Source organism: Polynucleobacter sp. HIN6, from assembly GCF_030297575.1.
In the GTDB taxonomy this organism is placed as follows: Bacteria; Pseudomonadota; Gammaproteobacteria; order Burkholderiales; family Burkholderiaceae; genus Polynucleobacter.
The window spans coordinates 172,581-230,251 of record NZ_AP028137.1 but is presented as its reverse complement, the minus strand read 5'-3'; the positions used below and the strand labels follow the sequence as shown (position 1 = coordinate 230,251).

General features: G+C 47.8%; 55 protein-coding genes, 1 tRNA gene and 4 pseudogenes (2 of these 60 cut by a window edge). 25 read left to right on the top strand and 35 right to left on the bottom strand.

Annotated elements, in window-relative coordinates; all coding sequences use genetic code 11:
• From ruvX to QUE66_RS01225, 3 genes are all read right to left on the bottom strand, one after another.
• Positions 1-120: the start of a Holliday junction resolvase RuvX gene (ruvX, locus tag QUE66_RS01235; RefSeq protein ID WP_286223927.1), read on the bottom strand. It extends 294 nt beyond the left edge of the window; 120 of the gene's 414 nt are visible here — the first part of the coding sequence; the start codon lies at positions 118-120; its stop codon lies beyond the left edge, outside the window.
• Positions 113-652 (bottom strand): YqgE/AlgH family protein, encoded by a 540-nt coding sequence (locus tag QUE66_RS01230; protein WP_286224695.1) that lies wholly within the window; start codon positions 650-652, stop codon positions 113-115. The genes ruvX and QUE66_RS01230 overlap by 8 nt, the downstream gene beginning before the upstream one ends.
• A gap of 86 nt (positions 653-738) precedes the next feature.
• Entirely contained in the window at positions 739-1,566 is an 828-nt protein-coding gene (locus QUE66_RS01225; protein ID WP_286223926.1) for a YdcF family protein, read from the bottom strand.
• Positions 1,567-1,611: 45 nt separating this feature from the next.
• On the opposite strand from QUE66_RS01225, the gene QUE66_RS01220 reads away from it, so the two are divergent.
• Positions 1,612-3,081: a cryptochrome/photolyase family protein gene (locus tag QUE66_RS01220; RefSeq protein ID WP_286223925.1), complete on the top strand. Its 1,470-nt coding sequence runs from the start codon at positions 1,612-1,614 to the stop codon at positions 3,079-3,081.
• 3 nt (positions 3,082-3,084) lie between these two features.
• Positions 3,085-3,954, top strand: a complete 870-nt coding sequence (locus QUE66_RS01215; RefSeq protein WP_286223924.1) for a symmetrical bis(5'-nucleosyl)-tetraphosphatase — start codon at positions 3,085-3,087, stop codon at positions 3,952-3,954.
• 5 nt (positions 3,955-3,959) lie between these two features.
• Here the strand turns inward: QUE66_RS01215 and hemL are convergent, their stop codons facing one another.
• From hemL to QUE66_RS01165, 10 genes are all read right to left on the bottom strand, one after another.
• Positions 3,960-5,252: a glutamate-1-semialdehyde 2,1-aminomutase gene (gene hemL, locus QUE66_RS01210; RefSeq protein WP_286223923.1), complete on the bottom strand. Its 1,293-nt coding sequence runs from the start codon at positions 5,250-5,252 to the stop codon at positions 3,960-3,962.
• A 25-nt stretch (positions 5,253-5,277) separates the two neighbouring features.
• Entirely contained in the window at positions 5,278-5,448 is a 171-nt protein-coding gene (locus tag QUE66_RS01205) for a rubredoxin (protein WP_108507762.1), read from the bottom strand.
• Between the two features lie 30 nt (positions 5,449-5,478).
• A complete protein-coding gene (locus QUE66_RS01200) occupies positions 5,479-6,861 on the bottom strand; it encodes a THUMP domain-containing class I SAM-dependent RNA methyltransferase (RefSeq protein WP_286223922.1) in 1,383 nt (460 codons plus the stop codon).
• Between the two features lie 8 nt (positions 6,862-6,869).
• Positions 6,870-7,298 (bottom strand): CopD family protein, encoded by a 429-nt coding sequence (locus tag QUE66_RS01195; RefSeq protein WP_286223921.1) that lies wholly within the window; start codon positions 7,296-7,298, stop codon positions 6,870-6,872.
• An 18-nt stretch (positions 7,299-7,316) separates the two neighbouring features.
• The gene (locus QUE66_RS01190; RefSeq protein WP_286224694.1) at positions 7,317-8,594 is read right to left on the bottom strand and encodes a glutamate-5-semialdehyde dehydrogenase; all 1,278 of its coding nucleotides are present in this window, start codon (positions 8,592-8,594) and stop codon (positions 7,317-7,319) included.
• A 22-nt stretch (positions 8,595-8,616) separates the two neighbouring features.
• Positions 8,617-9,672 (bottom strand): DNA polymerase III subunit delta, encoded by a 1,056-nt coding sequence (gene holA / locus QUE66_RS01185; protein WP_286223920.1) that lies wholly within the window; start codon positions 9,670-9,672, stop codon positions 8,617-8,619.
• Between the two features lie 22 nt (positions 9,673-9,694).
• Positions 9,695-10,147: an LPS-assembly lipoprotein LptE gene (locus QUE66_RS01180; RefSeq protein ID WP_286223919.1), complete on the bottom strand. Its 453-nt coding sequence runs from the start codon at positions 10,145-10,147 to the stop codon at positions 9,695-9,697.
• A 79-nt stretch (positions 10,148-10,226) separates the two neighbouring features.
• Positions 10,227-12,893 carry a leucine--tRNA ligase gene (leuS, locus tag QUE66_RS01175; protein ID WP_286223918.1) on the bottom strand — a complete coding sequence of 889 codons (2,667 nt, stop codon included), beginning with the start codon at positions 12,891-12,893 and terminating at the stop codon, positions 10,227-10,229.
• A gap of 27 nt (positions 12,894-12,920) precedes the next feature.
• Positions 12,921-13,718, bottom strand: a complete 798-nt coding sequence (gene dapB / locus QUE66_RS01170; protein WP_286224693.1) for a 4-hydroxy-tetrahydrodipicolinate reductase — start codon at positions 13,716-13,718, stop codon at positions 12,921-12,923.
• 20 nt (positions 13,719-13,738) lie between these two features.
• A complete protein-coding gene (locus QUE66_RS01165; RefSeq protein WP_286223917.1) occupies positions 13,739-14,335 on the bottom strand; it encodes an outer membrane protein assembly factor BamE in 597 nt (198 codons plus the stop codon).
• A gap of 70 nt (positions 14,336-14,405) precedes the next feature.
• On the opposite strand from QUE66_RS01165, the gene fur reads away from it, so the two are divergent.
• Together fur and QUE66_RS01155 are read left to right on the top strand one after the other, a co-directional pair.
• Entirely contained in the window at positions 14,406-14,855 is a 450-nt protein-coding gene (gene fur, locus QUE66_RS01160; RefSeq protein ID WP_286223916.1) for a ferric iron uptake transcriptional regulator, read from the top strand.
• A gap of 26 nt (positions 14,856-14,881) precedes the next feature.
• Positions 14,882-15,634: a 16S rRNA (uracil(1498)-N(3))-methyltransferase gene (locus QUE66_RS01155; protein WP_286223915.1), complete on the top strand. Its 753-nt coding sequence runs from the start codon at positions 14,882-14,884 to the stop codon at positions 15,632-15,634.
• Here the strand turns inward: QUE66_RS01155 and QUE66_RS01150 are convergent.
• Positions 15,631-16,251: a barstar family protein gene (locus tag QUE66_RS01150; RefSeq protein WP_286223914.1), complete on the bottom strand. Its 621-nt coding sequence runs from the start codon at positions 16,249-16,251 to the stop codon at positions 15,631-15,633. The genes QUE66_RS01155 and QUE66_RS01150 overlap by 4 nt on opposite strands.
• A 125-nt stretch (positions 16,252-16,376) precedes the next feature.
• Positions 16,377-18,713, bottom strand: coding sequence for an NADP-dependent malic enzyme (locus QUE66_RS01145; protein ID WP_286223913.1), 2,337 nt, complete (start codon positions 18,711-18,713; stop codon positions 16,377-16,379).
• 154 nt (positions 18,714-18,867) lie between these two features.
• On the opposite strand from QUE66_RS01145, the gene thiL reads away from it, so the two are divergent.
• From thiL to QUE66_RS01130, 3 genes are read left to right on the top strand one after another with little or no spacing between them, the layout of a single operon-like run.
• Positions 18,868-19,923 (top strand): thiamine-phosphate kinase, encoded by a 1,056-nt coding sequence (gene thiL, locus QUE66_RS01140; protein WP_286223912.1) that lies wholly within the window; start codon positions 18,868-18,870, stop codon positions 19,921-19,923.
• Positions 19,924-19,929: 6 nt separating this feature from the next.
• Positions 19,930-20,472, top strand: coding sequence for a phosphatidylglycerophosphatase A family protein (locus QUE66_RS01135; RefSeq protein ID WP_286223911.1), 543 nt, complete (start codon positions 19,930-19,932; stop codon positions 20,470-20,472).
• Positions 20,469-20,978, top strand: coding sequence for a CinA family protein (locus tag QUE66_RS01130; protein ID WP_286223910.1), 510 nt, complete (start codon positions 20,469-20,471; stop codon positions 20,976-20,978). The genes QUE66_RS01135 and QUE66_RS01130 overlap by 4 nt, the downstream gene beginning before the upstream one ends.
• Here QUE66_RS01130 and corA read toward each other — a convergent pair.
• On the bottom strand, positions 20,975-21,946 hold the full coding sequence (corA, locus tag QUE66_RS01125) for a magnesium/cobalt transporter CorA (protein ID WP_286223909.1): 972 nt from the start codon (positions 21,944-21,946) through the stop codon (positions 20,975-20,977). The two genes, QUE66_RS01130 and corA, sit on opposite strands and share 4 nt — an antisense overlap.
• A 40-nt stretch (positions 21,947-21,986) precedes the next feature.
• Here corA and pyrF point away from each other — a divergent pair, with 40 nt between their 5' ends.
• Positions 21,987-22,844, top strand: coding sequence for an orotidine-5'-phosphate decarboxylase (gene pyrF / locus QUE66_RS01120; protein ID WP_286223908.1), 858 nt, complete (start codon positions 21,987-21,989; stop codon positions 22,842-22,844).
• Positions 22,845-22,861: 17 nt separating this feature from the next.
• Here pyrF and mtgA read toward each other — a convergent pair whose 3' ends face one another.
• From mtgA to mpl, 6 genes are read right to left on the bottom strand one after another with little or no spacing between them, the layout of a single operon-like run.
• Positions 22,862-23,569: a monofunctional biosynthetic peptidoglycan transglycosylase gene (gene mtgA, locus QUE66_RS01115; RefSeq protein WP_286223907.1), complete on the bottom strand. Its 708-nt coding sequence runs from the start codon at positions 23,567-23,569 to the stop codon at positions 22,862-22,864.
• Positions 23,570-23,572: 3 nt separating this feature from the next.
• The gene (aroE, locus tag QUE66_RS01110) at positions 23,573-24,469 is read right to left on the bottom strand and encodes a shikimate dehydrogenase (RefSeq protein ID WP_286223906.1); all 897 of its coding nucleotides are present in this window, start codon (positions 24,467-24,469) and stop codon (positions 23,573-23,575) included.
• Positions 24,466-25,329 (bottom strand): energy transducer TonB family protein, encoded by an 864-nt coding sequence (locus tag QUE66_RS01105; RefSeq protein WP_286223905.1) that lies wholly within the window; start codon positions 25,327-25,329, stop codon positions 24,466-24,468. The genes aroE and QUE66_RS01105 overlap by 4 nt, the downstream gene beginning before the upstream one ends.
• Entirely contained in the window at positions 25,326-27,320 is a 1,995-nt protein-coding gene (locus QUE66_RS01100) for a ribonuclease catalytic domain-containing protein (RefSeq protein WP_286223904.1), read from the bottom strand. Before QUE66_RS01100 ends, QUE66_RS01105 begins: the two co-directional genes overlap by 4 nt.
• Positions 27,320-28,048, bottom strand: a complete 729-nt coding sequence (locus QUE66_RS01095; RefSeq protein ID WP_286223903.1) for a beta-ketoacyl-ACP reductase — start codon at positions 28,046-28,048, stop codon at positions 27,320-27,322. Before QUE66_RS01095 ends, QUE66_RS01100 begins: the two co-directional genes overlap by 1 nt.
• Before the next feature lie 14 nt (positions 28,049-28,062).
• Positions 28,063-29,472, bottom strand: coding sequence for a UDP-N-acetylmuramate:L-alanyl-gamma-D-glutamyl-meso-diaminopimelate ligase (gene mpl, locus QUE66_RS01090; protein ID WP_286223902.1), 1,410 nt, complete (start codon positions 29,470-29,472; stop codon positions 28,063-28,065).
• A 25-nt stretch (positions 29,473-29,497) separates the two neighbouring features.
• Between mpl and QUE66_RS01085 the strand changes: the two genes are divergently transcribed.
• The 7 genes and pseudogenes from QUE66_RS01085 to QUE66_RS01055 all read left to right on the top strand — a co-directional run bounded on the left by QUE66_RS01085 (position 29,498) and on the right by QUE66_RS01055 (position 35,104).
• The gene (locus QUE66_RS01085; RefSeq protein WP_286223901.1) at positions 29,498-30,025 is read left to right on the top strand and encodes a TlpA family protein disulfide reductase; all 528 of its coding nucleotides are present in this window, start codon (positions 29,498-29,500) and stop codon (positions 30,023-30,025) included.
• 181 nt (positions 30,026-30,206) lie between these two features.
• Positions 30,207-30,668: a type II 3-dehydroquinate dehydratase gene (aroQ, locus tag QUE66_RS01080; RefSeq protein ID WP_286223900.1), complete on the top strand. Its 462-nt coding sequence runs from the start codon at positions 30,207-30,209 to the stop codon at positions 30,666-30,668.
• 23 nt (positions 30,669-30,691) lie between these two features.
• Positions 30,692-31,162: an acetyl-CoA carboxylase biotin carboxyl carrier protein gene (gene accB, locus QUE66_RS01075; RefSeq protein WP_286223899.1), complete on the top strand. Its 471-nt coding sequence runs from the start codon at positions 30,692-30,694 to the stop codon at positions 31,160-31,162.
• Positions 31,163-31,167: 5 nt separating this feature from the next.
• Positions 31,168-32,535 (top strand): acetyl-CoA carboxylase biotin carboxylase subunit, encoded by a 1,368-nt coding sequence (accC, locus tag QUE66_RS01070; protein WP_286223898.1) that lies wholly within the window; start codon positions 31,168-31,170, stop codon positions 32,533-32,535.
• A gap of 14 nt (positions 32,536-32,549) precedes the next feature.
• Positions 32,550-33,476 (top strand): annotated as a pseudogene (prmA, locus tag QUE66_RS01065) (50S ribosomal protein L11 methyltransferase); the annotation flags it as partial.
• Between the two features lie 72 nt (positions 33,477-33,548).
• The gene (locus tag QUE66_RS01060; protein ID WP_353506823.1) at positions 33,549-34,139 is read left to right on the top strand and encodes a DUF3426 domain-containing protein; all 591 of its coding nucleotides are present in this window, start codon (positions 33,549-33,551) and stop codon (positions 34,137-34,139) included.
• Between the two features lie 8 nt (positions 34,140-34,147).
• Positions 34,148-35,104, top strand: coding sequence for a carbohydrate kinase family protein (locus QUE66_RS01055; RefSeq protein WP_286223897.1), 957 nt, complete (start codon positions 34,148-34,150; stop codon positions 35,102-35,104).
• Positions 35,105-35,165: 61 nt separating this feature from the next.
• Here the strand turns inward: QUE66_RS01055 and QUE66_RS01050 are convergent.
• The 5 genes and pseudogenes from QUE66_RS01050 to QUE66_RS01030 form a co-directional block, all read right to left on the bottom strand.
• Positions 35,166-35,549 (bottom strand): annotated as a pseudogene (locus QUE66_RS01050) (histone); the annotation flags it as partial.
• Between the two features lie 343 nt (positions 35,550-35,892).
• Positions 35,893-37,077, bottom strand: coding sequence for a ribonucleotide-diphosphate reductase subunit beta (locus QUE66_RS01045; RefSeq protein WP_286223896.1), 1,185 nt, complete (start codon positions 37,075-37,077; stop codon positions 35,893-35,895).
• A gap of 43 nt (positions 37,078-37,120) precedes the next feature.
• Complete coding sequence (locus tag QUE66_RS01040) at positions 37,121-40,069, bottom strand: ribonucleoside-diphosphate reductase subunit alpha (protein ID WP_286223895.1); 2,949 nt, start codon at positions 40,067-40,069, stop codon at positions 37,121-37,123.
• 222 nt (positions 40,070-40,291) lie between these two features.
• Entirely contained in the window at positions 40,292-41,089 is a 798-nt protein-coding gene (gene ampD / locus QUE66_RS01035) for a 1,6-anhydro-N-acetylmuramyl-L-alanine amidase AmpD (RefSeq protein WP_286223894.1), read from the bottom strand.
• 2 nt (positions 41,090-41,091) lie between these two features.
• Entirely contained in the window at positions 41,092-41,937 is an 846-nt protein-coding gene (locus tag QUE66_RS01030) for a cytochrome C assembly family protein (RefSeq protein WP_286223893.1), read from the bottom strand.
• 20 nt (positions 41,938-41,957) lie between these two features.
• Here QUE66_RS01030 and ffh point away from each other — a divergent pair, with 20 nt between their 5' ends.
• The gene (gene ffh, locus QUE66_RS01025; RefSeq protein ID WP_286223892.1) at positions 41,958-43,340 is read left to right on the top strand and encodes a signal recognition particle protein; all 1,383 of its coding nucleotides are present in this window, start codon (positions 41,958-41,960) and stop codon (positions 43,338-43,340) included.
• A gap of 3 nt (positions 43,341-43,343) precedes the next feature.
• On the opposite strand, the gene QUE66_RS01020 is transcribed toward ffh, so the two are convergent.
• Positions 43,344-45,086, bottom strand: a complete 1,743-nt coding sequence (locus QUE66_RS01020; protein ID WP_286223891.1) for a proline--tRNA ligase — start codon at positions 45,084-45,086, stop codon at positions 43,344-43,346.
• Between the two features lie 63 nt (positions 45,087-45,149).
• Here QUE66_RS01020 and QUE66_RS01015 point away from each other — a divergent pair.
• Positions 45,150-45,674 (top strand): annotated as a pseudogene (locus tag QUE66_RS01015) (RNA pyrophosphohydrolase); the annotation flags it as partial.
• A 17-nt stretch (positions 45,675-45,691) separates the two neighbouring features.
• Positions 45,692-46,255: a CNP1-like family protein gene (locus QUE66_RS01010; RefSeq protein ID WP_286223890.1), complete on the top strand. Its 564-nt coding sequence runs from the start codon at positions 45,692-45,694 to the stop codon at positions 46,253-46,255.
• 12 nt (positions 46,256-46,267) lie between these two features.
• Here QUE66_RS01010 and proB read toward each other — a convergent pair.
• The 4 genes and pseudogenes from proB to rplU all read right to left on the bottom strand — a co-directional run.
• Positions 46,268-47,044: pseudogene (gene proB / locus QUE66_RS01005) on the bottom strand (glutamate 5-kinase); the annotation flags it as partial.
• Positions 47,045-47,049: 5 nt separating this feature from the next.
• Positions 47,050-48,117 carry an Obg family GTPase CgtA gene (gene cgtA / locus QUE66_RS01000; protein WP_286223889.1) on the bottom strand — a complete coding sequence of 356 codons (1,068 nt, stop codon included), beginning with the start codon at positions 48,115-48,117 and terminating at the stop codon, positions 47,050-47,052.
• A 57-nt stretch (positions 48,118-48,174) separates the two neighbouring features.
• Positions 48,175-48,444 carry a 50S ribosomal protein L27 gene (gene rpmA / locus QUE66_RS00995; protein WP_286223888.1) on the bottom strand — a complete coding sequence of 90 codons (270 nt, stop codon included), beginning with the start codon at positions 48,442-48,444 and terminating at the stop codon, positions 48,175-48,177.
• 14 nt (positions 48,445-48,458) lie between these two features.
• Positions 48,459-48,770, bottom strand: a complete 312-nt coding sequence (gene rplU / locus QUE66_RS00990) for a 50S ribosomal protein L21 (RefSeq protein WP_286223887.1) — start codon at positions 48,768-48,770, stop codon at positions 48,459-48,461.
• Positions 48,771-48,896: 126 nt separating this feature from the next.
• On the opposite strand from rplU, the gene QUE66_RS00985 reads away from it, so the two are divergent.
• Both QUE66_RS00985 and QUE66_RS00980 read left to right on the top strand, forming a co-directional pair.
• Positions 48,897-49,901: a polyprenyl synthetase family protein gene (locus tag QUE66_RS00985; RefSeq protein WP_286223886.1), complete on the top strand. Its 1,005-nt coding sequence runs from the start codon at positions 48,897-48,899 to the stop codon at positions 49,899-49,901.
• 11 nt (positions 49,902-49,912) lie between these two features.
• Positions 49,913-49,989, top strand: a tRNA-Pro gene (locus QUE66_RS00980).
• On the opposite strand, the gene QUE66_RS00975 is transcribed toward QUE66_RS00980, so the two are convergent.
• A complete protein-coding gene (locus QUE66_RS00975; RefSeq protein WP_286223885.1) occupies positions 49,990-50,916 on the bottom strand; it encodes a glycine/sarcosine/betaine reductase selenoprotein B family protein in 927 nt (308 codons plus the stop codon).
• Between the two features lie 65 nt (positions 50,917-50,981).
• Here QUE66_RS00975 and QUE66_RS00970 point away from each other — a divergent pair, with 65 nt between their 5' ends.
• Positions 50,982-51,749 (top strand): fumarylacetoacetate hydrolase family protein, encoded by a 768-nt coding sequence (locus QUE66_RS00970; RefSeq protein WP_286223884.1) that lies wholly within the window; start codon positions 50,982-50,984, stop codon positions 51,747-51,749.
• Here QUE66_RS00970 and QUE66_RS00965 read toward each other — a convergent pair whose 3' ends face one another.
• On the bottom strand, positions 51,750-52,769 hold the full coding sequence (locus tag QUE66_RS00965) for a 2-dehydropantoate 2-reductase (RefSeq protein WP_286223883.1): 1,020 nt from the start codon (positions 52,767-52,769) through the stop codon (positions 51,750-51,752).
• Between the two features lie 371 nt (positions 52,770-53,140).
• Here QUE66_RS00965 and QUE66_RS00960 point away from each other — a divergent pair, with 371 nt between their 5' ends.
• A complete protein-coding gene (locus QUE66_RS00960; RefSeq protein WP_286223882.1) occupies positions 53,141-54,580 on the top strand; it encodes a high affinity choline transporter 1 in 1,440 nt (479 codons plus the stop codon).
• A gap of 32 nt (positions 54,581-54,612) precedes the next feature.
• Complete coding sequence (locus QUE66_RS00955) at positions 54,613-55,563, top strand: squalene/phytoene synthase family protein (RefSeq protein WP_286223881.1); 951 nt, start codon at positions 54,613-54,615, stop codon at positions 55,561-55,563.
• Here the strand turns inward: QUE66_RS00955 and QUE66_RS00950 are convergent.
• Entirely contained in the window at positions 55,560-56,066 is a 507-nt protein-coding gene (locus QUE66_RS00950; RefSeq protein ID WP_286223880.1) for a methylated-DNA--[protein]-cysteine S-methyltransferase, read from the bottom strand. The two genes, QUE66_RS00955 and QUE66_RS00950, sit on opposite strands and share 4 nt — an antisense overlap.
• 97 nt (positions 56,067-56,163) lie before the next feature.
• On the opposite strand from QUE66_RS00950, the gene QUE66_RS00945 reads away from it, so the two are divergent.
• Together QUE66_RS00945 and QUE66_RS00940 are read left to right on the top strand one after the other, a co-directional pair.
• A complete protein-coding gene (locus tag QUE66_RS00945; RefSeq protein ID WP_286223879.1) occupies positions 56,164-57,465 on the top strand; it encodes an HlyC/CorC family transporter in 1,302 nt (433 codons plus the stop codon).
• Positions 57,462-57,671, top strand: partial view of a GspE/PulE family protein gene (locus tag QUE66_RS00940; RefSeq protein ID WP_286223878.1) — the 5' end (the start) only. Its footprint extends 891 nt past the window's final position; the window shows 210 of its 1,101 coding nt (coding positions 1-210); its start codon is at positions 57,462-57,464; the stop codon falls past the right edge of the window. The genes QUE66_RS00945 and QUE66_RS00940 overlap by 4 nt, the downstream gene beginning before the upstream one ends.

Here is a 57,671-nt window from a genome sequence, read left to right as displayed (position 1 = left end):
GATTACATCCAAAGCTTGAGCACTTCCGGTCAGCGAATTGCCAACCGCCACCCCAATCCGCTTAGTGCCGTAATCAAAACCTAGAACAATGGTTACTGGATTTGAAGCATCATTAGGCATGCCCCGCTTCTCCAGAAAGGCTTGCTAGATCAAAGCCCAAAACCTGCATTGCCCTTTGATAACGATCGGTATATGGCGTATCAAAAATAATCGTTTGCATTTGATCATTTGGGATGGCGATATTGATCCACCCATTGAGCGAAATCTCCTCTTCGAGCTGTCCTGCACCCCACCCCGCATACCCTAGTGTCATCAGAAACTTCTCAGGTCCAGAGCCATTCGCTACCGCCTCAAGAACATCTTTAGATGTGGTCATAGTGAGACCATCTGCAATGATTAATGAAGATGAGTACTTCTCCGCAAGATCAGTGGGATGCAGCACAAATCCTCGTTCGACCTGAACGGGTCCACCAAAATAAACCGGCTGGTCAAGTAATGGTGCGATTTCAAGCTTCAGCTCGATTTTCTCAAACAGGGTTGAGAGCACAATATCGGTCGGACGATTGACCACCAGTCCCATAGCACCTTTGTGGCTATGTTCTAAAAGATACACCAAGGAACCTGAAAAATTTTCGTCTAGCATACCCGGCATGGCTAACAAGAACTGGTTAGCAAAGGAACTGAATGAGGGGAAGGCATTGGCTTGGCTCACAACTCATTCTAGCAAGCCTCAGGAATTCAGAAAAGTGATATTTTTCCAGTCAATTGATATGCTGCAATCCCAATATATTCATGCAGTAGCTTATTCCACAGAAATGCACCCTCCGTTAAATCAAATTCGCGCCATTGCAAGGTATTCGCTGTTTGGTAATCCACTGGTACAGCAATCACCGCAATGCCTTGCTTTTCAAAGATTTTTACAGAGCGATACATATGACTCGCGGAGGTGACCAAAAGCCATGGTTTTAACAGTTGGTCTGGGGATTGTGGATAAATGGCATCGATAATCTTTTTGGAATAAACCGCATTTTCATAAGTATTGCGAGATTGATTCTCGTAAAAGGCAGTGGTGTTTGTTCTATCGGCAAGCCCTTGCTCTTGAATCAATTGCTTAAAGGCATCGGCCTCTGACATCCCTCTTGGATTTACTCTTCCCGAAAAACCGCTAAAGATAAATGGCTTATCAGGATACTTTCGAATGAGCTCTAGTCCCTTCGTAACACGCTCGGCCGATGATTTAAGAGATATCTCACCACGATCAACGGCAACATCTTCGCCCTCTATAGCCCCACCCAAAATAATGATCCCTGCAAATTGGTCGGGATTGAGATTCTGAATCGATAGTTTGGGAACGGCATTTTCCAGAATGCGGATCAAAGACTCGGGAATAGGCATATACCCCACGCCCAGGAAGCCAATGACTGCAAGAGCCAAAAGACGATTGGTGAAGACGGGCTTGCGAATGGTAAGAAAAAACCATGCCAGAAGGGTAGCCAAGAAAATCAGGTTTAAAGGCTCAATTAGGAATTGAACAATCTTCGAAGTAATAAAAAATAGGCTATCCATGAGGGCATCATAATCAAAATCGCATTCCCGAATAAGATAGAGCCTATGACAAGTGCATTGGTATGGCTTCGACGTGATTTACGCCTATATGATCAGGCGGCTCTTCATCACGCCCTAAAACAGTATCAACAGGTCTGGGTCTGTTTTATCTTTGACACCTCGATCCTTACCCCCCTACTCTCTATAGGTCAAGGTTTTGATCGCAGGGTGGATTTCATTTGGCAAACGATTGAAGATCTAGATAAAACGCTAAGAGCTCGAGGAAGCGGGATCATTGCCCGTCATGGTGACCCGACCGAACTGATCCCTGCCCTAGCGAGACAACTTGATGCACAAGAAGTCTTTACCAACCATGACTATGAACCCACGGCAATTTCACGCGATGAGGCCATCGCACAAACGCTTGCGAAGAATGGCGTTGCGTTCCAGCATTTTAAGGATCAGGTTATTTTTGAGAAGACTGAAGTCTTAACTAACTCTGAAACTGTATTCTCAGTCTTTACTCCGTATAAAAATGCATGGCTTAAGAAACTAAACCCCTCAGACCTTGAGCCCTTCGTCTGCGATCTCCCTAATGCTGGCTTACAGGGTCGATATGCCCCCATTCCCAAGAGCATTGATACCGGCATCCCTTCGCTGGAATCCATGGGATTTAGACCGACAGGCATAGAAAAGTATCTACCCCCAAGTCAGAAGGGTGCTGAGCTCTTTTTGAGTGACTTTCTAAAACGAATTGATCAATACAACATTGGCCGAGACTTCCCAGCAACCAAAGGCGTCAGCTACCTCTCTACATACTTGCGCTTTGGTCTTCTATCAATCCGTGGCTTGGTTCGCGAGGCTCATCGTCGAATGCTTGCAGGCAGTCTTGGTGCAAGCACATGGCTGAGTGAGCTCATATGGCGGGACTTTTATTTCATGATTTTGGCCAATCACCCACGCCTTGCCGATGGCGAATCATTTAAGCCCGACTATGACAAGATTGTTTGGGAGCACGGTCCCAAAGCACAAAAATTATTTAAGGCCTGGTGCGATGGCCAAACTGGTTACCCACTAGTCGACGCAGCCATGCATCAACTCAATCAATCAGGCTATATGCATAATCGCTTGCGCATGGTCGTGGCTAGTTTCTTATGCAAAGACCTCGGCATCGATTGGCGCTGGGGTGAGCAGTATTTTGCCGAGCATCTGAACGATTTTGAGTTTGCCTCTAATAATGGTGGTTGGCAATGGGCCTCATCTTCTGGATGTGATGCTCAGCCCTACTTCCGGATCTTTAACCCTATCACCCAGTCTGAGCGCTTTGATGCTGAAGGAAAATTTATCCGCCGCTACATTCCCGCTCTTGAAAAGCTATCCAATAAATCAATCCATGCGCCCTGGCTTGCAGGGCAACTTGAGCTCGAGGCTGCTGGTATCGTATTGGGTAAAGACTACCCAAGCCCAATCGTCGATCATGATGAAGCCCGCAAGGCGACCTTGATTCGCTATAACGTTGTGAAAAAAGTGGCTTGAGTAATGACGCGCGTCTTTGCGATTGGTGATGTACAGGGTTGCTTAAGGCCCCTTAATCAACTCATCAAGAAACTCCCCCATGGCTCTAAATTCATTTTTCTGGGGGATCTCGTCAACCGTGGCCCAGATTCGCTGGGTACCTTGCGGCGACTCAAGCAACTTCAGGAAGAGGGGGTTGCCGAGTGTATTTTGGGTAATCATGATCTGAACTTATTGGCGTGTGATGCAGGACTTCGTGATACCAAGCCTCTTGATACGATCGATGATATTTTGGCTGCACCTGATCGTCGTGAGCTCATCGATTGGTTGAGATGCCGTCCCATGGCACTGAGTAATGGCAAGGTCTTACTGGTGCACGCAGGGGTGCTACCCCAATGGAGCATTAAGAAAACTTTATCTTTGGCTCATGAGGTGGAGATTGCACTACGCCATAAAAACTATCGAGATTTTTTATCCCAAATGTATGGCAATACCCCAAATCGCTGGAATCCAAAATTATCTGGATTTGATCGTTTGCGTTTAATCACCAATACCCTAACCCGGATTCGGTTTTGTACTCCTCAGGGCGAAATGGAGTTCAAAAGCAAAGAGGGATTAGAAAGTGGTCCAGCTGGATATATCCCATGGTTTGAAGCGCCTGATCGTAAAACAAAATCGATCCCTATTGTCTTTGGTCACTGGTCAACGCTTGGCTTACTCAATCGCCAAGGGGTGATCGGAATTGATACTGGCTGCGTATGGGGCGGTACTCTAACTGCAATAGATCTTGACCACTTGGAAAGAATGAACCCCAAGGCTTTAACTGAGGATTCCAAATCGCTTACGATTAAGACAGTCAGTGTGGCGGGCTATGATCACCCGCTACGGATGTGAGCGTATTAAATCTTCTGAAACGATTGCTGAGCTGCACGAATAATCTCATCAACCACTGCGTTATCGTGTGCAATCGATGTAAATCCAGCCTCATAGGCGGATGGAGCAAGGTAAACACCTTCGTCCAACATCGCATGAAAGAAGCGTTTGAAAGCTTCAATATCGGTTTTGGTCACTGCTTCGTATGAAGTTGGTACCGTCTGCGAAAAATAGAAGCCAAACATTCCACCAACACTGTCGACCGAGAATGGAATCTTAGCTCGATTGGCTTCTTGCTGCAATCCCGCCATTAATTTTTTGGTTTGTTCGGTCAAGCATTCAAAAAACCCGGGTCGCGAGATGATCTCCAATGTCTTCGCCCCTGCAGCTACTGCAACGGGATTGCCAGATAAGGTGCCTGCCTGATAAACATTACCCAAGGGAGCGAGCTTCGCCATAATCTCCCGCTTACCTCCAAATGCTGCCATGGGCATACCGCCACCCATGACTTTGCCCAGACAAGTTAAATCCGGCTGAATGCCATGCAAGGATTGGGTGCCGCCCAAGGCCACCCGAAATCCCGTCATCACCTCGTCGTAAATCAATACGGCGCCATACTGCTGGGTGAGCGAACGAACCGCCTTGACAAACTCGGGAGTCGCACGAATTAAGTTCATATTGCCAGCAATCGGTTCCAAAATTAATGCAGCGACCTGATCACCATGGCGCTTGAAGGCCTCTTCTAGAGCACCAACGTCGTTATAGGGCAGCACTAAGGTATGCCTCACTAAATCCTGAGGCACACCACCCGATGAAGGTGCATTCTTTGTGGAATCGGCAAAAGTGAGCAAACCAGAACCGGCTTTGACCAACAGGCTATCCGCATGGCCGTGGTAACAGCCCTCAAACTTAATAATCAAATCACGATTGGTATAACCGCGGGCTAAACGCAAGGCACTCATGGTCGCTTCGGTACCGCTCGACACTAAACGAATTTGCTCGATTGCTAGCATTAACTCACAAATACGCTCAGCAAGATCAATCTCCCCTGCGGTCGGGGCACCATAGCTAAAACTCTGAGTTGCGGCACGCTGCACTGCTTCCACTACTTCTGGGTTCGCATGCCCAACAATCATGGGCCCCCATGACATGATGAGATCAACATAGCGCTTATCGTCGGCGTCCCAAAAATAAGGGCCTTCTGCACGCTTGATAAATCGCGGGGTACCCCCCACTTGCCGAAATGCCCTCACTGGAGAGTTCACGCCACCTGGAATCGTTTTCTGGGCACGTGTAAAGAGTTGATCGTTTTGGCTCATGGCATTCATTAAAAAGTCTAATTCATTAAATGACGCACATCTCAAAATCATCTTTGCGCGCACCACACTCGGGGCACGACCAGTTCATGGGAACATCTTTCCACAAGGTTCCAGGCGCAATGCCATCATCCGGACAACCTTTGGCTTCATCGTAGATCCAGCCGCAGATCAGGCACATATAGGTTTTATATTCCATTTGTTATTTCTTTCAGATTGAAATCTTATTTTACGATTTCTGGGCATCGCTTCGCCCCCGAATCTCAAACTTGAAGAGTCTGCATTCCAAGGGGCCATTAAATAATGGGGTGCGTTTGGACTCTTTCATGCGTAAATGGCCCGGTAAGCCCATATCTGCAGTGAGAACAAAGATCTCCCAACCTGCAAAATGGTCTTTCAGTTGCTTACTAAACTGATCGAGTAGCATTGCAAACTTCGGATCGATCGGCTCTTTCACTAAAGGCTCTCGGCTCGTACGTCGTTTTTGCATGTATGCAGCCTTGCTATCACCAAAGACATGGGTTCGATCAGAGTCGCCACCCTTCATAGCTAGGCGCTCTCCATAAGGTGGATTAAATACCATCACCCCTTTTTGGCCTTCGCTTGAATCAATATTCGGCCTAATCGCGATTGCATCCAATTGTCGAACCACAGGCAATCCAGGCAACTGCGCGCGTTGCCAATTTGCCTTACACATGGCAATCATTTTCTCGTTGATATCGCTGCCACTAATTGCAATGGTGTCTTTCTGATGCCGATGCATTTCCGTCTTCGCAGCATCGCAAAGTGTTTGCCAGTTCTTTTTTTCCAGGGAGCTCAAAAAGGGCTTGAGTCGCAAAAAGCCAAAGCCACTTTGCATAACCGATAGCTTCCACGATACGGCTATATTTTGATCGGATGAGCCAAGTATGCGCGCTCGCAGCGCCCCCGCTGGAATATGAAAGGCTATCTGGGCAGCCTCAATCAAAAAGGTGCCGCTTCCGCACATGGGGTCATAAAGCGGCATTGCAGCTTGCCAGTTGGTCAATCGCAAAATCCCAGCAGCGAGATTCTCTTTAAGAGGCGCTTCACCCCTTTCCTCCCGCCAGCCGCGTTTGAACAAAGGCTCACCCGAGGTATCCAAATAGATGGTGGCATGTTGTTGCGTCAAATGAACCTGAATCCGCACATCGGGATTCACTGTATCAATATTCGGGCGCCCACCCGTTTGCTCGCGCAAACGATCAACAATCGCATCTTTGATTCGCAAAGTAGCAAAGTTCAAACTCTTTAGAGGCGATCGTTGTGCGGTGATATCGACCCGAAGCGTTTGATTCGAGGAAAACCAATCTTCCCAACCAATCGCTTTTACTTGATGATAAAGATCATCCTCGGATTTATAGGGTCCGTCGGTCATCTTTAGCAAAACACGACTGGCAATCCGTGAATGCAGATTCATTGCCATTGCTAAGGCAAGCGGTCCCTCAACCCCCATTCCGCCGGTTAAGCTTGACGGGGCTGGGTCAACCGATGATCGCCCAAATGCTTTTATCTCAGGTCGAGCAACAATCTCCTCGAGCTCTTGGGCTAAAACTGCCTCAAGTCCGCCCGGACAAACAATAAAAAATTTCACAATAGGGATCAGCTCGGCTTAATGACTACGAGAGCAGTGACTACCAACATCAGCAAAACTGGAGCCTCATTAAACCATCTAAACCACACGTGGCTTTTGGTATTTTGCTTTTGAACAAATTGCTTAAGGAGACGCTTACATTGCAAATGGTAGCCAATCACAATCAGCACTAATAACACCTTCACATGCATCCAGATCGAGCCGCGGCCAACTCCGTAATACAGCCACAAAATGAGTCCCAAAGCGACCGCTGGCATCATCAGGATGGTCATAAAACGGTAGAGTCGTTGTGCCATACCGATTAAACGTTCATAGGCGATATCGTTGGTTTCTTGTGCCAGATTTACAAAGATACGGGGTAAATAAAAAAGCCCAGCAAACCATGAGGCAATTAAAACGATGTGCAGGGTTTTAGCCCAAAGGTAACCATCAAACATAGAGTCTCTTTATCAAAATTACTGACGTATTTCACCGTGGCCCATAACCACGTACTTCAACGAGGTCAGCCCCTCAAGACCAACGGGGCCACGCGCATGCAACTTATCGTTGGAGATCCCAATCTCGGCACCCAAGCCATACTCAAAGCCATCTGCAAATCGGGTACTGGTATTGACCATCACACTCGCACTATCGACTTCTCGCAAGAAACGATTGGCATGCTCTTGATTTTGGGTAATGATCGCATCCGTGTGCTTACTACCATAATGCTCAATATGATCCATTGCCTCATCAAGACTCTCAACAGTCTTAATCGATAAGATCGGCGCCAGATACTCTGTGCGCCAATCTTCCTCAGTCGCATCGACCAAGTTAGCAAATTGATTCGATTCAAGCAAGGAGCGGGTCTTTGGATCCACGCGCAATTCCACGCCTTTGTCTTGATAAATTCGGCAAAGCTTGGGTAAAACCTGAGGTGCGATCTTGCCATGAACGAGTAGAGTTTCCATCGCATTGCAAGGAGCATAGCGCTGGGTCTTGGCGTTATCACATACTTTAATCGCTAAATCGATATCCGCAGCCTCATCTATAAAGGTATGGCAAATTCCATCGAGGTGTTTGATCATGGGCACTCGGCCATCTTGCATCAGGCGCGCAATCAAACTCTTCCCGCCGCGAGGCACAATCACATCAATGTGCTCGGTCATAGTGATCATTTTTCCGACGGCAGCCCTATCAGTTGTTTGGATCACTTGCACGGCATTGGCTGGTAACTGAGCGGTAGCCAGGCCCTCCTGAATTAATCCAGCTAAAAATGTATTGGAGTCAATTGCCTCCGATCCACCTCGCAAAATGACAGCATTTCCTGACTTTAAGCATAGAGCTGCCGCATCAATCGTGACATTGGGACGGGACTCGTAAATAATGCCAATCACACCAAGGGGTACACGCATTTGCCCAATCAAAATACCTGAGGGTTGCTGTTTAAACGGAGTGATCTGACCGATTGGATCCTCCAGGGTGACGATTTGCTCAAGACCCATGGCCATGGTCTCAATCGATTTCTCGGTCATGGTCAAACGATCCACAAATGCAGCGTCATGACCAGCGGCCTTAGCCCGCTCCACATCACGGGCATTGGCTGCCAGAATCTTTGCGACATCCCGTCGAACTGCCTTCGCAATATTGCTTAATGCCTGATTCTTTTGCTCAGAACTGGCCCTGGCCATCGCCCTTGAAGCGAGGCGAGCTTGCTGACCAATGGTCAGCATCATTTGCTCAATCGTTTGGTTCATCTCATTTGCCATAGTTGATACTCTAACGCAATAAACTCCCAACAAGTCGCAAACCATCCCAAGGATTAGCTGGAAGATCTCGAACCCATAGACCCTTTGCCTGCTTATCTAAATTAGCCGCAAGTATTAGAGCTTGTTTGAGTTTCTTGGGCTGAATACGCTTAAGAGCCATAGGGTAAAGCTTCTCGCGCTTTCCCCAAATGCGGTAATTACGCATGATGGTTGGCAAACTCTCTCCTGCAGTAAGCGCAGTCTGGGCCCGATTAAGCGTTCTTAGCTCATCGCTAATTCCCCACAGAATTAGAGGCAAGGGCTCACCCTCACCTTGTAGGCCATCTACCATTCGATTCAGACGTGCCGCATCACCAGACAGTAGTGCCTCTGTCAGCTCAAATAGATCATAGCGAGCAACTTTGAGAACCGCAGCACGAATTTGCTCATCGGTAATCACTCCGCTGGGATACAAAAGTCCCAGCTTCTGAATTTCTTGATGGGCAGCGATCAAGTTACCTTCAACCTGATCGGCCATCCATTGCAAACTGCGCAGCCCCGCTTCCCCAGGTTCAACGGATTGCGACTGCAGTGACATTCGCTTAGCAATCCATTGGGGTAATTGACTTCGTTCAATCGAATCAATCTGGACCGCCATCCCGGCCTCATCTAACGCCACAAACCAAGCAGAGCCCTTGGTTTTCAGATCAAGACGCGGAAGCTGAATGCACATAATCACGTCAGGCACTGAGCCGGCTGATCCTAGAGAAGTGGCAAAGTTTTTCAGTACATCCGCCCCCTCGCGACCAGGTTTGCCAGTGGGCATACGCAGTTCCACAAAGCGCTTATCGCCAAACAGGGACATGGATTGCCCGATACTTAATAACGATGGCCAATCAAAGTAGCGATCCTGAACCATTACATCGCGCTCAGTAAATCCTTGGGTTTTGGCAAATGCCCTGAGGCTGTCCACAGCCTCCATCATCAGAAGTGGCTCATCCCCCGAAAAAACATATAAGGGATGAAGGCTCTGGGAACCCTTCGCTAGACCAGCCAAATGAATCTGGAAGGCATCACTTTTGATCATTGAAATCGATCAAATAGAAAATTTATTTACTCACCCGACCTAGGGTGGCAATGCGACGCAAGATCTGCAGCGCCAAATCAGAACGCATGCTCTCTAAAAATTGTTGTTGCTGGATATCGGCAGACAATACAGTTGCCACAGTGAAATCGAGATCCCGTATCACATAGATATCGGATTCTGGAATGACTTCGGCACCCGTATTATCAAAAGCGCGGAACACGACCCGATTATTGAGTCGATACGCAGAAATCTGACCCGTCGAGGTATAGGTCAAAATTTGCCGAGTACTATCTTCGCTCACAATATCCAGAATCAAATCGGCATCCTTACCCGAGGTGACTACCTTTGCATTTGTTCCTGTCGAAATAATGCGCTCGAGGTCAAAACGTAATTGGGGCGATGGTCGCCCTGAAATCAAAATCGATTTATAGGGAATAGTGACAGAGCCACGTAAACGAAAACCACATGCAGACAATCCAAAAACTGTTATGAAGCCAAAAAGGCTACTTCTTAGCAGCAGGCGACGATTGAAATTATGAGGTACGCTCATCTGCTTATGCAACCACATTCACCAAGCGACCGGGAACCACAATGATCTTCTTGGGCGCCGCACCGTTTAAGAGTCGCAAAACAGGCTCTGACTGCAAGCTAATGGCCTCAATCGCGTCCTTTGAAGCATCAGCTGGCACCTTAATTTGGCCTCGGTGTTTGCCATTAATTTGCAACACCAACTCAATCTCCGACCGAATCAAAGCAGACTCATCCACATGCGGCCAAGGTGCATCCAATAAAGAGCCAAAGTGCTTGGCAAATCCAAGGTCTTCCCACAACGCATAGGTGCAGTGTGGAACAACGGGATACAAAATGCGTAGCAAAATTCCGAGTGATTCCGAAAGCACTTCAGGACGAATCGAATTTACATCCTGATTTAACTTAAAAGGCTCCAATACATTCAACATCTTCATGGCAGCCGAGACCACGGTGTTGTACTGGCGACGTTGATAGTCAAAATTAGCCTGCTTCAAAATCGTATGCACTTCAAAGCGCAGCTCTTTTTCGTTAGCATTGAGATCGCTTGGAAGGGACGAATGTACTGCTTGTAAAGATTCCGCTTGCGAACTCGCATAGCTCCATAAACGACGCAGGAACCGAGAAGCACCCTCCACGCCTGCACCGGACCATTCAAGTTGCTGCTCAGGTGGAGCGGCAAACATCGTAAATAGCCGTGCCGTATCAGCGCCATACTGATCAATCAGGGCTTGCGGATCAACGCCATTATTTTTGCTTTTTGCCATCTTCTCGACACCACCGATATTGACTGGTGAGCCATCCTTGATGAGCTTAGCTGCAATGGGTCGTCCCTTCTCATCAAGATCAAGCTCGACATCAGCAGGATTAACCCATTGCTTTTTGCCACTCGAATCTTCTTTATAGAAGGTTTCGTTAAGAACCATCCCCTGCGTGAGGAGATTTAGAAAAGGCTCATCAAAACGCACCAAACCTAAATCGCGCATTACCTTGGTCCAAAACCGAGCGTACAGTAGATGCAAGATCGCATGCTCAATTCCGCCAATGTATTGATCCATTGGCATCCAATAGTCATTACGAGAGTCCACCATACTTTTTGCATCGGGACCGGTATACCGCATGAAATACCATGAAGAATCTACAAAGGTATCCATGGTGTCGGTCTCACGCCGTGCAGGCTTACCGCACTTCGGACAATCGACTTTTAAAAAATCTTGACGTTTATTGAGAGGATTACCAGAACCATCTGGCACGCAGTCTTCGGGCAAGACCACAGGTAAATCCGACTCAGGAACCGGCACTTCGCCACAATCAGTGCAGTGAATCATAGGGATTGGAGTCCCCCAATAGCGCTGTCGAGAGATACCCCAATCGCGCAAGCGATAGGTCGTTTTTAGCTCACCAAGACCTCTCTCTTTCAGATCCTTGGCAACGGCTTGCACAGCATCTGGGTGCGATAAGCCGTCATAGGGCCCACTGTAAATACACTCGGTGTTCTCTTTTTGTGCATACCACTCTTGCCAGTGCGAGGTATTAAAAAGATCGGTTACCCCTTTAACAGCAATCACCTGCTTAATAGGCAAATGGTATTTATTAGCAAAGGCAAAGTCACGCTCATCATGGGCGGGAACTCCCATCACTGCACCATCGCCATACGACATCAGTACGTAATTACCAACCCACAGCGGAATTGGCTCATTGGTTAAGGGGTGGGTCACATATAAACCGGTTGGCATGCCCTCTTTTTCTTGGGTCGCCAAATCGGCTTCAATCACACTCCCGGTTTTGCAACGTTCAATGAATTGCGCTAATGCTGGATTGGTTTGTGCCGCCTTGGCAGCCAAGGGATGCTCGGCAGCAACAGCACAAAACGTGACGCCCATGATGGTATCCGCGCGTGTGGTGAACACATACATCTTGCCATCGTTAATGAAACGGCCGGCATCATCCTGAACTTGATGAGTAAATGCAAAGCGTACTCCATGGCTTTTACCAATCCAGTTTTGTTGCATGATCTTGACGCGCTCAGGCCATGCTAGATCATCGAGTCCCGTTAATAATTCTTCAGCATACGCAGTAATATTGAGGTAGTACCCAGGGATCTCTCGCTTTTCAACCAAGGCGCCCGAGCGCCAACCACGGCCATCGATCACTTGCTCATTCGCTAAAACGGTTTGATCTACTGGATCCCAGTTGACGGTTTGGGTTTTGCGATAGGCAATGCCTTTTTCAAGCATCTTCAAAAATAGCCATTGGTTCCAACGGTAGTAATCAGGCTTGCACGTTGCAATCTCCCGCGACCAATCAATTGCGAGACCCATCGCTGCCATCTGACCACGCATGTAATCAATATTTTGATAGGTCCATTGTGCGGGTGGCACATTATTCTGAAGTGCGGCATTCTCGGCTGGCATCCCAAATGCATCCCAACCCATCGGCATTAAGACGTTGTAGCCTTGCATCCGCAGTTGGCGCGCCATCACATCATTGATGGTGTAGTTGCGCACATGACCCATATGCAACTTACCGGAGGGATAAGGCAGCATCGAACAGGCATAGAACTTCGGCTTTAATTGACCAGTGGATGTCTTTGCATCTTCACTAACACGATAGACATCCTGAGCTTGCCACTCATGATGTGCACGCGCTTCAATACTCCGAAAATCGTAATCTTTAGCCTGATGTTTATCCATTAATTGTTCTTGTTGTTAGGGATTAAATTATTTGAGGCCTAAGACGTCTTGCATATCAAACCAGCCCTTAGGTTGGTTTTGCAAAAAAGCAGCGGCTCGTAAGGCGCCCTCGGCATACGATTGACGGCTTGTGGAGCGATGGCTAATTTCGATGCGCTCACCCTCACCGGCAAAGATCACGGTGTGATCACCCACGATATCACCACCCCGTATCGTTGCAAAACCAATGGTGCCTGGCTTACGCTCACCAGTGTGACCCTCACGGGCATACACCGCCAGATCAGCTAGGGAATGACCTTGGGCCTTGGCAATCACCTCACCCATTTTGATAGCCGTTCCTGAAGGTGCATCCACTTTGTGCCGATGATGCGCTTCCACAATTTCGATGTCATACCCCTGGTTAAGCAACTGGGCGGCGACTTGCAAAATTTTGAGGGTGGCATTTACACCCACGCTCATATTAGGCGCAAATACGATAGCAATAGTGTCGGTTGCACCGCGAAGCTGTTGCAGTTGCTCAGCAGTAAAACCCGTGGTGCCAATAATCATTTTGACACCTGCCCGCTTTGCAGCTTCAAGATGCAACAGAGTTCCTTCAGGCCTTGTGAAATCAATTAAATACTCGGCACCCGCTAATCCTTTGGCTAAATCAGACGTAATCAAGACATTGGTTTGTTGACCCAAAAATGCTCCCGCATCCGTTCCTAATAAGGGGCAACTAGGATGCTCAAGAGCACCGGTTAATTGCGCATTGGATGATCTCAAAATCGTGTCGATGAGCATTTTGCCCATTTTTCCGGTTGCGCCCGCAACTGCAAATTTCATTGGCATCGCTAGCTCTCTAATTAATTTTTAACAGGGGTGATCACCACATCAGGCTGCGGTGTTGGGACCGGCAAATTATTAGGCTGGCTAATCACCATCACTTCAGGGGGTGGCCTCTTTACTGGCTTGGGTGGTTTATTTTTACCCGTTAGCACTTCCCAAAAACTGCGCTTCTCCCGCGCATAGTTGTCAATCTCGGCCACAAGCTCTACTTCAGTAGGTAAGGCATCGCCATCAAACTTCACGAGCTTATCGCCTTCAAAAAATAATGTGACGCGTCTCTCCTTACCGATGGTCTGACCCTCGCGCTTAAATTCAAATACATAGTCCCAGCGATTGGCATGAAAATAGCTTGCTAGTAATGGTGTGCCCATAATTTGGCGCACCTGCTCGCGACTCATGCCTGCTTTTAATTGAGCATATTGCTCACTGGAAATAAAGTTGCCTTGAACCACATCAGGGACATATGGCTGGAAAATAGTATTCATCCAAGCTCGCTGAGTATTGTCAACCGCCGAGGTACACGCACCCAAACCAAGACAGGCGCACAACACGATCAACATCCGTGATGCAAAAGCTCGATTTGGCTTGCGGCAAGTAAAAATGCTAATCTGCATGGGTCAACAGTTCAACGTATCATTAAGTATCTGATTTTAGCGCCCAAACCTGCCAATCGAGCCAAATCGTATGAGCCAAAACGCCACCCCCGCCGACCTCCGTGAAATCGGTCTAAAAGTCACGGCGCCACGGATGAAAGTCCTTGAGTTTTTTCAGGAAAACGCGGATTCGCACTTTAGTGCCGAAGAGGTCTACATGGCACTTGTTAAGGATAACTCCGATATCGGCTTAGCCACGGTCTATCGCGTTTTAACCCAATTTGAGCAAGCCGGAATCCTGCTAAGAAGCCATTTTGAGTCGAGTAAGGGGGATAGCCGAGCCATTTATGAGCTTAATGAAGGAAATCATCACGACCATCTTGTGTGCCTTGACTGTGGTCATGTCGAGGAGTTTGTGGATTCGGCCATTGAAAAACGCCAAAACGAAATTGCCAAATCCCTCGGGTTTAAGCTCCAAGAGCATTCTCTGGCGATGTACGGTCATTGCCAGAAAAAGAACTGTCGCAATAAGAAAAAGTAATTGATCCAATTACTCACTGAGCTTGTATGCCACAGTTCTACCTAGCGGGTGATTGGGCCCAATCTAATCTACCAAAACAACTTCTACCAGTTGATAATGATTTAGCCCATCACTTGCGCGTTCGTCGTATCGGAGCAGATGATGTATTCACTGTGTTTGATGGTAAAGGCCATACCGCGGTAGGAAGAGTCTCCAGAACGAACGAAACCTATTCCCAGATTGAAATTGAACAAATCCAAGAAGATCGCCAGCGCGAGCTCCCTTATCGCATAGACCTAATTCAGGGACTTGCCAGCGGTGACAAAATGGATTGGGTCATCGAGAAAGCTGTTGAAACGGGGGCGACAAGCATCACCCCCATTGAGTGTGAACGCTCGGTGGTCAAACTCAAACATGACTCAAAGCGACTAGAAAAACGTCTGCTTCATTGGCAGGCAATCGCGCAAGCGGCGTGTGAGCAATGCGATCGCAGCGTCATTCCAGAAGTTAACGCAATCCAACATCCTCGGGATGCATTCAAACAAAGTGTGGCTGGGTTAAAAATCCTTTTGAGCACAACGACCACCGATTCGCTGCATCAATTTCTAAATCGGCATCCACCCCAAAGCATTGCACTTGCGATTGGTCCAGAGGGAGGGTTTTGCCCTGAGGAAGAGGAATATGCCAAACAGGCTGGTTTTACCGCCTTATCACTTGGTCCACGCATTCTACGAACAGAAACGGCTGGGATCGTTACGATCTCAGCCGTAGAGAGTATTTGGAGCTTAAAGACGAGTTAAGCGAACGAGTAAAAGACTCGATATGGGACGCGGCGCTCTGACCAAAACTCAACGGCATCGCGGAACACATCTAGGAGAGTCTCCCTGGCTTCTTTGTCAAACTTTTGAGTGCAAGGCAAACCCTCGAGGACCACCACAAAACCTGGCTGAGGACCAGCTTTGTCAACCAAGGTTGTCAGAGCATCTAACAGGGGATCAAAGTTTTTAGCCTGCTGCTTGGTAAACATATAGGCATTCGCAATTGCTTCGAGCACCTCACCCTTGGTATTGGCATTGGTGCAGCTCGCATACACAAAGTGCTGTCCAAGTTCAGTGGCAGCCTCAGCTAGATCACTAGTCCTGAATGCACGAATCGATTGCACGATATTGGGGCGCACACTGCGCAACATTGCTGGGGGACCGGCATCCCTCATAGCCAAAGCAGCACGCCAAGAAGCTGTCACTTTTTTTCCTAGGTCTTGATTGGCAGCATAGGTCTGGAGACGCGACAGACCACCTTGTGCATAAATGCTCGCCGCCGAGATCTCGCGATCGGCTTGACCATTTCTGTCCCAATTTTCTGCGCGGCTGTGATCTTCGACGCTTGCTGAAGTAATGTTTTCAGGAAGAATATTCATGATGGATAGTAGATTACCCTTATCCCGCCCCTAAATCAAGCCTAATCCAAGAACTAATTTGATAAGTTATTGATTTTTATCAATAATTTAAAAGTGAGCGACTACTTACTAAGTATATTTCCCTTTTAAAATAAGCCCTTGGATTGGGTAGCAGCCTCTACAACCGCAAGTGTGCTCACATTGACAATCCGACGCACCGTGGCCGCCGGAGTCAAAATATGAATCGGTTTTGCAACCCCGAGCAAAAGTGGTCCGATTGCAACACCATTACCAGCGGCAGTTTTCAATAAGTTATAGGAAATATTGGCGGCATCAATATTGGGCAAGACCAATAAATTGGCCTCTCCACGCAAGCTTGAGTTTGTAATCGCACCAGCCCGAATTTCCGGGTCCAGCGCACAATCACCGTGCATTTCACCATCCACCTCAAGCTCAGGAGCAGCTTTTTGCAAAATCGCCAATACCTCACGCATTTTTGCAGCCGATGGCGCATCACTGGAACCAAAGTTCGAATGCGAAAGTAAGGCAACTTTCGGGGTCATACCCAACTTGCGCATCTCGCTCGCAGCTAAGAGTGTGATTTCAGCTAACTCAGCAGCGCTTGGATCAATATTGACATGGGTATCTACCAAGAAGACTTGGCGATTCGGCAGTATCAGCCCCGACATTGCTCCATACACTGTTGCACCCGGTTCATGACCAATGACCTCATCAATGTATTTCAAGTGCATGGCAGTGTTGCTGATCGTGCCGCAAATCATGCCATCGGCCTGCCCTTTTTTGAGGAGAATAGAGCCAATTAAAGTATTGCGGCGGCGCATCTCGAGCTTCGCGAAGGACTCGGTCACCCCCTTACGCTCAGTGAGTTGCAAATAAGTTTGCCAAAAATCACGATAGCGCACATCACTTTCCGGATTGACGATCTCGATATCTACGCCTGATTTCATGCGCAGGCCGTATTTCTCGATGCGATGCTCAATCACCGATGGACGCCCAATGAGGATGGGGTTCACCAAACTTTCGTCGAGCATGATTTGCACGGCACGCATCACACGTTCATCCTCACCCTCACAAAAGACAATCCGTTTTTGCTCCATCGGAATCTTCTTCGCAATCCCAAACAAGGGTTTCATGACTGTGCCCGAGTGATACACAAACTGCTGCAATTGATCTTTGTAAAGAGCAAAATCTTTGATGGGTCGACTTGCAACTCCGCAGTCCATGGCGGCCTTCGCAACGGCTGGTGCAATTACCGTAATTAGGCGCGGATCAAACGGTTTCGGAATTAAATAATCGGGGCCAAAAGCCAAGTTCTCGCTACTGTAAACCGCCGCCACCACATCACTTTGTTCTGCTTGAGCTAATTCAGCAATTGCCTTCACTGCCGCGATTTCCATCTCAGTGGTAATGGTGGTTGCCCCAACATCCAAAGCCCCGCGAAAGATGAATGGGAAGCACAGGACGTTGTTCACTTGATTGGGGTAATCCGTTCGCCCAGTTGCCATTACGGCATCGGGACGAACCAGCTTGACCTCCTCCGGCAAGATCTCAGGGGTTGGATTTGCTAAGGCAAACACAAGTGGCTTATCTGCCATTATGGCAACCATCTCGGACTTTAAAACTCCACCAGCCGATAAGCCCAAAAATACATCAGCCCCTTCAATCACATCGCCTAAGGTGCGCTTGTCGGTCTTTTGCGCAAATGGTGTTTTCTGCGGATCCATGAGCTCAGTGCGGCCCTCATAAACCACACCGACAATATCGGTTACCCAGATATTGCTCTTAGGTAAGCCAAGATGAACCAATAACTCCAAACAGGCCAGCGCGGCCGCGCCGGCACCGGATGTCACTAACTTAACCTTCGTAATATCTTTACCAACAACTTTTAGACCATTGAGAATCGCTGCTGCCACCACAATGGCTGTGCCATGTTGATCATCATGAAAGACTGGAATCTTCATGCGCTCACGGAGTTTGCGCTCGACCAAGAAGCAATCCGGGGCCTTAATATCCTCGAGGTTAATTCCGCCAAAGGTCGGCTCCAGGGCAGCAATTACTTCAACTAATTTATCGGGATCGCTTTCGTTGACCTCGATATCAAACACATCAATCCCAGCAAACTTTTTAAAAAGTACTGCCTTGCCTTCCATCACCGGCTTACTGGCGAGTGCGCCAATATCACCCAAACCTAACACAGCCGTACCGTTGGTGACCACCCCAACTAAATTACCACGAGCGGTATAGCGAAATGCAGTGGCAGGGTCTCGTTTGATTTCTTCACAAGCCGCTGCTACACCTGGCGTGTAAGCCAAAGAAAGGTCACGTTGATTGGTTAATTGCTTGGTGGGGGCAATTGATATTTTGCCGGGGACCGGAAACTCGTGGTACTTAAGGGCAGCCTCACGCAAAGCCTTAATTTGCTCTTCTTTATTTTGATTAGGTTTATTGCCAGATTGACTCATAGGGTTCCACGGGTAATGAAATAAAAGGGCTTGGAGCCTTAAACAGGAATGCTAAAAGCTCTATTCTATTCCTCTGAAGACTGTCCCTTTGAATGCCCTCTTGAATGGCAGGTCTTGTAAGAATGGGGCTTTAAAGCCCGCCTACAATATAAGGATGACGAAGCAATTCCTTCAAAACCCGCCATCTGATACCCACCAACTCGGGGAATTTGAGTTAATTCGCGATATTTTCAAGACGCGCGCTTTGCAAATGATGAGGGCTAAACCGCAACATGCTCCGCTTCTTGGCATTGGTGATGATGGGGCATTGATTGCCTGTCATTCAAACGAGGAAGTGGTCATCACAACCGATATGTTGGTAGCTGATCGGCACTTCTTTGCGGATACCGACCCTTACCTCGTCGGGAAAAAATCCCTAGCAGTGAACTTATCGGATCTTGCCGCAATGGGTGCTAAGCCGACCGGATTTACTCTGGCGCTCGCCTTACCGAAACAAAAGCAAGCATGGCTGCATGGATTTGCGAATGGTCTTTTTGACTTAGCCGATCTATTTGATTGCCACCTAATTGGCGGCGATACCTGTCAAGGGCCATTAACGATTAGCATCACAGCTTTTGGTGTGGTTCCAAATGGACAAGCGATTAAACGATCGGGCGCTCAGGTGGGCGACTCCATTTGGGTCTCTGGTGCACTGGGCGATGCTCGTCTAGCACTCGGATGCATTCGTAAAGAATGGTCTTTGGATCTAGGCGCCGAAGAACTCAATCAGATCAATCAACGCCTTCATTCGCCGCTGCCCCGAGTGGCACTCGGAATTGCTCTGCGTGAAATCGCAACGGCAGCCTTAGATGTGTCAGATGGATTATTAGGCGATTTGCGACACATTTTGGAATCATCCCATGTGAGCGCCAAAATTAACGTGGACGCCTTGCCTTGCTCACCGGTGTTGCGTCGGCAAGATCAGGCAATTCAGTATCAATGCGCAGCCTCTGGTGGCGATGACTATGAGCTTTGCTTTACTGCAAACCCAGATCAACATGACAAGATTGCGAGTCTCTCAAGAGAGCTCGGACTCCCTCTGACTTGTATCGGCCAAATTACCGAAGTCCAGAATGAAAGTTTGATGATACTCGAGGATAGTGTGGGCATGCCACTAAGCCCCGAGAAATCCCAAGCGCTGCTGAAATCCTTTGATCACTTTCGAGATTAGAGATTGATGAAAGCAACTCGCCACCCATCATTAAATTGGATGCTGGGATCCGTGCATCGGGTATTTGGTATTGGCTTTGGGAGCGGCCTTGCTCCAATTGCTCCAGGCACGGCTGGCACCCTGCTTGCCTGGGCTTTGTTTTTGATCCTAAACGCAGTTCTTTCAACAACGTCCATGTTTGTTCTGCTTAGCATTGGAACGCTCTACGGACTATGGGCTTGCGGGCAATGTGGTCACGATCTAGGCCGTCCCGATGATGGCTCGATTGTTTGGGATGAAATCATCTCCTTTGTTTGGATCCTATTGTTGATTGGATCCAATAATGTATGGGTACAAGCAATCGCATTTTTAATCTTTCGAGTTTTTGATGCCGCCAAACCTTGGCCCATCAATCGCATCGATCAATACTTTAAGAAAAACTGGGTCCATCAAGAACGTATCAACCCATCGCAGATCATCAAACATGGTTTTGGAATCATGATTGACGATCTCATTGCCGCTTTCTTTACTATTTTGATCGTGATGCTTGGAATACACTGGCTAATATGAACTCATCCATCACCCCACTGGTTCAACAATTAGCTCAAACTTTGTTAGCTAAAGGTCTCAAGATTGCCTCAGCCGAGTCATGCACTGGAGGTTTATTGGCTGCACACCTCACGAGCCTTGCTGGATCCAGCGACTGGTTTGAGCGGGGCTTTATCACCTACAGCAATCAAGCGAAAGAAGAGAGTATTGGCGCATCAAAGGAGTTGATCGAACAATATGGGGCCGTGAGTGAAGAGGTTGCAAAGGCTATGGCCAAAGGCGCTCTCAACCATAGCCTAGCCCAAGTTAGTGTTGCTATTACTGGAATTGCAGGGCCAGGCGGAGGAAGTGCGAATAAACCCGTTGGGATGGTTTGCTTTGCTTGGGGAATGCAAGTGGCTGATCAAATCCAAACCCGCGCACAAACGAAACAATTTAGCGGTGATCGTCAGAGCATTCGGGAGCAGGCTTGCGTTTACGCGATCGAGTCACTCCTTGGGCAACTCATTGCAAGCGAGTCCCGCTAATTTGACTTCAACCAGCCTTTGTGGCGGAAGTAGCCCAAAGGAATCATTGCCGAGATGATCATGGTAATGATTGCCAGTGGGTAGCCCCAAGTCTCTTTGAGTTCAGGCATGTACTCAAAGTTCATACCCCAAATGCTTGCCAATAAGGTTGGGGGCATTAAGGCGACCGAGACCACCGAGAAGATCTTAATGATTTTGCTTTGGTTCAGACTAATAAAGCCAACCGTCGCATCCATCAAGAAGTTAATCTTGTCAAATAAGAATGCTGTGTGATTCTCTAGAGAATCAATGTCTCGCAAAATTTGACGCGCTTCTTCTTGCTGTTCGTCGGACAATAATTTGCTTCGCATCAGAAATGACAGTGCGCGCCGCGTATCCATGACATTGCGACGAATTCGGCCGTTAGTATCTTCTTCAGTGGCAATCGTCTCAAGAACTTCTGCTGCGTCGGCGTCGGTGATCGTTTCCGACAAAACACGTTTACCCGCGCGCTCAAGATTTTCATAGACCTCTTCAAGCGCATCTGCCGAGTACTCGGCATCGGTTGAGTACAAGTCAAGGAGCACATCCTTAGCATTACTGACCGAACCGGGACGCAAACGCGCCCGCAAGCGTACCAAACGGAACACTGGTAAATCTTCATCGTGGATCGAGAACAAGACCTGATTGGTCAGGACGAACGCCACCCTCACGTTGCGTGATGTATCTTCTTCGTCAAGCAAAAAGTCGGTGCGAATATGCAGATGCCCATCGTCTGCCTCAAAATAGCGTGCAGACGCCTCCAGGTCCCCAAGATCGTCCAACTCAGGGAGTTGAACGGCAAAAGCCTCTTTAATCCAAAGCAGCTCTTCCTCTTCAGGGTCAATCACATCAATCCAAATTGGATTGTGGTGTTGGAGCAGTTCATTGCGATCTTCGACTTGCTCTTGCGATAGACGGCCGTTTTGTAGGACGAACAAGTTGATCATGGTGAACTCCCGACGAATGCGCTAGTTTATCCTATGCACTATGAATCGTTCATTACATTTGGCAAAAAATCCGGGGTCCTTTCGGGATCAGATCGAGGCTGCCTGGGCATCCCAGGGCAGCATGCTCTGCCTAGGTCTAGACCCCGATCCCCAGCGCTTCCCGCCCAGCATAGGCAAAGGCCCCAAAGCCATCCTCAATTTTTGTAAAGAAATTGCGGATTCATGTGCTGACCTGGTGTGTGCATTTAAACCACAGTTTGCGTACTTTGCCTCCCAACGAGCAGAGGACCAACTGGAAGACCTGATCGCCCACCTCAAAAGATCCTACCCACAGATCCCCATTATTTTGGATGCCAAACGGGGTGATATTGGGAGTACCGCCGAACATTACGCATTAGAAGCGTTTGAGCGTTATGGGGCCGATGCCGTGACGGTCAATCCATACATGGGTAAAGACTCGATCGAACCCTATCTTCAGCACTCGGGCAAAGGGGTCATCATCTTGTGCCGTACCTCCAATCCAGGCGGGTCCGATATACAAAACCTTCCCATCAACAGCAACCAAGCAGTGTTTGAACGCGTTGCACACCTTGCCAAAGAGTGGGATCAAGCGGGTCAAATTGCACTTGTGGTGGGAGCCACCTTTCCCCAAGAAATCGCCCGAGTTCGAGCCATCGTCGGCGCCATGCCCTTACTCATCCCTGGAATCGGGGCGCAAGGCGGGGATATTGAAGCGACGGTTGCTGCGGGGCAAGTAGCGAATAAACCCGGAACGGGAATGATGATTAACTCATCGCGCGCCATTTTGTATGCGAGCAACGGAAAGGACTTTGCAGAAGCTGCCAGAAAAGTAGCAATAGCAACCCGTGATGCGATTCGATCTGCGCAGGCCAAATAAAAAGATGCTTGGTATTACTAGCGGTTTTTAGGCAAAGCTACACGATCCATATTCTCTAAAATAAATTGCTGACGCGCCCCAAAATCAATACTGCCGCGTTTGCAATATTTACTCTTATCGAAGCACTTTGGCGCTGGTAAAGCAGATGCTAATGCGACTGCCTGTTCGCGACTAATATTTTTTGGATTAGTCACATAGTAGTGAGAAGTCGCTGCACCAATCCCAAAAATCCCCTCACCCCATTCAACGGAATTCATATAAATCTCAAACATCCGCTGTTTGGAAAGCATCAACTCTAAAAGTCCGGTAATGACTAGCTCCTGTACTTTACGTAGGTAGTTTTTTTCAGAGGAAAGAAATAAATTCTTGGCCAATTGCTGTGTGATTGTGGAGCCGCCGCGCACCACCTTGCTGCCGCCTTTTTGGTTTCGCTCCCAGGCTTTTTGCATATCCTCAACACGAACCCCGCTGTGTTTAAAAAAGATATCGTCTTCACTTACCAGAATCGCCCGCTTTAAATCATTGCTGATCTGCTCGTACGAAACCCAACGATGCTGGATTGGGCAGCTCAGATTCCAGTGACAAAGACGCCAACGTTCCGCCCTCTGAAATGCTGTACTGCTTGGATTCATGAATGCCCATAGACCAATTTGGATCACAAAGTAAAACTGCAAACCGATCAGTCCCCAAGCCATGCATTTGAGGAAATATATGACCCATGACATGATTTAAGCGTACCGAAGCTGTGCAATAACAGCCCGAGTATCTAAACATTTGATGTCCACTTGATGCCACTGACTAAAGGCAACGGCAGCTTGCTCTACCAACATTCCCAAGCCGTCACTGATCCGACAGCCGCGCTGCAAGGCTTGCTCCATAAATACCGTGGTTTTGCCGTATACCAAATCATACGCAAAGCAACCAGGGCAAAACACGTGATCTGCCGCTAATGTGCTTAAAGGACTTTGGTCCTCGAGTCCAGCTGAGCTCGAATTAATCACAAGTGAGAATGCAGGGGTCGTTTGATCCTCCAATTGAGCGATGCTGCTTGCCATTAACTCCACGTCAAGCTCTGTTGCTAAAGACTGAAATATCGACACGAGCTCGTGAGCTTTTTGAGCTGTGCGATTGGCAATCCAAATCCGTTTGGGCTTTTGGTTTAGCAGTGGCTCAATGATCCCGCGACTTGCACCACCGGCCCCCACAATCAGGACATCTGCTTCACAAATGGCAACCCCTTGAGAAAGCAGATCAGCCACTAACCCAGCACCATCGGTGTTATCGCCCCAGAGTACTCCGTCTTTTTGCCAGACTGTATTTACGGCACCTGCTAAGCGAGCACGGGTAGTCAATTGTTTGCATAACTGATAGGCATCCAATTTAAACGGAATGGTGACGCTCGCACCCTTACCACCAAGGACAAAAAATTGGGTGAGCATTGCTGCAAATCCATCCACTGACGGCTGAATCCTTAAATAATCCATTTCTTGCTGGGTTTGTATCGCAAACCGCTCATGAATTAAGGGGGACTTGCTATGCCCAATCGGATTACCAAATACCGCATAAATATTTTTGCTAACAAAACGATTTGGCTTCAGCTCAGTCAAAAAGGGATAGTGACTCATGGTTTGGCACCCCTTAATTCCAGTCGATTACCAGATTGATCTTTCAAATCGCGTGTGAACTCAAACGTTGAAACCCAATCCAAAACATCGATCTGCTGACGCATCTCACTTGGAAACACTCCGAACGGAGCGGCGGCGCGCACAATCGCCACTGCTTGACGATCAAGCTCTGGAATACCGGATGAGTGACTTACTTCAATACCATCACGCCCTTTGACGTTATTAGTAATTCGACCCTCTGCATCAACACTAACAGTTAACACCAAGCTACCATACAACGGCCGACCCTGGACGCGAGGAAAAAAAGTATTGCCATAGGCTTCAATCTTTTGACGCATACCATCATAGTAATAGGCAAACGCAACCGTTTTGGTACTGCTTGCACTAAGGACCGCGCGACGTGGAAGACGACCCTCAGGGCTAAGTCGTCTAGCAAGCTCGGCTTCCAACGCATTGGTCTGAGAGAGCTGTTTAGATTCTTCGCCCGATCGCATTCCACTGGCCTGTTTTTTATCGGTATCTAATTTGGATAACAATTGCTTTTGGCGCTTCTCAAGTGCCTCTAACTTAGCATCGGCACCCAAGTGGGCGCGGTGCAAGGCACTCGCATCCTCCCGAATAGTTAGGCCCCCACCATCTAAATTAGCCTGCGCTAATTTCTGTGCTTTTTGAGGAGGCGCGGGGCTAGATGCATTCACGAGCACAATACTCAATGGTGTATTGAAACGCCTCTCAGTTTCTGGCGGATTGAACCAGCGCTGACTCAATAGGGCAAGGTGAACCAGCAGAGATATGGCTAATGCGATCCATAGCGGCTTAATAGACCGACTCACCTCAAATGAATGCAGAGTCAGTCTCATTCTGGTAAATCCCCTTCTACCTCAGCACTGACTTCACTCGGGCTAGTTTCCAGCTCAAGCACACGGGCCTTAGCAGATAGGTCTAAAAGATCTATATCCATAACTTCGATCTTAGCGCGGGTGAGACGAGGATGACTCGCCAATTCAGGGATGGGTAAATGCAGTGGAATAGGCTCAAGCCGCGACATACCCTCTTTCAGATGACGTGCGTAGATTGAATGGGGCAATCCAGCCTGCGCCAACCAACGCAAGCACCAATAGCGCTCCATGCGTGACTGATATTCCCCGTACTGAAGATATACCGTATCGAAATCAGCGGCAATTCCCATGATCTCCGAGTCTTTTGGAGGAAAGGGAGCTGTCATCTTCGCTGTTACGCCATTTCGAATCATGGCAATCAATTGCCATTGATTTACAAGATCTGCATACCGACGTAATGGCGAGGTACACCACGCATAACAATCAACACCCAAGCCCTCATGAGGGCCAGGGGTGGTTTGCATCCGTGTACGCTGAGGACCCCAACCTTTCTGGGTGCGGAATAGCGCCGGTAAACCATGCTCAGCTAGCGCTTGTCCCCAAATCTGATTACATAAGATCATGCATTCGGCCACGATGGTATCCAAAATCGAACCTCGAACACGAGGCTCAATCACGATTTCATTGCTTGACGAAGTGATCTTGAAATTGAAATCCCGGATTAAAGCATTTGGATCAGCTTGACCCAAGACCTCCGCTCGCAAGCCGTCTTTGACACGCTGCTCTTGACGTTTTTGATGCTCATTTTGAGCCAAAGCCCACAATCGAGTCAGCGCTTCGTGATGCGGCAACGATGAGTTCTCTTGGGCCAAGAAGGCTTCGTCAACTAGTGGTTCCCAATCGTCTAAGCGAAGATTAGTTTCAATCGGCACTAACTCGAGAGCACTTTGCACAGGCGTCTGGGTTCGTTGGCCAGAGGCATCTATCTCAAGATATAAAGAAATGGCAGGATGGGCTGAGCCTGCATCTAAAGAGAAATACTGAACAAACTGCTTTGGCAACATGGTAATTTTGTCACCCGGGAAATAAACCGTTGACATTCGTTGACGCGCAACTTGATCAAAACGATCGCCCTTTTGAATCAGCAAACCAGGTGCTGCAATATGAATACCCAATCGATATAGACCATTACCGATAGGCGTTAATGACAAGGCATCATCGATTTCTGTTGTGCTTGCATCATCAATTGAAAATGCTTTCACTTGGGCAGTCGGCAAGCCGGTAATGGCCTTTTCAAATTCTTCTGGTGTAAATTGAAAATCGCTTGCGAAGCCTGTCCCTTTCGGAAAATGCGCTTGCACAAATTGGCCATGATGGTAAGACTGCGGGGAATCCAAAGCACCACAGCGCATCAGCAAACGCGCCGGATGTTCTCCTGTCTGTTCACAAGCCCCATGAAAAGCTTTGTATGCCAAGCTATTTTTATCTGGACGGAACAGCAAGCTATTCACCTGCGAATGTAAAGCATCTGGTAGCCTTCCTTCAATCAGCTCTTCCTGCCATGCTTGTTGTTGTAGAAGCTCTCTTTGCCTGCGCTCAATTGCCGCTAATCCCGCCTGCAGTTGCTCGAGTGGTGCCCGCATAAAGACGCCTCGCCCCTTGCGTCGAAAGTAAACAGGGGCTCCTTGCAATGCAATCGCTAAACCGATTAATTGGGGCGTACTTATGGTGTCCCCAAAATACTCTTTGGCAATTGTCTGGAAAAAAAATTCTTGGTCGGGCGCGCAATCCCATAGAAGTTGTAAATCAATTGTTGCAGCAATACCATGCGCTTCTTCAAGAACTTCTTGAGGATTCGCAAGATCAAATTGCAGCCATACCTCTTTAGCCTTTAGCTTGAGATGCTTGCCTGATAAAGCGCTTGCCTGCCATGACTGAGTCTCTCCAGACCCTGAGGATGACAAGACGGTCGCGATTCGCAGCTCACCGCCTTCTTCATATAGCAAATGCATTAAAGCGAAATCCCGCCACTAGCCTCGATGGTTACACCATTGACATAACTGGCTTCATCGCTCGCTAGAAATAGATACACATTCGCCATTTCCTCGGGAGTGCCTAAGCGCGCCATCCACGAACGCTGCTCAATACTTTGCAAAATGTTCTCGGGCATCGCCTTGACCATCTCGGTTGCAATAAATCCAGGACACACAGCATTCACCCGAATCCCTTTTTGCCCGAACTCACGGGCCCAGGTTTTGGTAAATCCAATCACGCCAAATTTAGTTGCAGAGTAATTGGTTTGACCAAAATTACCGTAGATACCGACCACACTCGAGGCATTGACGATCGCGCCCTTTTTTGCTTCTAGCATATGGGGAACCACCAATTGGGTGCAATTAAAAACGCCTTTGAGATTAACATCGATCACCGCATCAAATTGCACTTCGGTCATTTTCACCAAGCGGGCATCTTGAGTAATTCCTGCGTTGTTAATCAATATATCAATGCGATGATGTTTGGCGATGATGTCGTCAACCGCACGCTGAATACTGGCTCGATCGGTGACATCCAACACATAGGGCTCCGCATGCTTGAGTTGGCCGACGGCGTCCATTACCGCAGCTTCATTTAGATCGGCCAACATGACCTTGGCTCCCTCCTCGGCAAACCGTTTAGCAGTTGCAAAACCAATTCCTTTGGCTGCTCCAGTAATGAGTGCCACTTTGTTTCGTAAACGCATACCAATTCCTCTAATTAGGGATTCAGGCGCTCTAAGCGAGCCAGAATTTTTTGATGAACACCGCCAAAGCCACCATTGCTCATCACCAAAATATGATCATGGGGTTTAGCTTCACCACATACCGCTTCAACTAAGTGCCCAAGATCATGAAAGCTTTTCGCCTTAGACCCCAATGGCGCGATCGATTCTTGCAAATCCCAACCTAGGGCATCTTTGCCACTAATTGCTCCATAGGCAAATATCAAATCGGCTTCTCTCAAGCTATCCGGAAGCTGAGACTTCATAACTCCAAGCTTCATGGTGTTGGAGCGCGGCTCAAGCACCGCCAGAATTCGTGCCTCACCCACTTGTTTACGTAATCCATCAATAGTGGTAGCAATTGCCGTTGGATGATGGGCAAAATCATCGTATACACGAATCTGATGTTGCTCACCAATGAGCTCTAGGCGTCGTTTGACATTTTTGAACTCTGCCAAAGCAAAAGCAGATTCTTCTGGGGTGATGCCGATATGATGGGCAGCCGCAATCGCTGCTAGTGCATTGAGTTGATTATGAACGCCCATCACTCCAGAGCCTTCAGCCCAATGAACCTCTGTGCATTTCTTGCCCTGATAAAAGACTGCAAAATCAGCGCCGCGTTTACCAGCCGCATTCTCAATATCTTCTAACGCCCAATCGCAGTCACCGTAACCAAACCGTTCGACGGGAGACCACACACCACGTTCGAGTACGCGATCCAATGACTGTTGTGAACCATTGGCAAGCACCAAACCGGTTTGCGGAATGGTTCGGACTAAATGATGAAATTGGGTTTCAATCGCAGCCAAATCGCTAAAGATATCCGCATGATCAAACTCGAGGTTATTGAGAATCGCAGTTCGGGGCCGATAGTGCACAAACTTACTGCGCTTATCAAAAAAAGCGGTGTCGTACTCATCCGCCTCGATCACAAAATAGTTCCCATCACCTAAGCGCGCTGATACTGAAAAGTTCAATGGCACACCACCAATTAAATATCCGGGTTTACGGTGATTACGCTCCAAAATCCAGGTGAGCATGGCCGTCGTTGTAGTTTTGCCATGCGTTCCAGCAACAGCCAAGACATGCCTACCTGATAAAACTTGCTCGCCAAGCCACTGAGGGGCCGAGGTATATGGCAAGCCCTGATTCAAAATCTCCTCGAGCAGGGGGTTTCCCCTAGAGACCACGTTCCCAATCAGAAATAAATCGGGTTTCGATTTAAATTCACGTAGTTGATCGGGGGAGTATCCTTCGATTAATTGAATACCTTGGGCTTCGAGCTGGGTACTCATTGGTGGATAAACATTTGCATCACATCCGGTTACCTCATGACCGGCCTGCCTGGCAATTGCCGCGATTCCACCCATGAAGGTGCCACAAATGCCCAAGATATGAATATGCATGCGTGGATTTTAGCTAAGGAGAGTCATGAACCGTCGTCATTTTCTAATTGGAAGTGTGGTCGCAATTGTTGCCGCAGTAGCAGGTGCTTTTATTGCCAATCGCAGAACTGCCCTCCAATCTGCCTCCCAAGAGGCAGTCAAAGCTCTTTTTGAACGCGAATGGTTCTCTCCAGACCAAAAGCCCATTTCAACCCAAGATTGGAGAAATAAGGTTTTGGTCATCAATTTTTGGGCCTCCTGGTGCCCGCCATGCGTTGAAGAAATGCCCGCCTTAGACAAAGTTCAAGGGGAATATAATCCTAAAAAGATGCTAATTGTCGGTATCGGTATCGATTCACCCTCGAATATTCGTCAATTTATTGAAACTACCATTATTTCTTATCCCATTGTTTTAGGTGGACTTGGTGGCAACGACATCAACAAAATGCTAGGAAACCCATCGGGAGCCCTACCCTTCACGGTAGTGATCAATGCCAAAGGGGATATCACAGGTAGAAAATTAGGCAAGATCAGCGAAGATGAGCTTAGAAAGCTCATTAAAGACGCAATTTAATTAAAATTAGCTACTTTTAGACCAATATTGAAAATGGCTTAGACGGCCATTTTTCGTTCAATTCTTAAAAAAACGGTCAATTTCTAGGTATTCCAAGCTCTTGGGGGTATACTGCTTCTTACGTTAATTTTCTAGATTTATCGCCAAATTAATCGATATTTTTCAATAACTGTAGCGATCTATGCCTACTAACCATTCAAATTCTTCTGTTTTGCTTCTAAATGGTCCCAATTTAAACCTTCTCGGCACTAGAGAGCCTGAGGTTTATGGCAAAACAACCCTTGAAGACATTACGAAGCGCATGGCCGAGCTTGCTAAAAATGCCGGAATTTCGCTGGAAAGCTTTCAAAGCAATCATGAGGGCGAGCTAATTGATCGAGTTCAGAAGGCCAAAAAGGATGGTATTGGTTTCATCATCATTAATCCAGGTGGATTTACTCACACCAGCGTTGCCCTGCGCGATGCCTTAGCTGGTGTAGCGATCCCTTTTATTGAAGTGCACCTCTCGAATATTCACCAGCGTGAAGAATTTCGCAAACATTCTTATTTTTCAGACCTAGCGATGGGCGTGATTTGCGGTCTAGGTGCCCAAGGTTATGAACTGGCGTTCACAGCAATTCAGAACAAACTGGCTTCTCATTAAAAATCATTACAACGAGGTTTGGCATGGACTTACGAAAACTCAAAACCCTAATCGACTTAGTCTCTGAATCTGGAATCTCCGAACTAGAGGTGAGCGAAGGTGAAGACAAAGTCAAGATTGTGAATGCTCGCCATTCTGGTTCCGTTGCAAATGCTCCCGCATCGACGCCCATGAGTACCATGGTCATACCAGCGCCGATCCAACCCGAAGTTCCAACTGCCTCGGTTGTTGCTACCCCACAAGCAAGTGCCGCGCCAGAGGGGTTCGTACAGAAGTCCCCGATGGTAGGAACCTTTTATCGCTCCCCCAATCCTGAGGCACCTGCTTTCGTGAATGTGGGCGATACCGTAACTGTTGGTCAAACCTTATGCATTATTGAAGCCATGAAGCTTCTCAATGAAATTGAATCGGAGAAAGCAGGGGTAATCAAACAAATCCTGTGCGAGAACGGTCAAGGCGTTGAATTTGACCAACCGCTATTCGTCATCGCCTAATCGCCATGTTTGACAAAATACTGATCGCCAATCGTGGCGAAATTGCGCTGCGAATTCAACGAGCCTGCCGAGAATTGGGCATTAAAACGGTCGTGGTGTATTCCACGGCAGATAAAGATGCGAAATACGTAAAGCTTGCTGATGAGGCGGTTTGCATTGGACCGGCACCCTCGACCCAAAGCTATCTGAATATGCCAGCAATTATTTCTGCGGCTGAAGTCACCGATGCCGAAGCCATTCATCCAGGCTATGGATTTCTCTCAGAGAATGCGGATTTTGCTGAGCGGGTCGAAAAGTCTGGATTTGCGTTTATCGGTCCGAGACCGGAGTCGATCCGCTTGATGGGCGACAAAGTCTCGGCCAAAAATGCCATGATTAAGGCAGGGGTTCCCTGCGTTCCCGGATCAGCCGGCGCATTACCTACTGACAATCCAAAAGAAATTCTGGCGACCGCCAAGCGTGTAGGCTACCCGGTCATCATCAAAGCTGCAGGTGGTGGCGGAGGGCGCGGTATGCGTGTGGTTCACACCGAAGCAGCCCTGATTAGTGCCGTGAACATGACCCGTGAGGAAGCAGGACGCGCCTTTGGCAATCCCGAAGTCTATATGGAGAAGTTTTTAGAGCGCCCAAGGCACGTGGAAATTCAAGTCTTAGCAGATACCCATGGGAATGCGGTTTGGCTGGGTGAGCGAGACTGCTCGATGCAGCGTCGCCACCAAAAAGTGATTGAAGAGGCACCGGCTCCAGGAATCGATCGCAAACTAATTGCCAAGATTGGAGAACGCTGTGCTGATGCCTGTAAAAAGATAGGCTATCGCGGTGCTGGCACCTTTGAATTTCTCTATGAAAAGGGTGAGTTCTTTTTCATTGAGATGAACACCCGCGTGCAAGTGGAGCACCCGGTAACCGAAATGATCACTGGGATTGATATTGTTCAAGAGCAAATCAAGATTGCAGCCGGTCAAAAACTAGGCTTTCGGCAACGCGATATCGTCTTTAAGGGCCATGCGATTGAATGTCGCTTAAATGCGGAGGATCCCTTTAAGTTCACTCCCAGCCCAGGTCGAATTCAGTCATGGCATATGCCTGGCGGCCCGGGTATTCGCGTTGACTCGCATGCCTATAGCGGGTATCTGGTGCCCCCGAACTATGATTCGATGATCGGTAAGTTAATTGCCTATGGGGCTACACGTGAGCAAGCAATTCGTCGCATGCGGATTGCCCTCTCCGAAATGGTGATCGATGGCATTCTCACTAACGTGCCCCTGCATCGCGAGCTGATGCTCGACTCAAAATTTGTAGAGGGCGGCACGAGCATTCATTACCTTGAACAACGCCTTGAGGAGCAATCTGCGACTCGTGGTGAAAAATAGGCTTTCTTAAGCCAATGTCGTACCGCGAGTTCCAATTTACGGTCGTTGCTGAAATTGCTGAACCCTTGGGCGATGCGCTCATGGAACTTGGGGCGCTCTCGGTTTCGGTCGAGGATGCTACAGCGGGCGGCTATGACGAAAATCCCCTGTATGGCGAGCCAGGACTATCGCCCGAAGTGCAAGCTTGGGATTTATCCGTTGTTAAAGCACTCTTTGATCAAAGCTTCGAAACCAGTAAGGAAGAATTAGCCGGCATTCTTTTAGAGGCTGGATTTGCGGTTCAAACACCTATTGAATCGCTTGTGGCTGACCAAGATTGGGTGTCGATGACACAAAATCAATTCGACCCGATTCATATTGGTAAACGTATTTGGATTGTCCCTTCGTGGCATCAAAAACCGTCTGAACCAGACGCAATCTGCCTGGCAGTTGACCCTGGCCTTGCATTCGGTACCGGCAGTCACCCCACCACTCGACTATGCCTTGAATGGCTTGAGCAATACAGCAAGAACCCTGTTTGCAAAAGTCAAAGTGTGCTGGATTATGGCTGTGGCTCTGGCATCTTGGCCATCGCTGCCAAAAAACTGGGCTTTCAGACCGTATTTGGAACCGATATTGACCCACAGGCCATTGAATCGGCGCGTACGAATGCGCAACAAAACGAAACCTCTATTGAGTTTCAGTTACCCGACGATATTGATGCCACGATTGGGTCCCGCCCTTTTGATGTCGTGATTGCCAATATTTTAGCCAACCCCTTACAAGTTTTAGCGCCTGCTCTCATCGCACGCGTAAAGGATGGTGGGCAATTAATCCTTTCGGGCATCCTAGAGCGCCAAGCGCAAGAGGTCATCGATTGCTATCAGCTCCATATTCCGCTGTCGATCTGGAGGTCCACGGAGGGCTGGGTTTGCCTACATGGCCAAAAGCCGGTCTCTAAGCAAGATCAGGTTCCGAATCTGCGTTCGATTGAGGATGTCTCAAAGCCCAATCGCTCAATTGTTAGCGCTCCCATGACAAAACATGGGGGGTTTCATCTACGCAAACTTTTGATCACTGTTGGCATATTAATGATGATCGGCTTCCTAGTCGCAATGAGCCTTTGGCGTGTGCCAATTTTGCATTTTTTTGCACCCAACCTAGATAAAAACCCCAACCTAATTGCCTTACGTAGCTTTGAATTGCTACAAACTGTTGATCGGGGAATTTGCGAAGTCTTGCCCTGTGACCAGAGGGCTGTAATTGATTTCACGGCCTGGCGCTTTCTACTTGGCAATCTTGGAATGGATGACAGTAAACGCGGCATTGAGATTCAATCCATTTTGCAAATCGAGCTACAAAATCGTTTATTGGTCCCGGTTGCAATCCCCCATTTGGAGCTAACGCTTAGCGACGCCGATGAAAAAACTATTGCTCGTATTCTGATGAGCCCTGAAGAGTGGCTCCCCAAAACCTGGCAAAGCGCCCATCCCAGCTTTTTACTAACGGGAGCGCCACCTAAAGAACTATTTAACCTATCGCTACCCTTGCAGCTTCCAGCGAATGCTGCGGGTTATCGCTTACGTGTAGCATATCCATCCTCCACTCAACCCCCGTCCCTATAGAGAACTTTATGGCAAGTATTATTTGTGGTTCCATTGCGTATGACACCATCATGACCTTTGAGGGTCGCTTCCAGGATCAAATTCTTCCAGAACAAATCCATATTCTGAACGTCGCCTTCTTAGTTCCTAGCATGCGCCGAGAATTTGGCGGATGCGCTGGCAATATTGGCTATAACCTCCAACTGCTTGGCGGCAAACCAATGATCATGGCGACCGTGGGGGCAGATGCAGATCCCTACCTCACCCATCTCGAGAGAATTGGGATGAGCCGCCAGTTCATTAAAAAACTCGATCAAGCCTTTACGGCTCAAGCGATGATTACTACCGATCTTGCCAATAACCAGATCACCGCCTTTCATCCTGGAGCCATGAATGACTCCCACTTAAATCGTGTCGATGACTGTGTAGCCAGTCTAGATCAAAAGGATCAACACATCGGTATCGTTGCCCCCGACGGCCGAATTGGCATGTGGGAGCATTGCCATCAATTTGCGCAGGCGAAGATTCCATTTATTTTTGATCCAGGCCAAGGGTTGCCAATGTTTAACGGCCAAGAACTGCTTGAGCTCGTCGATTTAGCCGCCTATGTGGCTGTAAACGACTATGAGGGTGAAATGCTGTGCCAGCGTACCGGCTTATCGCTAAACGAGCTGGCAAGTCGCCTCGACGCCTTAATCGTGACGAAAGGAGCTCAAGGAGCGCAGATTCATGCACAAGGCAAAGTCATTGATATCCCCGCAGTTCCCGCTGAGAAGATTGCGGATCCAACCGGTTGTGGTGATGCATTCCGGGGAGGTCTGCTGTATGGCCTTGAAAAAGGTTTGGATTGGGAGACAACCGGACGCTTAGCCAGCCTGATGGGATCGATCAAAATTGCGCATCAAGGGCCTCAAAACCATCAACCCACTCGCAGGGAAATTAGCGATCGCTTCAAAGCAGCTTTTGGTACTGCTATCGCTCTCTAAATAAAAATGGGGTCCCGAAGGACCCCATCCAGACTACTTCAACTATCCACTAAGCCTAGGCTTAGGGACGGCTGCCTGTAGGAAATGGCCAAGCCGCAGCCGGATTCAGCGCAGTTTGCGCTGGAGCAGCAACGGCGGGCTTAGCCGCGGGCTTTTTTACAGAAGCACCTTTCTTGGCAGCAGGCCTTTTCTTGGCTGCTTTTTTAGCAGGCTTTTTCTTGGCAGCTTTTTTCTTTTTAGCAGCAGGACGCTTTTTAGCTACTTTTTTCTTGGCAGCTTTTTTAGCGGCAGGCTTCTTCGCTGCTTTTTTGGCAGCTGGCTTCTTCGCAGCAGCTTTCTTAGCAGCTGGGCGCTTCTTCGCAGCAGCTTTCTTAGCAGCTGGTTTCTTAGCAGCTACTTTTTTCTTAGCAGCTGGTTTCTTTGCAGCAGACTTCTTTTTGGCGATTGCCATAGTGATTCTCCTTCACGTGTGAGGATTAGAACAAACTACTGATTAAGAAAACCCGACCATGACTCCACGTTACGCCTTGCGGTGCACCATGGGAAACGAGCGAGCTATTCATCGGCGCGCGGCTTACTGCATGGTGCTGCACGCTAATGAATCCTGGAAAAAAAGCTGCAGCCCTTGCGGGAAGCAGCTTTTCAAAGAGGGTAGAAAAAATTGGGAAGAAAGTCCGGTCACCCTGTTTCAAGGGTTTTCGCATTTTTGCCAGTTTCAAGCGACTACTAATACTAATCAACCGAACTATCTCCTATATTGCCGGAGGAAGCGCTGGTCTAGCTTTTTGTTACTCCCAACTCAGCGCACCACCGGTTTGATACTCAATCACTCTGGTCTCAAAAAAGTTTCTCTCTTTTTTCAGATCTATCATTTCTGACATCCATGGAAATGGATTCTCTTCATTTGGATACATCGCGTCAAGTCCTATTTGCATGCAACGACGATTGCAGATGAAGCGCAGGTAGCTTTTGAACATGGGAGCATTCAATCCAAGCACCCCTCTTGGCATCGTATCTTCAGCGTAGCGATACTCTAATTCAACCGCTTTTTCGAAGATGCCGCGAATCTCTTCTTTGAACGCGGAAGTCCATAACTGCGGGTTCTCCAGCTTGATTTGGTTGATCAAATCGATACCAAAATTGCAATGCATCGACTCATCACGCAAGATGTATTGATACTGCTCCGCTGCCCCCATCATTTTGTTTTGACGGCCCATCGCAAGGATTTGCGTAAAACCAACATAAAAGAATAAACCTTCCATCACGCAGGCAAAAACAATCAGGGAGCGCAATAGCTTTTGATCGTTTTCAAGAGTACCGGTCTTAAAAGCGGGATCGGTGAGTACATCAATAAACGGAATCAAGAACTCGTCTTTGTCCCGAATCGAGGGAACCTCATGGTAAGCATTGAAGATTTCGGCTTGATCCAGACCCAAGGACTCAACAATGTACTGGTAGGCATGGGTGTGGATGGCCTCTTCAAAAGCCTGGCGCAATAAATACTGACGGCACTCTGGAGCGGTAATCTGGCGATAGGTTCCTAATACGATGTTATTCGCTGCCAAGGAGTCCGCGGTTACAAAGAAACCTAAATTACGCTTAATAATGCGACGCTCATCTTCGGTCAGGCCATTAGGGTCTTTCCAAAGCGCAATATCGCGATTCATATTGATTTCTTGGGGCATCCAGTGGTTAGCGCAGCCGGCTAGGTACTTCTCCCAAGCCCATTTGTACTTGAAGGGAACTAGCTGATTAACGTCTGTCGTACCGTTAATGACTCGCTTATCTGCCACATTAACCCGACGCTCAGTGGCATCGGCTACTGGTTTTGCTGCCGCTTGCACCGGAGGAGCAACCGCAACCTGGTCGGCTACAGGGGCAACTTGCACTGGCGGAACGGCCATTGGCGAGGGTGGCGGCACAAACCCTGCCTTAGCAAGGGCTGGAGCGACTTCTTCATCCCAGTTCAACATACTATTCTCCTAATTCCTATTTGTTCTAATGTTCTCATCGAGCTTATTGACAAGCTTCACATTCCTCAAACCCCGGATCGCCAGGACGCATCGTGCAAACCGGGCCATCCGCAGCAACTGCCCCTGCGGTACTTGCTGCCCCACTAGAGACTGCATTGAGTTGACCTGTGGCGACCGTTGATTTCTCAACATGGGTCGCTGCCATGGTCCGCAAGTAATAGGTGGTTTTTAATCCCCGAATCCAGGCCAACTTATAGGTGTCGTCCAACTTCTTACCGGATGCGCCGGCCATATAGATATTGAGCGATTGAGCTTGATCGATCCACTTTTGGCGACGTGAAGCAGCCTCAACCAACCAGCTTGGCTCAACCTCAAAGGCAGTCGCATACAAATCGCGCAGATCTTGGGGAACGCGATCAATTTTAGACAGAGTACCGTCAAAATACTTCAAATCGGCAATCATGACCTCATCCCATAGACCGCGATCTTTCAAATCCCGCACCAAATAATCATTTACGACGGTGAACTCACCAGAAAGATTGGATTTCACAAACAAATTCTGGAAGGTGGGCTCAATGCAGGCCGAGACCCCAATAATGTTCGAGATCGTTGCAGTTGGAGCAATTGCGACGCAATTGGAGTTACGCATACCGTATTGCTTAATTTGAGCACGGAGTGCATTCCAATCCATGGTGCTTGACTGATCTACCTCAACATAACCACCGCGCTCCTCTTGGAGCATCTTGAGGGTATCTTGGGGCAAAATGCCGCGATCCCACAGCGATCCTTGATAACTACTGTAGGTGCCACGCTCCTTAGCAAGCTCACTCGATGCCTGATATGCGTAATAGCAAACCGCTTCCATCGAGGTATCAGCAAACTTGACCGCCGCCTCACTCGCGTAGGGGATGCGTTGCATGTGCAAGCAATCTTGGAAGCCCATAATCCCAAGACCAACTGGTCGATGCTTCATATTGGAGTTACGGGCCTTCGCAACCGCATAGTAATTGATATCGATCACGTTATCGAGCATGCGCATCGCGGTCTGGATGGTCTTCTTGAGTTTGGCATGGTCAAGCACCATTTGACCGTCGGCATCAGTAGTCATATGAGCGGTGAGATTAACTGAGCCTAGATTACAAACGGCAATTTCAGTCTCATTGGTGTTGAGGGTGATTTCAGTGCACAAATTGGATGAATGCACCACGCCTACATGCTGTTGAGGGCTACGAATATTGCAAGGATCTTTGTAGGTAATCCAAGGATGGCCGGTCTCAAATAGCATGGCCAACATCTTGCGCCATAACTGAACTGCAGGGATCTTCTTCGATGGCTTAATTTCGCCGGCCTCAGCACGCTTTTCATAGGCGATATAAGCCTGCTCAAAGGCTTTGCCATACTTGTCGTGCAAATCGGGGGTGCTTGATGGAGAAAATAAAGTCCACTCACCGTTTTCCATCACCCGCTTCATAAATAAATCTGGGATCCAGTTGGAAGTGTTCATATCGTGGGTGCGGCGGCGATCGTCACCGGTATTCTTACGAAGCTCCAAAAACTCCTCGATATCCAAGTGCCAGGTCTCCAAGTAGGCGCAAACCGCACCCTTGCGCTTGCCGCCTTGGTTTACGGCTACAGCGGTATCGTTCACAACCTTTAGGAATGGAACAACACCCTGCGACTTACCATTGGTGCCCTTAATGTGGCTGCCCAAGGCGCGCACATTGGTCCAGTCATTACCCAAACCACCAGCAAACTTCGATAACAAGGCATTCTCTTTCAAGGCCTCGTAAATGCCATCCAAGTCATCATCGACCGTGGTGAGGTAGCAACTCGATAGCTGCGAGCGCAGAGTTGCTGAGTTAAACAGGGTTGGGGTGCTCGACATGAAGTCAAAGGTCGAAAGAACCTCATAAAACTCAATCGCACGACGCTCACGCTCTGGCTCATTTAAAGCCAAGCCCATTGCCACGCGCATGAAAAATGCCTGCGGCATCTCAATCCGATGGTCTTCAATATGCAAGAAGTAACGGTCATAGAGGGTTTGGAGACCCAAATAATTGAATTGCAAATCCCGATCGGCATTGAGTGCTGCCGAGATTTTGCTCAGGTCAAACTCTAAAAGGCGGGGGTCCAGTAGCTCCGCCTCAATTCCCTTACGAATAAATTGGGGGAAATAATTCGGATACTCAGACTGCATATCGCCTTGCAAGACCTCACGCCCCAGAATTTCTTTCCGAATCACATGCATCAAAATACGAGCGGTCACCTGGCTATACGCAGGGTCTTTTTCGATCAGGGTGCGCGATGCCAAAATAGCCGAGTCATAGACTTGAGCCATGGGAACACCGTCATAGAGATTCTTGATGGTCTCGGTCATGATGGGGTTAGCATCAATGTGGTTACCCAATCCCTCGCATGCCGCCTCAATCACACTGCGCAAAGCAGCCACGTTTAGGGGCTTAGTAACACCGTTATCGTTCACTTGAACAGAAGGCAGACTTGGGTCGGCAACCTGCTCTTGGGCCGCGCTTTGCTGCGCAGCACGTTCCTGGTTGCGCTTTTCGCGATAAAGCACGTAAGCCCGAGCAACGTTATGCTCACCACTACGCATCAAGGCCAATTCAACCTGATCCTGAATATCTTCAATATGAAAGGTTCCGCCATTGGGTCGGCTGCGCAATAGCGCACGAACCACGTTTTGGGTCAATTGCTCAACTTGTTCACGAATCCGTGCTGAAGCTGCGCCCTGACCACCATTGACCGCCAAAAATGCTTTGGTCACAGCAATGGCAATTTTCGAGGGCTCAAAAGCAACTACCGAACCATTACGACGAATGATTTTGTAGTCTGAAAGCTGGGTGGTTTGAGCAAGACCTACACCACCGGCCACATAGTTGGCGGATGGGGTTTGAGTCAAATTACCGACGGGGCTAACGCCTCCATGACTCGTGGTACCTGCTTGGCCAGCTGCTTGAGGATCGGCGAAGGTCATATTGCTCCTGCTATATATATGTATTTATTGGAAAAAAGACAAATTTGTAACAAAAACACTAGATATAGTGGTTTTGAATCGTTCTGGATACTAAGTATAGGTAAATATTTTAAATTAGGTAAGCTCTTTTTTACAGAATTTATTAGTAATTTCCCTATTTTTGATAGAAATGAAATCTTCAAAAAAGAGATGTAAGCGATCGCTTACCTGATGGAGAAATAGCTAGCGGACTTCAACCCCGAAGGGCAATTGTTCCTTACTTAGGTTTGCCAATCGTTGTATTCGCGCCCAATCAAATGATTTGCCTGGGTCGGTCTTGCGGTCGGGCGCAATATCGCTATGTCCCGCAAACTGCAAGTTGGAAAAATTCTTTGCTAAGAAGTCAATCAGCTGGGCAAGGGCTGTGTATTGCTCATTGGTAAAGGCTGATTCGCCATCCCCTATTAACTCAATACCAATAGAAAAGTCGTTGCAACGCTCCCGCTCAAAAAATTGAGACGCGCCTGCATGCCAAGCCCGTTTATGAACCGATACCAGCTGAATGACCTGTCCATCACGATCAATCAAGAAATGGCTTGAAACCTTCTGATGCGCAATTTGCTCAAAATAAGGATGGGTGCGCGCATCTAACTTGTTTTGAAAAAAATCAATAATGCGATCACGACCAAATTGACCGGGGGGCAAACTAATATGATGAATGACCACCAAATCCGGTTTAATTGAAGCGGGTCGTTCATCAAAGTTAGGGGAAGCTCGCCACTGCGCCCTACCCCACCAACCCTTTTGACTTAAGTTATCGCGATGATCGGCGCAACAGTAATAGCGCCCATCCCATGCAATCGCATCATCTTCAGGCAAGTGAAGGTCGCAATACGAACAAGAAACCATACGCTTGGGCTTTAACTGAGAGGGCGGTGCTGACCTCGGCTCCAAAGCCTTTTCTTGATCGTGCTTTTTCTTAAGCACCAACCACCAATAGGCAAAGGCCAAGCCCAAGCCAAGCAAAATCCATTTCAGCAAAATTAAGTTCTCTGCAAAATCACTTCGGCAACAAAGCGAGTGCCTACATAGGTCAACAACAGGGCCACAAATCCACCTAAAACCCAGCGCACTGCTGTTGGACCTCGTAAACCAACCCGTAGGCGCGCAACCACTAAACCGCTAAACAAGAGCCACGATAAGAGTGCAAATACCGTTTTATGGTCAAAGACTAGTGGTTTACCAAACAGCTCTTGTGAGAAAAATAAACCAGAGAAGACGGTCATACTTAATAGCGCATAACCGACGTAGAGCAAACGGAACAAGAAACTCTCCATCGTCAATAATGGCGGCAGACTTTCAATCCAGGTCGGCGCACCGCCCATACCATTGGCCATACCCTTGCGCAAAGCCCGATCTTGTAAGTTCATTAATACCGCAAGCATCGCTGATAGGCTAAAAAATCCTACCGCAAAGGTTGCAACGATAAAGTGCGCCTTAAACCAAGGATCAGCGACGGCACGCTGAGAAATGACCGACCCTGGAAAGAGATCGGGCAGGATCGCACAAAACATCGCCATGCTGATGGTCATCAGCCGCAAGCTGGAAATGGGTAAGAAAAAGCTCTGAATCCAGTAAAAACTGAGTCCCACCCAAGCCATCAGGGAGAGATCTTGCGCAAAGCCAAATACAAAGCGCTCACCATTAAAAATCGACTCGTACAACAGGATTCCGTGAATGATCAACACGATCAGAATCAAAATTTGGACCAAGCCAATAAAAAATGGGGTCTCAGGGCGCCTTTGGTCGCGATAACCCAAAACAATAATCAGCAAGAGATAAAGTAAGGATGGCAACCAGCCATATCCTGAGTAACCTAAAATAGTCATTTCGAAAGTCTAATCGATAAATGCTTGAGAATCTGACCGACCGCCTAAGTCGTGTGGTTAAAACCATGCGGGGTCAAGCTCGCCTGACAGAAAACAATACGGCCGACATGCTGCGCGAGATTCGTCTCGCCTTACTAGAGGCTGACGTTGCCCTGCCGGTGGTAAAGAGTCTCATGGAGCAAATCAAGTTCAAGGCACTTGGTGAGGATGTGGTGGGCAGTCTCACCCCTGGTCAAGCCTTGGTGGGGGTTGTGCAACGCGAGCTAGCTCTCATCATGGGTGGGACTGAAGAAGAGTCTGGGAAATTAAACCTAGCCACCCAACCTCCTGCGGTCATCTTGATGGCTGGTTTGCAAGGTGCTGGTAAAACAACCTCGGCAGCCAAACTTGCTAAGTTCTTGCAAGAAAAGTTAAAGAAAAAGGTTTTGACTGTTTCGTGCGACGTGTATCGTCCGGCCGCGATCGAGCAGTTAAAAACGGTTAGCGCTCAAGTTGGAGCGGATTTCTTTCCAAGCTCACCTGACCAAAAGCCCATTGAGATTGCCAATGCGGCGCTCGATTGGGCTAAACGCCATTATCACGATGTTTTAATTGTTGACACGGCAGGTCGTTTAGGAATTGACGAACAAATGATGCAAGAGATTAAGTCTTTGCATGCGAGTCTCAAACCGATTGAAACTCTTTTTGTGGTCGATGCCATGCTTGGTCAAGACGCTGTTAATACCGCGCGATCTTTTCATGAGGCATTACCCCTGAGCGGCGTCATTCTGACCAAACTGGATGGTGATTCCCGCGGGGGTGCAGCGCTATCGGTTCGTCATATTACCGGCGTGCCCATCAAATTTATCGGCGTTGCAGAAAAAATGGATGGGCTGGAGGCCTTTGATGCGCAGCGCATGACCAACCGCATCCTAGGTATGGGCGATATCTTGGCCTTGGTCGAACAAGCTCAACAAAATGTCGATATTGCGCAAGCCCAAAAGATTGCCAACAAAATACAAAAAGGTGGTTTTGATCTTAGTGACTTCCGAGAGCAAATTAAGCAAATGCAAAACATGGGGGGCATGGCCAATCTGCTCGATAAACTACCCAGCCAAATTGCGCAACACGCTAGTAAAGCGAACTTAGGAATGGCTGATAAGCAAATGAAGCATATGCAAGGGATCATTGATAGCATGACCCCGCAAGAGCGTGCCAAACCGGAGCTACTCAAGGCGAGTCGTAAGCGTCGCATTGCCGCCGGCGCAGGAGTTCAAGTTCAAGAGGTCAATCGACTCTTGGCGCAATTTGAACAAATGCAAGGCATGATGAAGCAAATGAAAGGCGGCAAGATGGCCAAGATGATGAGCTCGCTTGCTGCCCGTGGCGCCGCCAAAGGACTCGGCGGGCTGTTCAAAAAATAGAGCTTAAATCAAATTATTTTTTGCGGTATTGATCGCAGCAATAATCGTTTGCGCAATCGACTGGAACGGTATTAATTGAGCGGCACTTTCACGTCGCCCCTGAAACTCCACTTGACCCTCTTTCAGGCCGCGCTCGCCAATCACGACACGATAAGGCACACCAATCAACTCCCAGTCTGCAAACATCGCACCTGGACGTTCACCGCGATCATCTAAAACAACATCCACGCCAGCAGCAAGAAGCTCTTGATGAAGATGATTAGCAGATTCACGCACTGCATCGGATTTATCGTAGCCCACAGGACAAATCACAACCTCAAATGGGGCCATGGAAATCGGCCAAACAATTCCACGCTCGTCGTGACCCTGCTCAATCGCAGCGCCTAATAAACGGGTTACGCCTATTCCGTAACAGCCCATCACCATTGGCTGAGCTTTACCATTTTCATCAAGATAGGTGCACTTCATCGCTTCGGAATATCGGGTACCCAATTGAAAGACATGGCCCACTTCAATGCCACGACAAATCTCAAGAGTTCCTTTTCCATCTGGCGAAGGATCTCCGGCCACTGCATTACGCACATCGGCTACCAAAGGCTCAGGGACGTCGCGCCCCCAATTGACACCAGTCAAGTGATAGCCTTCGGCATTGGCACCACAGACAAAGTCGCTCATATTTGCCACAGTGCGATCAGCAATCACTTGAACTGAAGCTGGCAGACCAACCGGACCTAAGTAACCCACTGGAGAACCGCATGCCGCCAGGATTTCAGCATCGGTGGCAAACCGGAAGGCACTTAAACCAGGGACCTTATTAACCTTGATTTCATTGAGCTCATGATCACCCCTGAGCAACACCATGAATAATTTGGCGGGTCCAGCGTCTTGATCAACTGCCAACACTAGGGATTTAATAGTATTAGACAGATCGATCTTGAGAAACTGCGCAACATCTTCGCAACGCTTTTGATCTGGCGTTGCCACTTTTTGCATACTTTCTTTTGGAGCGGCTCGGTGTGCAATAAGAGCAACCGATTCAGCAGCTTCTAAATTGGCAGCGTAATCTGAATTAGGGCAATAAACAATCGCATCTTCGCCTGTATCGGCAATCACATGAAATTCTTGGCTGCCCGACCCTCCGATCGCACCATTATCAGCAGCGACGGCTCGGAACTGCAAACCCATGCGTTGAAAGATTCGGACGTAGGCATCAAACATGAGCGCGTAAGACTTTTTCAAGCCTGCCTGATCACGATCAAATGAATAAGCATCCTTCATGCTGAACTCACGACCCCGCATGATCCCAAAACGGGGGCGACGCTCATCACGAAACTTCGTCTGGATTTGATAAAAGTTAACGGGCAACTGCTTGTAGCTCCTAATCTCCGAGCGCGCAAGATCAGTGATCACCTCTTCGGAGGTTGGCTGAATCAGATAATCGCGCTCATGGCGATCTTGAATGCGCAACAACTCGGGACCCATTTTTTCCCAACGACCCGTCTCTTGCCATAACTCAGCAGGTTGAACGATCGGCATCAGAAGCTCGATGGCTCCGGCGCGATTCATTTCTTCCCGAATAATGTTCTCGACCTTCCGAATTACCTTGAGCCCGAGAGGGAGATAGTTATAAATTCCAGCACTTAATTTACGGATTAGCCCAGCGCGCACCATCAGTTGGTGAGACACAATCTCCGCATCTGCTGGAGCCTCTTTTAGGGTTGCAAGAAAGGTTTGTGAAGCTTTCATGAGTGACTATAATCAAATCGTTGATTTTAAAGGATTAAAGATTAGGGACTAAAAGGTACGATTATGCTTGACCGTGAAGGCTATCGACCTAATGTTGGCATTGTGCTTCTCAATGCTCGCAACGAAGTATTTTGGGGTAAACGAATTGGACAACATTCTTGGCAATTTCCACAAGGAGGAATTGCGCACGGAGAAAGTCCAGAAGAAGCAATGTATCGCGAACTCCACGAAGAGGTGGGTCTTTTTCCTCACCATGTCGAGATCATTGGGCGCACCCGTGATTGGATTCGCTACGATGTGCCCGAGGAGTTCTTACGCCGCCAAATGAATCACCGTCATCAGCGTGTCGCTTATAAGGGTCAAAAACAAATTTGGTTCTTACTGCGAATGCTAGGCCAAGACCATGAGATTCAACTACGAGCCACAGGGCATCCTGAGTTTGATGCCTGGCGCTGGCATCCATATTGGATTGAGCTCGACACCGTGATTGATTTCAAGCGCGAGGTCTATCAACTTGCACTCTCTGAACTCGCCCGGTTTATTGTCACCACCAACCAAATGCAACAATTAGTCTGGGGGGCACCATTACACGCCTCGCACCCTTCATGAATAAACTTCAGTTTCTCTTGCTTGCATCATCAGTTACGGTACTGAGTGCCTGTTTTTCGGATCCCTTGGCCGACGGGACTGATCCGTTTGCACCAACAGTATTTAAGGAAGGGGAAACACCCATGCCCTTAAATCCGCCTAATAAAAAATATTTGATACCTTTCTCAGTATCGCAAACCACTATTTTCAAGTTTGCCGTTGATACCGAATCCATCAAGATTGGAAACGACGGCGTTACCCGCTACATTGTGGTGATTACCAATCCCAGTGGTGGTCAAAATGCTTACTTTGAAGGAATACGGTGCGATACGTTTCAGTGGCGGTTATATGGCACTCTTGAAGCCAATCAGCAATGGCGTGCCAATCCTTTAGGTAGCTGGTTAGCCATTAAGGACAATGTTCCAAATCGCTATCAGGCAGCTTTGGCTCAGGGTGCTTTTTGCAATCTAGCGACCCAAGAAAAAAGTTACGCCAAGGTTGTGAAGTCTCTCGACCCCAATAACTTTTTGGGGATCACTGCTCCCGTCGGATCCGAAGCAGAGCTACCGACTCTGCGCTAATTAGGCCTTACTCAGCAAGGTTCCAATCGACTCGCCCTGATAAAGGCGTACTAATACATTTGGCTCACGGCCAGAGGCAATCACCGTACTCGCCCCGGTTTCTACCGCTGTTTTGGCTGCCAACACTTTTGTAAGCATTCCGCCTTTACCCAAATCACTACCAGCACCTCCAGCCATCCGCTCTAATGAAGGGTCGCCTGCGATTGCAAAATCAACCATCGTGGCAGTGGCATCTTTACGAGGATCGGCGGTGTATAGCCCACCCTGATCCGTCAAAATGACTAGGGCGTCGGCGTGTACCAAATTAACGACGAGTGCCGCCAAACTATCGTTATCACCAAATTTAATTTCATCGGTAACTACCGTATCGTTCTCATTAATGATCGGCACAACACCTAAAGACAGTAGTGTTTGCAAGGTTGCCTTTGCATTTGCATGACGCTGCGCATTAGCCAAGTCAGCATTCGTTAATAGAACCTGTGCAGTATGTACGCCAAATTTTGCAAAGCATGATTCGTAAACTTGCACCAAACCCATTTGCCCAACTGCGGCAGCTGCTTGCAGCTGATGAATTTCTTGAGGGCGGACAGCCCAGGATAAGCGCTGCATGCCCTCGGCGATGGCACCTGAACTCACCATCAACACCTGGCAGCCCTGCTTGAGTAAATTAGATACTTGCTCAGCCCAAGTAGCAATCGCAGTTCGATCTAGCCCTTCGCCATTATTGGTCACCAAGGTAGATCCAACCTTCACAACAATTCGTTTTGCTTCTGAAATCGTTTTTTTCATCGTTATTACTCGTCTAAAAAACGGGGGTCTTCAGCACGCTCTTCCTCTAGGTCGCGATCTTTGCGAAGTCCGTCCAAATAATCTTGAATCGCATAACAAAGGCGATCACAACCTTCGCCAGTAAGGGCAGAGACCTCAAATACGGGACCCTGCCATTCAAAACGTTTTAAGAAATCTGCGATGGTTTGCTCTCGATCCTCAGGCTGCAGCATATCGACCTTATTCAATACAAGCCAACGTGGCTTTTGATATAAGGCTTCATCGTATTTGCGCAGCTCATTAACAATCGCCTTGGCATCAGCGACCACGTCGACATTCTCATCAAATGGGGCGATATCAACCAGGTGCAGGAGCACACCGGTGCGCTGTAGATGCCTTAAGAATCGGTGACCAAGACCAGCGCCCTCAGCAGCACCCTCGATGAGTCCTGGAATATCCGCAATCACAAAGCTGCGTTCATTACCAACCCGCACCACTCCCAAATTAGGATGTAAAGTGGTGAACGGGTAATCTGCAATCTTGGGGCGTGCATTAGATACAGCGGTAATCAAAGTAGATTTACCAGCATTGGGCATCCCCAATAAACCCACATCGGCCAACACTTTTAATTCCAACTTTAATTTGCGGCGCTCACCTGGTTTGCCATTAGTCTTCTGACGTGGGGCACGGTTGGTACTACTTTTAAAGTGAATATTGCCCCAGCCACCAACACCTCCTTGGGCAAGGCAAATTCGCTCCCCATGTTTAGTCAAGTCAGCAACTACTTCGTTGGTTTCTGAATCCGAAATAATGGTGCCAACTGGCATTCGTAACTCAATATCGTCACCAGCACGGCCATAGCAATCCGATCCACGCCCAGGCTCACCATTTTTAGCCGTATGCGTTTTGGAATACCGGTAATCAATTAAGGTATTGATGTTACGATCCGCAATCGCATAAACACTGCCCCCGCGACCGCCATCGCCACCATCTGGGCCACCAAACTCGATGAATTTCTCGCGGCGCATTGAGGCGCTGCCGGCACCACCATTACCAGCAATCACTTCAATTTTGGCTTCGTCTATGAATTTCATAAATAAAAAGGCCTCGCAATCTGCGAGGCCTGTTTCTGTTGATTAATTAAATCTCAGTCAGGCCGCTGATGAACGAGGCAATACTGAAACTTGCGCTTTCTTCATTGCGCCTTTAACTCCAAACTCTACTTGTCCATCAATCAAAGCAAATAAGGTGTGGTCTTTGCCCATTCCAACATTGACGCCGGGATGAACTTTGGTGCCACGCTGACGAATAATAATTCCGCCAGCATTGATTGCTTGACCGCCATAGACTTTCACGCCTAAGCGTTTTGATTCTGAGTCACGACCGTTGCGTGTTGAGCCGCCGCCTTTTTTCTGTGCCATCTTTCTCTCCTAACTCAGGCCTTAATCGACTTAATCAGAATCTCTGTGTAATTCTGACGATGGCCCTGATGTTTTTGATAATGCTTACGACGACGCATCTTAAAGATTTTCACTTTATCGTGACGTCCCTGGGAGACTACAGTAGCCATCACAGCGGCACCATTAACCAAGGGATCGCCAACTTTGAGCGATGAGCCCTCGCCTACGGCGAGAACTTGGTCAAGAGTAATGTCGCTGCCGATGTCCGCTGGTATCTGTTCTATTTTCAATTTTTCGCCAGCAGCAACTTTATACTGTTTGCCACCGGTTTTTATGACCGCGTACATGGTTAAACCTCTCAAAAAATACTGCAAATAATTACAAATCAACTTAATTCGAAGCATGATTCCTTTAAAAGTCGGTGACTTACAGAAAATCTGCCACTTTGAGCTGAGCCAAGTATTATATCTTGGATGAATAACACTGTCAAAAACAATCACTTAGGGCAAATTTTGGCCCCCATCAGCCCTGATTTACAGGCTTTGGACGAGGTCATTCGCCGTCGACTTGCCTCGGAAGTGGTTCTAATTGATCAAATCTCGTCTTACATCATTCAATCGGGGGGAAAGCGGGTCCGCCCCGCTCTTCTCTTATTAATGGCTAAAGCTCTAGCCAACGGCAAGGAAATTCCCCATGCTTTGGAGCTAGCCGCGGTGGTTGAATTTATTCATACCGCCACCCTGCTTCACGATGACGTTGTGGATGAATCCACCATGCGCCGCGGTAAACAAACCGCTAACGCCGCCTTCGGAAATGCTGCGAGTGTGCTGGTGGGTGATTTCCTATACTCGCGAGCTTTCCAAATGATGGTCGCCCCCAATGACATTCGAGTGATGCAAATTCTCTCGGACGCTACCAACACAATTGCCGAAGGTGAAGTCTTACAGCTTCTCAATATGAATGACCCTGAGGTCGATGAGTCTAGCTATCTTCAGGTGATTCGTTATAAGACCGCAAAATTATTTGAGGCATCGGCTGAACTCGGCGCTCTAATTGCACAAGCAAGCGATATCGAGCGCGAACTCGCAGCCGCATTTGGGCGCCATATTGGCACCGCCTTCCAGCTGATGGATGATCTACTGGACTACACCGCAGATCCCAATGAAATGGGTAAGAATGTGGGCGATGATTTACGTGAAGGTAAACCAACCCTCCCACTGATTTATCTCATGGAAAAAGGTAGCACCGATCAACAACTACTGGCTCGGGAAGCAATCTCACAAAACGAGGATCTACCAGATGATGTGTTTGATCAAATCCTAGAAGGCATCTACAGCTCTGGCGCCTTAGAGTACACCCAAGACGCTGCGAGGCGCGAGGTTGATTTAGCCCTCAATACGATTAAGGATTTCCCACCAAATCCAGCCAGCGAATCCTTGCGCGCTTTATGCGAGTACTCGCTAATTCGTCAGGGATAAAATAGTCAATACGGAATGTAGCGCAGTCTGGTAGCGCACCTCGTTCGGGACGAGGGGGTCGGAGGTTCGAATCCTCTCATTCCGACCACTATCGCCCAGTTGTCTTTTGCCGAATCTCTTTTGCCGCTAGCCTTGCTGCTTCGGCCTCAGAGCGCAAAGATTCAATTTCCTGCTTTGTTAAACGCTCAATATTCATGTAGTCTAATTTCCAACGAGGATCCTCACTCCAGCGCAAGGCACTTTGCACAGTAGTTCGCGGTCCTGGAGCAACCTCAAGCACATCGAGGGCTAAATTAAAAATAATGTGCTGTGATTGTGGGTCTTGGGGTCTTGCTGCTGCATTGCCCAAGGGAAAATCATTAAACACGAAGCGCGGGACACCACAGAACTCCACAATATCTTTAGCAGCTCCAATAATGATCGTTGGAATGCCTGCCTCCTCAAGAAAGCGTGCTAACAATGAAATACTTTGATGACAAATGGGGCAATTAGGAACCAAGATAGCGACGTCCACCCCATCGACTTGGCACATTTGCAGAATGCGGGGCGCATCGCTTTCTAAAGTGTGACGTTGACTTCGGTTAGTTGGCAGGCCATAGAATCGATCTGCTAAGTTTCCAATTCGTTGCTCAGCCACTGCTTGTCTAGCGGCATTCAACGGAAACCAGCAGGCCATCTCGGATAAATTCGCATGCTTTCGATCTATACCCACATGCGCAATCCGTAAATCAGGGTTGACTGTGCTTGGGATTGCATAGGGCTCATAAAACTTTGCCTGTGCGTTGTATGGAGCACCAGGCCCCTGATCTCCCTTTGAAGGATCATAAGGAACTGCGGTTGTAATTAAAGCTAATGTCGAGGCTTTTAATGACTTTTTTAAGGGGGTAAATGGCACATTGCTGTAATGCGCCCAAACATAGGGATTGTCATAACCAAGCGCCAGATAGTACGAGCGTGTACGTTGAATATATGGAATTGCGCTGTCGAACTCGGGGGCAAAAGACAGTTCCGGCATTTTTTAGAGTGACTCGGTGGTAATTGATAAGATCATGGTAATCATATACAAAGGAGAACGGTACTATGGCACAGTGGTTACGCTACACGCATCAAGGCAATGTTGGATTTGGACAGTTACAAGGGGATCAAATTGCTGTTTATGTCGGCGATTTATTTGCTAACCCCAAAGCAACTGGTGAATTCATCAAGGCTGCAGATGTCACGATTGAGATACCCTGCGTTCCAAGTAAATTCATTGCCCTAGTGGATAACTTTCATGCCTTGGTCACCAAGCTTGAGCACACCGTTCCAGATGAGCCTTTGTATTTCTTAAAAGCAAGTAATTCCTTTCTAGCGGCGGGACAAACCATCCAAGTGCCGAAATCCTATGCAGGAAAGGTTATTTATGAAGGTGAACTTGGGATTGTGATTGGGACAAAATGCCATGGGGTGAGCGTTGCCGATGCCGCTCAATTTATTTTTGGCTATACCTGTGTCAATGATGTCACCGCCATCGAGATTTTGAATCGCAACCCTGGTTACGCTCAATGGAGCCGTTCAAAGAGCTTTGATACTTTTGGCGTATTTGGACCGACCATCACAACCGATGTGGATCCCATGGGCTTATCGATTAAAACAATCCTTAACGATCAAGAACGTCAGAACTATCCAATGAGCGATATCGTTTTTACGCCCGCTCAATTAGTCAGCCTTATTTCACAAGACATGACCCTCATGCCAGGCGACGTGATTGCCTGTGGAACCTCCGTAGGCGTCGGCTCCATGAAGCCGGGCAGTCAGGTCAGTATCGTGATCGATGGCGTTGGGCGCCTTGATAATCGCTTTGAATAATTAATATCCAGCGGCTACTGGTAATACAAGATTTCCCTTGGCATCCTGCACGTTTTGATCTAGATACTTCGTCAGAGCATAAACGGTATTCAAGCAGGGTGTCGGGGTTCCTGTAATCTCACCTAACTCAATTACGGAGCCCAACAAAGCGTCGATTTCCAATGAACGACCAGCCTCCAAATCTTGCAACATCGAAGTTTTGTGTTTGCCGACTTTTTCAGCACCAGCGATACGTCGCTCAATATCGACACGGAAAGTAACGCCAAGCTTTTCAGCAATCGCTTGCGCTTCGGCCATCATATTGCGCGCTAGCTCTTTCGTCAGAGGGAAGCGGCAAATGCCTTCCAAAGTACCGTGAGTTAAAGCGCTAATTGGATTGAATGTGAGGTTACCCCAAAGCTTTAACCAAATTTCAGCACGAATATCATCCAAGATGGGTGATTTAAACCCTGCAGCCCCCATCACATCTGAAATTTTCTGAATACGTTCCGTGGACTTGCCATCCAACTCACCGAGCGGGAAACGCACACCCTCGACATGTCGAATAACACCAGGACCTTGTGTAATAGTCGCAGGATATACAACGCAACCAATAATATTGTCGGGATTAATCGCCCGCATGACAACACCGCCTGGATCAACGGTATCGACGGGATGATCCTTGTACTTGCTATTGAGTTTCTGAAAATACCACCATGGAATTCCGTTTTGCATTGGAATTAATATAGTGTCGGGCCCTAGAACCGATACTAGATCATCAATGACAGGTTCCACTTGATGGGCTTTCACTGCCAAAATAATGACATCCTGTTTTGGTAAACCGCGTAGATTTTCAACAGCCTTTACCTTCGCAATGATGGGTTCAGGATGCTCATCGGTAATTAAGGCAAGTCCTCGTTCTTCAATCGCTCGCAATGTAGCGCCACGCGCCATCACCGTTACGTCGTTACCAGAATTTGCCAACATAACCGCTAAATAGCCGCCAATTGCGCCGCCACCACCAATGACACAGATTTTCATGAACACTCCAATTTAAATATGATGATTGGTAATAGTACGATATTTTTTAGGGCTATTAGGATTTCCTTTAATGTTCCTCTTGCCAAATTTATCCAAAAATACCACTCACTTTGTAGCGACCATCCTCAAAAAAGATCAACTCTTTTATAAGACTTAGACGCCACTGGTACTTTTAATGAATCGCCAATCAAATTTGATCTTTAAATAAGCGCAGATCTTGATAGGTTTCAATACCTTAGGCCGTATTTTCCTGATTCAGGAAGGCGAGATAATCCCCACCTATAATCAGGGCTTGCTAGTGAATAGGCCCTAATGGGGTGGTCTAAAGACCATCCAATGATCAATCTATTTTGTCGAAAGAGGACGGTGCGATGCTGCTTTGGTTCGTAATTGCTTATCTCGGCATTTCAATTGCGATTGGTTTATACGCCGCCACCAAAGTTCACAATGCCAGAGACTACATCACAGCTGGCCGAAATTTACCCATGGCTTTTGTTCTGGCGATGGTCTTTGCTACTTGGTTTGGCGCCGAGACCGTTCTTGGCATTTCGGCAACCTTTTTAGAAGAGGGATTTCGAGGACTTATTTCCGACCCTCTTGGGGCCTCGCTCTGCTTAATTCTGTTCGGACTGGTCTTTGCAAAACCCTTGTATCGACTAAATCTCATCACACTTGGCGACTATTTTCGATTTCGCTACAACCGCCAGACCGAGTTGCTAATCTCCATTTGCATCATCGTTTCCTATCTTGGCTGGGTATCTGCTCAAATTTCGGCCTTAGGGCTAACCTTTAATGTTTTGTCGAACGATTTAATTTCAATCAGCGATGGTATGCTCATTGGTGCTGGCGTTGTTTTGGTCTATACCTTGTTTGGTGGAATGTGGTCAGTGGCACTCACAACCTTTGTTCAAATGATTGTGATTGTGATCGGGCTTTTATTGGTTGCCAGTAATGCTGCTGATCAAGCTGGTGGAGTTGCTACTGTGATTGCTAAGGCTAGCGCAGAGGGTAAATTTAATTTCTTGCCGACACTGGACCCAATCGATATGCTTGGCTGGATCGCGGCATTGCTAACTATTGCACTAGGCTCCATTCCACAGCAAGACGTTTTTCAACGAGTCAATGCAGCTAAAAATGAGTCAATCGCAGTATGGGCTACTACCTTAGGCGGTGTGGCCTATTTCTTTTTTGCTAGTGTGCCACTTTTCTTGGCTTACACCGCCAATATCATCGATCCACAAATGGTCGAGAAATTTCTAGCGAGCGACTCTCAAATGATCTTACCCACGCTGATCCTCAGCCATATGCCTTTTTTTATGCAGGTGGTTTTCTTTGGGGCGCTGATCTCGGTCATCATGAGTACCGCGTCTGGAACCTTACTTGCACCATCAGTGACCTTTACAGAAAATATCCTGAAGGGTTTTTATCATCACATGACGGATAAGCAATTCCTTTGGGCAACGCGCTTGACCGTATTAGTATTTGCGAGCATTGTGACCTTTTACGCGATTGCGACTGAGGCCAAAATCCACACCATGGTTGAAAATGCTTACCGTATTACGCTAGCGGGCGCATTTGTACCACTGGTTGCTGGCCTATTCTGGAAGAAAGCGAGTGATCTCGGTGCCTTGCTTGCGATTACCTTTGGCTTGAGCATGTGGCTCTTACTGGAAATCATGGGTATTGAGGAGCCGGTTGAGCCCCAGTTAATCGGCCTACTAGCCAGTCTGATTGGCATGATTCTAGGAAGTTCAATTGCCCCACGTTCGCCAGCGAGCGCTACAAATCAACTAAATAAAGCTCAGCATTAATTACCGACTTCCATTCGAAAGCCAAACCCCGCATGTCCGCTTTATCTGCTGATGAACTTTACCAACGCTCGATTCTTGAATCAGTATCTAGAACGTTTGCGCTGACCATTCCGTTATTACCCCCAAATCTAGAAAAGGTGGTTGGTAATACCTATTTACTCTGTCGCATTGTCGATACGATTGAAGATGCATCCTGCATGGATGCAATGACCAAACAAGATTTGTCAGCCAGTTTTGTTAAAACGGTTCTGGGCGAACAAAATCCTAAACAATTTACCGATCAATGCGCAATCGCTCTAGCAGAGCATAACAATCTAGATGAAAAAGATCTAATTCAAAATATTCCTCGGGTATTACGGGTACTCGATAGTTGCGACATACAACAACGCCAAGCGGTTGCTCGTTGTATTCAAATCATGTCAGATGGAATGAGCTATTTTCATACCCGTCAAAATCCTCGCGGCTTGGAGAGCTTATCTGAGTTTGAAAAGTATTGTTATGTGGTTGCTGGGGTCGTTGGTGAAATGCTAACCACCGTATTTGCCTTACATTCGCCAGCTTTTGCAAAAGCGATTTCACAAAACGAGCACTTAGCAATTTCGTTTGGTCAAGCCCTGCAAATGACCAATATTCTCAAAGACTCTCCGGAAGACCGAGCGCGCGGTGTTTCATGGAAGCCAATTGGGATCAGTGAGACGGATTTACTGGTGATCGCTCACCAAAAACTTGAAGATGCTCTTCATTACATTCATTGCATTCCAAAGTCAGAGCTCGGAATTCGGCGCTTTTGCTTTCTTGCCTTTGGCCTAGCTGTGCTAACCCTTAAACAAATTGCACTGCGTCATCACGGCCATATATCAATCGAAGCAAAATTAACTCGGTCGCAAGTGAGTCGCTTTTATGTCTTTACCAAACTTGCCGTTCACAGTGACTGGCTGATGGACATCTTTTTCAGAATCCAAGCTAGGTCCCTGAAGGCTTAATCCCTGATGGCATTTTCATGGCCTAATAGCCATTCTTTAATTCTTAAATAGGGTCCGTTAGCCTCGCCCACAAACCCACCAATACCTGCTTTTGATAGGACGCGATGGCAGGGAATAATTAGCGGATAGTAATTCGCGGCGCAAGCGCCACCAACTGCTCTAGGGCCTGATTTAACCTGAGTGGCGAGTTCGCCATAAGTCATAGTTTGTCCATTCGGAATAGATTGGATGGCGGACCAAACACGTTGTTGAAAAACGCTGCCCTGAGTTTTGATTGGCAAATCAAAGAGAAAATAAGGATCGTCGAAATAAGCCTCTATTTGCTCTTTGGCATCTCTTGCTAACTCATTGAGGGGTCGACTAACTTTGTCTAAATGACTGAGGTATTGAACGTAGCTAATCATTAAGGATGAATCAACGATTTCGGTACGAATTCGCAATCCGCCAAATGGGGCACGCATCACGCAGTACTGAACATGCCCTGTCAAGCTTGACTTTACCAAGAAAAGGTCCTTTCTGACATCAAAATCAATTGATCTTGATAGTCTAAATATTCAGTATTTGCTATATTGCTTATCTGTGCTTTTCTTGAAAGTGTAGATGGATTCGTTTTTTGATTCTTGGCCCCTTTGGGCACAAGCTGCGCTGGTTGTCTTTTTGCTCGCCCTCTCTGGATTTTTCTCGATGGCTGAGACCAGTATGGTGGCAAGCAACCGGCATCGCTTACGCGCGATGGCAAACAGTGGTCATGCTGGCGCTGCTTTAACCCAAAAACTACTGAAGCGCATTGATACCCTCTTGTCTGTTTTGTTGATTGTCAACAATCTAATCAATACCATTTTGCCAATTTTGGTCACTGGTATTGCGCTGCATTTATTTGGCACTAATGGACTAGTGATTTCAATCGCTACTCTAACCGTCGCGTTTTTAATCATCATCTTTAGTGAAATTACTCCTAAGGTCATTGGTGCCGCATTTGCAGAAAAGATATCGGCCAATATTGGTTGGGTAATTTACCCTCTGACAATCTTATTGAAACCCCTGCTATGGGTTGTGAACTCTTTTGTTTCAGGGTTAATGGGCCTCATGGGTTTAAACCGAAAAGAGGCAGCATTGCAAACGATGAGTACTGAAGAACTCAGAAGTCTTGTTCTGGAATCAAGTCACTTTATTTCAAATCAGCATCGCAGTATCTTGCTCAATCTATTTAATCTTGAAAATATCTCGGTCGATGATGTAATGACACCCCGAGCCAAGATGGAGATATTGGATTTATCGCGACCCATCGACGAGGTCATTGGGCAACTGGAAACCTGCTACCACAACAAATTACCCGTATGCGAAGGGGATCCCGAAAAAATTATCGGTATCCTTTCGGTTAAAAAAGCGCTTTCTTTACTCGGTAACGATGAGCTAAGCCACAGCGACTTTCGAGAACTCTTAAGCGAACCCTACTTCATTCCCGAGGGTACCCCAGTCATGCAACAGATGCAGTTTTTTCAAGAAAATCGGCAGCGCTTGAGTCTGGTGGTGGATGAATACGGCAGTGTTCAGGGCTTATTAACATTTGAAGATATTGTGGAGGAGCTCATCGGCGAGTTCACGACCTCCTTTCCGGGAGTGGTTTCCCAAGACGAATGGTCTGATGATGGCTCTTATTTAGCCAATGGAAGCGCAAATTTGCGCGACCTCAATCGTTTATTAGGATTACAGCTCCCCGTCGATGGGCCCCGAACACTCAATGGACTCATTCTGGAAGAGCTTGAAGAAATTCCGGATCATGACCTCAGTGTCAAGGTTGGGGGGGTGGTGATGGAAATAATTCAATTTGATGATCAAGGGATTAAGACGGTGAAACTACACAAACCGTCGCCCGAAGAGCCAAGTCTATCGGCGCCTTGATTCAAACTGTCTCAAATATCCAGAATCCATCACGCAAGCCACTCGAAGAATCTGATCACCATATCATTCGTCTGTGGCAAGAAATTGCTTTATCTGCTGTTAATGAAGATGCGAGCGATATCCATATCGAAGCACAGCAAAATGCGTGTGTCGTTCGCTTTCGTATTCATGGTGATTTATATCTTTTTAGGTCTTACCCAAAAACA

Bases quoted from the DNA above. Each gene is read 5' to 3' on its own strand.
- cgtA (WP_286223889.1), bottom strand. From the start codon at position 48,117: ATGAAATTCATAGACGAAGCCAAAATTGAAGTGATTGCTGGTAATGGT.
- hemL (WP_286223923.1), bottom strand. From the start codon at position 5,252: ATGAGCCAAAACGATCAACTCTTTACACGTGCCCAGAAAACGATTCCA.
- QUE66_RS01030 (WP_286223893.1), bottom strand. From the start codon at position 41,937: ATGACTATTTTAGGTTACTCAGGATATGGCTGGTTGCCATCCTTACTT.
- QUE66_RS00955 (WP_286223881.1), top strand. From the start codon at position 54,613: ATGTCCGCTTTATCTGCTGATGAACTTTACCAACGCTCGATTCTTGAA.
- holA (WP_286223920.1), bottom strand. From the start codon at position 9,672: ATGATCAAAAGTGATGCCTTCCAGATTCATTTGGCTGGTCTAGCGAAG.
- rplU (WP_286223887.1), bottom strand. From the start codon at position 48,770: ATGTACGCGGTCATAAAAACCGGTGGCAAACAGTATAAAGTTGCTGCT.
- ffh (WP_286223892.1), top strand. From the start codon at position 41,958: ATGCTTGAGAATCTGACCGACCGCCTAAGTCGTGTGGTTAAAACCATG.
- QUE66_RS01105 (WP_286223905.1), bottom strand. From the start codon at position 25,329: ATGAGACTGACTCTGCATTCATTTGAGGTGAGTCGGTCTATTAAGCCG.
- QUE66_RS01215 (WP_286223924.1), top strand. From the start codon at position 3,085: ATGACGCGCGTCTTTGCGATTGGTGATGTACAGGGTTGCTTAAGGCCC.
- QUE66_RS01095 (WP_286223903.1), bottom strand. From the start codon at position 28,048: ATGCGTTTACGAAACAAAGTGGCACTCATTACTGGAGCAGCCAAAGGA.
- QUE66_RS01130 (WP_286223910.1), top strand. From the start codon at position 20,469: ATGAACTCATCCATCACCCCACTGGTTCAACAATTAGCTCAAACTTTG.
- QUE66_RS01225 (WP_286223926.1), bottom strand. From the start codon at position 1,566: ATGGATAGCCTATTTTTTATTACTTCGAAGATTGTTCAATTCCTAATT.
- QUE66_RS01165 (WP_286223917.1), bottom strand. From the start codon at position 14,335: ATGCAGATTAGCATTTTTACTTGCCGCAAGCCAAATCGAGCTTTTGCA.
- QUE66_RS01230 (WP_286224695.1), bottom strand. From the start codon at position 652: ATGCCGGGTATGCTAGACGAAAATTTTTCAGGTTCCTTGGTGTATCTT.
- QUE66_RS01010 (WP_286223890.1), top strand. From the start codon at position 45,692: ATGAATAAACTTCAGTTTCTCTTGCTTGCATCATCAGTTACGGTACTG.
- QUE66_RS01045 (WP_286223896.1), bottom strand. From the start codon at position 37,077: ATGTTGAACTGGGATGAAGAAGTCGCTCCAGCCCTTGCTAAGGCAGGG.
- accC (WP_286223898.1), top strand. From the start codon at position 31,168: ATGTTTGACAAAATACTGATCGCCAATCGTGGCGAAATTGCGCTGCGA.
- QUE66_RS01220 (WP_286223925.1), top strand. From the start codon at position 1,612: ATGACAAGTGCATTGGTATGGCTTCGACGTGATTTACGCCTATATGAT.
- thiL (WP_286223912.1), top strand. From the start codon at position 18,868: ATGACGAAGCAATTCCTTCAAAACCCGCCATCTGATACCCACCAACTC.
- QUE66_RS01190 (WP_286224694.1), bottom strand. From the start codon at position 8,594: ATGAACCAAACGATTGAGCAAATGATGCTGACCATTGGTCAGCAAGCT.
- aroE (WP_286223906.1), bottom strand. From the start codon at position 24,469: ATGAGTCACTATCCCTTTTTGACTGAGCTGAAGCCAAATCGTTTTGTT.
- rpmA (WP_286223888.1), bottom strand. From the start codon at position 48,444: ATGGCACAGAAAAAAGGCGGCGGCTCAACACGCAACGGTCGTGACTCA.
- QUE66_RS00965 (WP_286223883.1), bottom strand. From the start codon at position 52,769: ATGAAAATCTGTGTCATTGGTGGTGGCGGCGCAATTGGCGGCTATTTA.
- mpl (WP_286223902.1), bottom strand. From the start codon at position 29,472: ATGCATATTCATATCTTGGGCATTTGTGGCACCTTCATGGGTGGAATC.
- accB (WP_286223899.1), top strand. From the start codon at position 30,692: ATGGACTTACGAAAACTCAAAACCCTAATCGACTTAGTCTCTGAATCT.
- QUE66_RS01020 (WP_286223891.1), bottom strand. From the start codon at position 45,086: ATGAAAGCTTCACAAACCTTTCTTGCAACCCTAAAAGAGGCTCCAGCA.
- QUE66_RS00985 (WP_286223886.1), top strand. From the start codon at position 48,897: ATGAATAACACTGTCAAAAACAATCACTTAGGGCAAATTTTGGCCCCC.
- leuS (WP_286223918.1), bottom strand. From the start codon at position 12,893: ATGGATAAACATCAGGCTAAAGATTACGATTTTCGGAGTATTGAAGCG.
- QUE66_RS01150 (WP_286223914.1), bottom strand. From the start codon at position 16,251: ATGAATATTCTTCCTGAAAACATTACTTCAGCAAGCGTCGAAGATCAC.
- QUE66_RS00945 (WP_286223879.1), top strand. From the start codon at position 56,164: ATGGATTCGTTTTTTGATTCTTGGCCCCTTTGGGCACAAGCTGCGCTG.
- mtgA (WP_286223907.1), bottom strand. From the start codon at position 23,569: ATGTCATGGGTCATATATTTCCTCAAATGCATGGCTTGGGGACTGATC.
- QUE66_RS01055 (WP_286223897.1), top strand. From the start codon at position 34,148: ATGGCAAGTATTATTTGTGGTTCCATTGCGTATGACACCATCATGACC.
- QUE66_RS01085 (WP_286223901.1), top strand. From the start codon at position 29,498: ATGAACCGTCGTCATTTTCTAATTGGAAGTGTGGTCGCAATTGTTGCC.
- QUE66_RS01195 (WP_286223921.1), bottom strand. From the start codon at position 7,298: ATGTTTGATGGTTACCTTTGGGCTAAAACCCTGCACATCGTTTTAATT.
- QUE66_RS00975 (WP_286223885.1), bottom strand. From the start codon at position 50,916: ATGCCGGAACTGTCTTTTGCCCCCGAGTTCGACAGCGCAATTCCATAT.
- aroQ (WP_286223900.1), top strand. From the start codon at position 30,207: ATGCCTACTAACCATTCAAATTCTTCTGTTTTGCTTCTAAATGGTCCC.
- QUE66_RS01155 (WP_286223915.1), top strand. From the start codon at position 14,882: ATGCCACAGTTCTACCTAGCGGGTGATTGGGCCCAATCTAATCTACCA.
- QUE66_RS01145 (WP_286223913.1), bottom strand. From the start codon at position 18,713: ATGAGTCAATCTGGCAATAAACCTAATCAAAATAAAGAAGAGCAAATT.
- QUE66_RS01100 (WP_286223904.1), bottom strand. From the start codon at position 27,320: ATGCATTTGCTATATGAAGAAGGCGGTGAGCTGCGAATCGCGACCGTC.
- QUE66_RS00970 (WP_286223884.1), top strand. From the start codon at position 50,982: ATGGCACAGTGGTTACGCTACACGCATCAAGGCAATGTTGGATTTGGA.
- corA (WP_286223909.1), bottom strand. From the start codon at position 21,946: ATGATCAACTTGTTCGTCCTACAAAACGGCCGTCTATCGCAAGAGCAA.
- QUE66_RS01205 (WP_108507762.1), bottom strand. From the start codon at position 5,448: ATGGAATATAAAACCTATATGTGCCTGATCTGCGGCTGGATCTACGAT.
- QUE66_RS01135 (WP_286223911.1), top strand. From the start codon at position 19,930: ATGAAAGCAACTCGCCACCCATCATTAAATTGGATGCTGGGATCCGTG.
- fur (WP_286223916.1), top strand. From the start codon at position 14,406: ATGAGCCAAAACGCCACCCCCGCCGACCTCCGTGAAATCGGTCTAAAA.
- dapB (WP_286224693.1), bottom strand. From the start codon at position 13,718: ATGAAATTTGCAGTTGCGGGCGCAACCGGAAAAATGGGCAAAATGCTC.
- pyrF (WP_286223908.1), top strand. From the start codon at position 21,987: ATGAATCGTTCATTACATTTGGCAAAAAATCCGGGGTCCTTTCGGGAT.
- QUE66_RS01040 (WP_286223895.1), bottom strand. From the start codon at position 40,069: ATGACCTTCGCCGATCCTCAAGCAGCTGGCCAAGCAGGTACCACGAGT.
- QUE66_RS00960 (WP_286223882.1), top strand. From the start codon at position 53,141: ATGCTGCTTTGGTTCGTAATTGCTTATCTCGGCATTTCAATTGCGATT.
- QUE66_RS01060 (WP_353506823.1), top strand. From the start codon at position 33,549: ATGACAAAACATGGGGGGTTTCATCTACGCAAACTTTTGATCACTGTT.